At 71.0% G+C, this 57,671-nt stretch carries 51 protein-coding genes and 1 tRNA gene (2 of these 52 running past the window's edge); 45 read left to right on the top strand and 7 right to left on the bottom strand.

The genetic code is table 11. The features are described 5' to 3' along the window. The 4 genes in view from aroB to nusB are tightly spaced (at most 58 nt apart) and all read left to right on the top strand, a layout consistent with a single transcriptional unit that may run on beyond the window. On the top strand, positions 1-327 hold the end of the coding sequence (gene aroB, locus IEX69_RS02450) for a 3-dehydroquinate synthase (RefSeq protein ID WP_085019549.1). Its footprint begins 759 nt before the window's first position; the window shows 327 of its 1,086 coding nt (coding positions 760-1,086); its start codon lies beyond the left edge, outside the window; it ends in the stop codon at positions 325-327. Continuing rightward, positions 324-764 carry a type II 3-dehydroquinate dehydratase gene (locus tag IEX69_RS02445; protein ID WP_085019548.1) on the top strand — a complete coding sequence of 147 codons (441 nt, stop codon included), beginning with the start codon at positions 324-326 and terminating at the stop codon, positions 762-764. Before aroB ends, IEX69_RS02445 begins: the two co-directional genes overlap by 4 nt. A gap of 58 nt (positions 765-822) precedes the next feature. Further along, entirely contained in the window at positions 823-1,386 is a 564-nt protein-coding gene (gene efp, locus IEX69_RS02440) for an elongation factor P (RefSeq protein WP_085019547.1), read from the top strand. Between the two features lie 3 nt (positions 1,387-1,389). Then, positions 1,390-1,800 (top strand): transcription antitermination factor NusB, encoded by a 411-nt coding sequence (gene nusB, locus IEX69_RS02435; protein ID WP_085019546.1) that lies wholly within the window; start codon positions 1,390-1,392, stop codon positions 1,798-1,800. Positions 1,801-1,811: 11 nt separating this feature from the next. Here the strand turns inward: nusB and IEX69_RS02430 are convergent, their stop codons facing one another. Then, positions 1,812-2,615: a hypothetical protein gene (locus IEX69_RS02430; RefSeq protein ID WP_085019545.1), complete on the bottom strand. Its 804-nt coding sequence runs from the start codon at positions 2,613-2,615 to the stop codon at positions 1,812-1,814. Positions 2,616-2,721: 106 nt separating this feature from the next. Between IEX69_RS02430 and pyrR the strand changes: the two genes are divergently transcribed. From pyrR to IEX69_RS02360, 14 genes are read left to right on the top strand one after another with little or no spacing between them, the layout of a single operon-like run. Beyond that, entirely contained in the window at positions 2,722-3,264 is a 543-nt protein-coding gene (gene pyrR, locus IEX69_RS02425) for a bifunctional pyr operon transcriptional regulator/uracil phosphoribosyltransferase PyrR (protein WP_085019544.1), read from the top strand. Beyond that, positions 3,261-4,211 (top strand): aspartate carbamoyltransferase catalytic subunit, encoded by a 951-nt coding sequence (locus IEX69_RS02420; RefSeq protein ID WP_085019543.1) that lies wholly within the window; start codon positions 3,261-3,263, stop codon positions 4,209-4,211. The genes pyrR and IEX69_RS02420 overlap by 4 nt, the downstream gene beginning before the upstream one ends. Further along, the gene (locus IEX69_RS02415) at positions 4,208-5,548 is read left to right on the top strand and encodes a dihydroorotase (protein WP_085019542.1); all 1,341 of its coding nucleotides are present in this window, start codon (positions 4,208-4,210) and stop codon (positions 5,546-5,548) included. Before IEX69_RS02420 ends, IEX69_RS02415 begins: the two co-directional genes overlap by 4 nt. Continuing rightward, positions 5,545-6,063 (top strand): PH-like domain-containing protein, encoded by a 519-nt coding sequence (locus IEX69_RS02410; RefSeq protein ID WP_085019541.1) that lies wholly within the window; start codon positions 5,545-5,547, stop codon positions 6,061-6,063. The genes IEX69_RS02415 and IEX69_RS02410 overlap by 4 nt, the downstream gene beginning before the upstream one ends. Next, positions 6,060-7,241, top strand: a complete 1,182-nt coding sequence (gene carA, locus IEX69_RS02405) for a glutamine-hydrolyzing carbamoyl-phosphate synthase small subunit (protein WP_229756209.1) — start codon at positions 6,060-6,062, stop codon at positions 7,239-7,241. The genes IEX69_RS02410 and carA overlap by 4 nt, the downstream gene beginning before the upstream one ends. Further along, a complete protein-coding gene (gene carB, locus IEX69_RS02400; protein WP_085019540.1) occupies positions 7,241-10,525 on the top strand; it encodes a carbamoyl-phosphate synthase large subunit in 3,285 nt (1,094 codons plus the stop codon). The genes carA and carB overlap by 1 nt, the downstream gene beginning before the upstream one ends. Further along, the gene (gene pyrF / locus IEX69_RS02395) at positions 10,522-11,379 is read left to right on the top strand and encodes an orotidine-5'-phosphate decarboxylase (protein ID WP_085019539.1); all 858 of its coding nucleotides are present in this window, start codon (positions 10,522-10,524) and stop codon (positions 11,377-11,379) included. Before carB ends, pyrF begins: the two co-directional genes overlap by 4 nt. Then, a complete protein-coding gene (gene gmk, locus IEX69_RS02390) occupies positions 11,376-12,308 on the top strand; it encodes a guanylate kinase (RefSeq protein WP_229756208.1) in 933 nt (310 codons plus the stop codon). Before pyrF ends, gmk begins: the two co-directional genes overlap by 4 nt. Positions 12,309-12,310: 2 nt before the next feature. Further along, complete coding sequence (gene rpoZ, locus IEX69_RS02385) at positions 12,311-12,571, top strand: DNA-directed RNA polymerase subunit omega (protein ID WP_085019538.1); 261 nt, start codon at positions 12,311-12,313, stop codon at positions 12,569-12,571. A 34-nt stretch (positions 12,572-12,605) separates the two neighbouring features. Beyond that, positions 12,606-13,817 (top strand): bifunctional phosphopantothenoylcysteine decarboxylase/phosphopantothenate--cysteine ligase CoaBC, encoded by a 1,212-nt coding sequence (gene coaBC / locus IEX69_RS02380; RefSeq protein ID WP_085019537.1) that lies wholly within the window; start codon positions 12,606-12,608, stop codon positions 13,815-13,817. 49 nt (positions 13,818-13,866) lie between these two features. Next, positions 13,867-15,075, top strand: coding sequence for a methionine adenosyltransferase (gene metK / locus IEX69_RS02375; RefSeq protein WP_085019536.1), 1,209 nt, complete (start codon positions 13,867-13,869; stop codon positions 15,073-15,075). A gap of 35 nt (positions 15,076-15,110) precedes the next feature. Then, entirely contained in the window at positions 15,111-17,174 is a 2,064-nt protein-coding gene (locus IEX69_RS02370) for a primosomal protein N' family DNA-binding protein (RefSeq protein ID WP_174604436.1), read from the top strand. Continuing rightward, entirely contained in the window at positions 17,171-18,088 is a 918-nt protein-coding gene (gene fmt, locus IEX69_RS02365) for a methionyl-tRNA formyltransferase (protein WP_085019534.1), read from the top strand. The genes IEX69_RS02370 and fmt overlap by 4 nt, the downstream gene beginning before the upstream one ends. Next, entirely contained in the window at positions 18,085-19,518 is a 1,434-nt protein-coding gene (locus tag IEX69_RS02360; RefSeq protein ID WP_085019533.1) for an RsmB/NOP family class I SAM-dependent RNA methyltransferase, read from the top strand. Before fmt ends, IEX69_RS02360 begins: the two co-directional genes overlap by 4 nt. A 28-nt stretch (positions 19,519-19,546) precedes the next feature. Here IEX69_RS02360 and IEX69_RS02355 read toward each other — a convergent pair whose 3' ends face one another. Continuing rightward, the gene (locus IEX69_RS02355; protein WP_085019532.1) at positions 19,547-19,951 is read right to left on the bottom strand and encodes a hypothetical protein; all 405 of its coding nucleotides are present in this window, start codon (positions 19,949-19,951) and stop codon (positions 19,547-19,549) included. Positions 19,952-20,086: 135 nt separating this feature from the next. Here IEX69_RS02355 and rpe point away from each other — a divergent pair, with 135 nt between their 5' ends. From rpe to IEX69_RS02275, 16 genes are all read left to right on the top strand, one after another. Beyond that, positions 20,087-20,752 (top strand): ribulose-phosphate 3-epimerase, encoded by a 666-nt coding sequence (rpe, locus tag IEX69_RS02350; RefSeq protein ID WP_085019531.1) that lies wholly within the window; start codon positions 20,087-20,089, stop codon positions 20,750-20,752. Positions 20,753-20,764: 12 nt separating this feature from the next. Beyond that, positions 20,765-21,028, top strand: coding sequence for a phosphoribosyl-ATP diphosphatase (locus IEX69_RS02345; protein WP_085019530.1), 264 nt, complete (start codon positions 20,765-20,767; stop codon positions 21,026-21,028). A gap of 71 nt (positions 21,029-21,099) precedes the next feature. Beyond that, on the top strand, positions 21,100-21,939 hold the full coding sequence (gene hisG, locus IEX69_RS02340) for an ATP phosphoribosyltransferase (protein WP_085019529.1): 840 nt from the start codon (positions 21,100-21,102) through the stop codon (positions 21,937-21,939). Further along, positions 21,939-22,700, top strand: coding sequence for an imidazole glycerol phosphate synthase subunit HisF (hisF, locus tag IEX69_RS02335; protein WP_085019528.1), 762 nt, complete (start codon positions 21,939-21,941; stop codon positions 22,698-22,700). The genes hisG and hisF overlap by 1 nt, the downstream gene beginning before the upstream one ends. Then, the gene (hisI, locus tag IEX69_RS02330; RefSeq protein ID WP_085019527.1) at positions 22,697-23,068 is read left to right on the top strand and encodes a phosphoribosyl-AMP cyclohydrolase; all 372 of its coding nucleotides are present in this window, start codon (positions 22,697-22,699) and stop codon (positions 23,066-23,068) included. The genes hisF and hisI overlap by 4 nt, the downstream gene beginning before the upstream one ends. After that, positions 23,065-24,582, top strand: coding sequence for an anthranilate synthase component I (locus IEX69_RS02325; protein WP_085019526.1), 1,518 nt, complete (start codon positions 23,065-23,067; stop codon positions 24,580-24,582). Before hisI ends, IEX69_RS02325 begins: the two co-directional genes overlap by 4 nt. Beyond that, positions 24,579-25,301: a Trp biosynthesis-associated membrane protein gene (locus tag IEX69_RS02320; RefSeq protein WP_085019525.1), complete on the top strand. Its 723-nt coding sequence runs from the start codon at positions 24,579-24,581 to the stop codon at positions 25,299-25,301. Before IEX69_RS02325 ends, IEX69_RS02320 begins: the two co-directional genes overlap by 4 nt. A gap of 137 nt (positions 25,302-25,438) precedes the next feature. Then, positions 25,439-25,669, top strand: a complete 231-nt coding sequence (locus IEX69_RS02315; RefSeq protein WP_085019524.1) for a DUF6704 family protein — start codon at positions 25,439-25,441, stop codon at positions 25,667-25,669. Positions 25,670-25,674: 5 nt separating this feature from the next. Continuing rightward, entirely contained in the window at positions 25,675-26,448 is a 774-nt protein-coding gene (trpC, locus tag IEX69_RS02310; protein WP_085019523.1) for an indole-3-glycerol phosphate synthase TrpC, read from the top strand. Then, complete coding sequence (gene trpB / locus IEX69_RS02305) at positions 26,445-27,677, top strand: tryptophan synthase subunit beta (protein ID WP_085019522.1); 1,233 nt, start codon at positions 26,445-26,447, stop codon at positions 27,675-27,677. Before trpC ends, trpB begins: the two co-directional genes overlap by 4 nt. 5 nt (positions 27,678-27,682) lie before the next feature. After that, entirely contained in the window at positions 27,683-28,465 is a 783-nt protein-coding gene (gene trpA, locus IEX69_RS02300; protein ID WP_085021436.1) for a tryptophan synthase subunit alpha, read from the top strand. A gap of 147 nt (positions 28,466-28,612) precedes the next feature. After that, the gene (gene lgt / locus IEX69_RS02295) at positions 28,613-29,635 is read left to right on the top strand and encodes a prolipoprotein diacylglyceryl transferase (protein WP_085019521.1); all 1,023 of its coding nucleotides are present in this window, start codon (positions 28,613-28,615) and stop codon (positions 29,633-29,635) included. A 142-nt stretch (positions 29,636-29,777) separates the two neighbouring features. Continuing rightward, complete coding sequence (gene gltB / locus IEX69_RS02290) at positions 29,778-34,358, top strand: glutamate synthase large subunit (RefSeq protein ID WP_085019520.1); 4,581 nt, start codon at positions 29,778-29,780, stop codon at positions 34,356-34,358. After that, positions 34,351-35,805 (top strand): glutamate synthase subunit beta, encoded by a 1,455-nt coding sequence (locus IEX69_RS02285; protein ID WP_085019519.1) that lies wholly within the window; start codon positions 34,351-34,353, stop codon positions 35,803-35,805. Before gltB ends, IEX69_RS02285 begins: the two co-directional genes overlap by 8 nt. A gap of 85 nt (positions 35,806-35,890) precedes the next feature. Next, positions 35,891-37,333, top strand: coding sequence for a pyruvate kinase (pyk, locus tag IEX69_RS02280; protein WP_085019518.1), 1,443 nt, complete (start codon positions 35,891-35,893; stop codon positions 37,331-37,333). Between the two features lie 189 nt (positions 37,334-37,522). Then, positions 37,523-38,284: a hypothetical protein gene (locus IEX69_RS02275; RefSeq protein ID WP_085019517.1), complete on the top strand. Its 762-nt coding sequence runs from the start codon at positions 37,523-37,525 to the stop codon at positions 38,282-38,284. 94 nt (positions 38,285-38,378) lie between these two features. Here the strand turns inward: IEX69_RS02275 and IEX69_RS02270 are convergent. Beyond that, positions 38,379-38,461, bottom strand: a tRNA-Leu gene (locus IEX69_RS02270). Between the two features lie 38 nt (positions 38,462-38,499). Here IEX69_RS02270 and IEX69_RS02265 point away from each other — a divergent pair. Continuing rightward, entirely contained in the window at positions 38,500-39,105 is a 606-nt protein-coding gene (locus tag IEX69_RS02265) for an ANTAR domain-containing response regulator (RefSeq protein ID WP_085019516.1), read from the top strand. 92 nt (positions 39,106-39,197) lie between these two features. On the opposite strand, the gene IEX69_RS02260 is transcribed toward IEX69_RS02265, so the two are convergent. Beyond that, positions 39,198-39,632, bottom strand: coding sequence for a PaaI family thioesterase (locus IEX69_RS02260; RefSeq protein ID WP_085019515.1), 435 nt, complete (start codon positions 39,630-39,632; stop codon positions 39,198-39,200). 86 nt (positions 39,633-39,718) lie between these two features. On the opposite strand from IEX69_RS02260, the gene polA reads away from it, so the two are divergent. Then, the gene (gene polA / locus IEX69_RS02255; protein ID WP_085019514.1) at positions 39,719-42,397 is read left to right on the top strand and encodes a DNA polymerase I; all 2,679 of its coding nucleotides are present in this window, start codon (positions 39,719-39,721) and stop codon (positions 42,395-42,397) included. 452 nt (positions 42,398-42,849) lie between these two features. On the opposite strand, the gene IEX69_RS02250 is transcribed toward polA, so the two are convergent. The 3 genes from IEX69_RS02250 to imuA' form a co-directional block, all read right to left on the bottom strand. Further along, positions 42,850-46,287 carry an error-prone DNA polymerase gene (locus tag IEX69_RS02250; RefSeq protein ID WP_085019513.1) on the bottom strand — a complete coding sequence of 1,146 codons (3,438 nt, stop codon included), beginning with the start codon at positions 46,285-46,287 and terminating at the stop codon, positions 42,850-42,852. A gap of 66 nt (positions 46,288-46,353) precedes the next feature. Beyond that, entirely contained in the window at positions 46,354-48,045 is a 1,692-nt protein-coding gene (locus IEX69_RS02245; RefSeq protein ID WP_085019512.1) for a DNA polymerase Y family protein, read from the bottom strand. Then, complete coding sequence (gene imuA', locus IEX69_RS02240; protein ID WP_174604435.1) at positions 48,042-48,908, bottom strand: DnaE2-dependent mutagenesis accessory factor ImuA'; 867 nt, start codon at positions 48,906-48,908, stop codon at positions 48,042-48,044. The genes IEX69_RS02245 and imuA' overlap by 4 nt, the downstream gene beginning before the upstream one ends. 88 nt (positions 48,909-48,996) lie before the next feature. Between imuA' and IEX69_RS02235 the strand changes: the two genes are divergently transcribed. The 9 genes from IEX69_RS02235 to IEX69_RS02200 all read left to right on the top strand — a co-directional run. Then, on the top strand, positions 48,997-50,697 hold the full coding sequence (locus tag IEX69_RS02235) for a DUF885 domain-containing protein (RefSeq protein WP_085019511.1): 1,701 nt from the start codon (positions 48,997-48,999) through the stop codon (positions 50,695-50,697). Between the two features lie 9 nt (positions 50,698-50,706). After that, positions 50,707-51,378: a DUF4166 domain-containing protein gene (locus IEX69_RS20780; RefSeq protein WP_085019510.1), complete on the top strand. Its 672-nt coding sequence runs from the start codon at positions 50,707-50,709 to the stop codon at positions 51,376-51,378. Beyond that, positions 51,375-52,337, top strand: coding sequence for an epimerase (locus IEX69_RS02230; RefSeq protein ID WP_085019509.1), 963 nt, complete (start codon positions 51,375-51,377; stop codon positions 52,335-52,337). Before IEX69_RS20780 ends, IEX69_RS02230 begins: the two co-directional genes overlap by 4 nt. A 67-nt stretch (positions 52,338-52,404) precedes the next feature. Beyond that, the gene (locus IEX69_RS02225) at positions 52,405-53,082 is read left to right on the top strand and encodes a hypothetical protein (protein ID WP_085019508.1); all 678 of its coding nucleotides are present in this window, start codon (positions 52,405-52,407) and stop codon (positions 53,080-53,082) included. Positions 53,083-53,135: 53 nt separating this feature from the next. Then, a complete protein-coding gene (locus tag IEX69_RS02220) occupies positions 53,136-54,320 on the top strand; it encodes an amidohydrolase family protein (protein WP_085019507.1) in 1,185 nt (394 codons plus the stop codon). 214 nt (positions 54,321-54,534) lie between these two features. Beyond that, positions 54,535-55,980 (top strand): 30S ribosomal protein S1, encoded by a 1,446-nt coding sequence (gene rpsA / locus IEX69_RS02215; protein ID WP_085019506.1) that lies wholly within the window; start codon positions 54,535-54,537, stop codon positions 55,978-55,980. A 107-nt stretch (positions 55,981-56,087) separates the two neighbouring features. Continuing rightward, the gene (gene coaE / locus IEX69_RS02210; protein ID WP_085019505.1) at positions 56,088-56,690 is read left to right on the top strand and encodes a dephospho-CoA kinase; all 603 of its coding nucleotides are present in this window, start codon (positions 56,088-56,090) and stop codon (positions 56,688-56,690) included. 2 nt (positions 56,691-56,692) lie between these two features. Continuing rightward, positions 56,693-57,457: a LamB/YcsF family protein gene (locus IEX69_RS02205; RefSeq protein WP_085019504.1), complete on the top strand. Its 765-nt coding sequence runs from the start codon at positions 56,693-56,695 to the stop codon at positions 57,455-57,457. Continuing rightward, on the top strand, positions 57,454-57,671 hold the start of the coding sequence (locus tag IEX69_RS02200; RefSeq protein ID WP_085019503.1) for a 5-oxoprolinase subunit B family protein. It continues 403 nt past the right edge of the window; 218 of the gene's 621 nt are visible here — the first part of the coding sequence; it begins with the start codon at positions 57,454-57,456; the stop codon falls past the right edge of the window. The genes IEX69_RS02205 and IEX69_RS02200 overlap by 4 nt, the downstream gene beginning before the upstream one ends.

Below are 57,671 nucleotides of genomic sequence, written 5' to 3'. Positions count from 1 at the left end.
GCGATCGAGCACGCGGAGCGCTACCAGTGGCGCCACGGCGCCGCGGTCTCCGTCGGCATGATGTTCGCGGCCGAGCTCTCGCGGCTGACGCGCGGCCTCGGCGACTCCGTCGTCGACCGGCACCGGGAGATCCTCACCTCCCTCACCCTCCCCATCCAGTACCCGGCGGGTCGCTGGAACCAGCTCCTGGCGACCATGCAGCGCGACAAGAAGTCGCGTGCGGGGATGCTGCGGTTCATCGTCCTCGACGACATCGCCCGCCCCACGGTGCTCCAGGGCCCCGAGACCGCGCTGCTCTTCACCGCGTACCAGGAGATCGCGTCATGACCACGACCGTGCTCGTGCTGAACGGACCCAACCTCGGCCGCCTCGGCTCACGCGAGCCCGACGTCTACGGCGCCCAGGACCTCGACGCGCTCCGCGCGGTCCTCGAGGCGGATGCGGGGGACGACCTCCGCATCGACCTGCGGCAGACCGACGACGAGTCGGAGCTCGTGAGCTGGCTCCACGGCGCCGTCGACTCACGCACCCCGGTGATCCTCAACCCGGCCGCCTTCACGCACTACTCCTACGCCCTCCGCGATGCGGCGGCTCTCGTGACCAAGGCGGGCATCCCCCTCATCGAGGTGCACATCTCGAACCCCCACGCGCGCGAGACGTTCCGGCACACGAGCGTCATCTCCGGCATCGCCACCGGGGTCATCGCCGGGTTCGGGTTCGGCTCGTACCGGCTGGCGCTCCAGTCGCTCCGCTACACTTCTTGACGACTCTTCACGCGGCCGGTCGGCCGCGCCTCACACTTCGGAACGGATTCACCCCTTCATGGCCTCCACCAACGACATCAAGAACGGCACAGTGCTCTCGATCGACGGGCAGCTCTGGAACGTCATCGAGTTCCAGCACGTGAAGCCGGGCAAGGGCGGCGCCTTCGTGCGCACCAAGATCAAGAACGTCGTCACCGGCAAGGTCGTCGACCGCACGTTCAACGCCGGCGCCAAGATCGACACCGCGAACGTCGACCGCCGCGACTACCAGTACCTCTACCGCGACGGCAACGACTTCGTGTTCATGGACACGAGCGACTACGACCAGATCACGGTCTCCGAGGCCGTGGTGGGCGACGCCGCGAACTTCATGCTCGAGAACCAGAACGTGACGATCGCGCTGAACGACGGCACGCCCCTGTACCTCGACCTGCCTGCCTCCGTCGTGCTCGAGATCACGTACACCGAGCCCGGCCTCCAGGGCGACCGCTCCACCGGCGGAACCAAGCCGGCGACCGTCGAGACCGGCTACCAGATCCAGGTGCCGCTGTTCCTCGAGACCGGCACGAAGGTCAAGGTCGACACGCGCTCGGGTGACTACCTCGGCCGCGTCAACGACTGACGGATGAGCGCACGTACGAAGGCCCGCAAGCGAGCCCTCGACATCCTGTACGCCGCCGACGTGCGGCAGATCCCGGTCTCCGAGGCTCTCGCCGCTGAAGCGGCGCGAGCGGTCTCCGAGCCCCAGCGCGAGTCGTCCTGGCTCTACGCCCGCGACATCGTCGACGGCGTGATCGACCACCAGGCCGAGATCGACGAGACGATCGAGACCTACGCGCAGGGCTGGACCCTCGCCCGCATGCCCGCCGTCGACCGGGGCCTGCTCCGCATCGCGGTCTGGGAGATCATGTTCAACGACGAGGTGCCGGCGTCGGTCGCCATCTCCGAGGCCGTCGAGGCCGCGGGCCTGCTCTCCACCGACGACTCCTCGGGCTTCGTCAACGGCGTCCTGGGCAAGATCGCCCAGTCCGTCTGACCCCGGCGTGTTCAGTCGAGGACAGCGCGCAAGGTGGCGAGGAGCCTCTCCTCACCACCGACATGTCTACTGCGCTCGATGACCGACCGGACCGTCAGGAAGGCCTCCCTGACGGCTGGGCGAGCATTGATGAGCTCCACCAGGCGATCGCGACGCGACCCATCGAGTTCGTCCAGGCGGGAATCGATCTCGGATACGATCGGAGCCACCCTCCCAGGAGGGTCCCAGCAACCCGACTCGATGTCGTCGAACTCGATCGACCACCGCTCGAAGAGACTGTCGATCTCTGAGGGTGTCAACGGCGGTGGGGGCTCCGGGGCTCTATCCCATGACGATCCGAGCGCGAGGAAGAGACCGTGCGCACCCTCGGGGACAGGGCCCAAGGCGCCCGGTGAGACATCATGCGGCACCGCGATCTTCACAGCACGGTCGAACAACTGCGCGACGTCCACGCCTCGGCTCTTCATCTCTTGTCGCATCGGGATCATCTGACTGAGGAAGCCAGGACCCGCTGCGGGTAGGTCGAACAACGCGATGAGCGCCAGCGCGAGATCGAACTGGTGCGGATCGTCCTCGGCGAGACCCTCCTCAAGACGTTCGATGATGAGCCGGGGCCACCGTCGAGCTACCTGACGATGTTCTTGCACCATGTCCACGGTGGCCGCGCGCTGTCGAAGATCCATCGTCAGGTAGTTCCCTGCCATCTCCCTGGCGACAGGGCGCAGGTCGTCCAGCGCGGGTACTTCGACGGCGTTCAGCGCCGAGAGCCGCTGGCGCCACCTCTGGGTGTAGGCGAGAAGGATCGGCTCTTCCATGCACTGAGGATACCTCGTGTAATCGTGAGGCCGTCATGTCGCTGCTAGGCTTGACGCCGTAGACATCCTTTAAGAGCCGTCCTGTGAGGCGGGGAAGGAGGTCGGCTTGACGGCGCGCACCGTGCTGCAGAAGCCTGACATCACCCGAGCGTTGACCCGCATCTCGCACGAGATCCTCGAGTCCGATCGCGGGTCCGACGACCTCGTCGTCCTCGGCATCCCGACCAGGGGAGTGCTGCTGGCCCGCCGGATCGGCGAGCTGATCTCGAGCATCGAGCCGAGCGGCCCCTCCGTCGCCGACATGGTCGGCGCGCTCGACGTCACGATGTACCGCGACGACCTCGCGCGGCAGCCCATCCGCACCCCCTCTCCGACCCGGGTGCCCTCCCGCGGGATCGACGGTCGCACGGTCGTACTGGTGGACGACGTGCTCTACTCCGGCCGCACCGTCCGCGCCGCGCTCGACGCGCTGCAGGACATCGGGCGACCCCGGGCCGTCCGGCTCGCGGTGCTGGTCGACCGAGGTCACCGAGAGCTGCCCATCCGCGCCGACTTCGTGGGCAAGAACCTGCCGACGAGCCGTCAGGAGCGCATCAACGTCCGCCTCGCCGAGGTCGACGGCGCCGAGGAGGTGACGATCGAGGGATGAGGCACCTGCTCTCCACCAAGGACCTGTCTCGCGACGAGGCCATCCGCATCCTCGACGTGGCCGAGGACATGGCCGACGTCCAGACCCGTGAGGTCAAGCGACTCCCCACCCTCCGCGGCCGCACGGTGGTGAACCTCTTCTTCGAGGACTCCACCCGCACCCGGATCTCGTTCGAGGCGGCCGCGAAGCGGCTCTCGGCCGACGTCATCAACTTCAGCGCCAAGGGCTCCAGCGTGTCGAAGGGCGAGGGCCTGAAGGACACCGCGCAGACGCTGGGCGCCATGGGCGCGGAGGCCGTGGTCATCCGTCATCACGCCTCCGGCGCGCCGCAGGTGCTCGCGCAGAGCGACTGGATCGACGCCCCCATCGTCAACGCCGGAGACGGCACGCACGAGCACCCGACGCAGGCGCTCCTCGACGCCTTCACCATGCGTCGGCGCCTGCACGGCGACGCCAGCCGCGGCCGGGGCCTCGACGGGGTCCGGGTCGTCATCGTGGGCGACATCCTGCACTCGCGCGTGGCCCGGTCGAACCTGTGGCTGCTGCGCACGCTCGGCGCCGAGGTCACCTTCGTCGCTCCCGCGACGCTCATCCCGTTGGGGGCGGGCGGCTGGCCGACGGCGATCAGCCACGACCTCGACGCCACCCTCGCGACGCGGCCAGACGTCGTGATGATGCTCCGCATCCAGGCCGAGCGGATGAACGCCGCCTACTTCCCGAACGCCCGGGAGTACGCGCGTGAGTGGGGCCTGCACGACGAGCGTCTGCTCAGCCTCCCGGAAGATACGATTGTGATGCACCCGGGCCCCATGAACAGGGGCCTGGAGATCTCGGCGCGAGCCGCGGACTCCGAGCGGTCCACCGTGCTGGAGCAGGTGGCCAACGGGGTGTCGATCCGGATGGCCGTGCTGTACCTGCTGCTGTCCGGCGAACGGGAGGTCGTGTGAGGTACCTGATCAGCGGCGCCACGCTGCCCGACGGCAGCGGTGCCGACATCCTCGTCGCGGCGGGCACGATCGCCGCCGTGGGTCGCATCCCCGACGCGGATGCCGCGGGCGCGACGGTCGTCGACGCCTCGGGTCTCGTCGCGCTCCCGGGCCTCGTCGACCTGCACACCCACCTCCGCGAGCCCGGCTACGAGCAGAGCGAGACCGTGCTCACCGGTACCCGGGCCGCCGCCGCGGGCGGCTTCACCGCGGTGTTCGCGATGGCGAACACGCTGCCGGTCGCCGACACCGCGGGAGTGGTCGAGCAGGTGAAGTCGCTGGGCGATGCCGCCGGGTACGCCACGGTGCGTCCGATCGGAGCCGTGACGGTGGGGCTCGCCGGCCAGACGCTCAGCGAGATCGGTGCGATGGCACGATCCCGTGCCGCCGTGCGGGTCTTCTCCGACGACGGGAAGTGCGTGCACGACTCGCTGCTCATGCGCCGCGCCCTCGAGTACGTCTCGACCTTCGACGGCGTCGTCGCGCAGCACGCCCAGGACCCCCGGCTGACCGAGGGCGCGCAGATGAACGAGAGCGCGCTCTCGAGCGAGCTCGGCCTCAAGGGCTGGCCTGCGGTGGCCGAGGAGTCGATCATCGCCCGCGACGTCCTGCTCGCGGAGCACGTCGGCGCGCGCCTGCACGTCTGCCACCTCTCCACCGCCGGCTCCGTCGACGTGGTTCGCTGGGCCAAGGCCCGCGGCATCGCCGTCACCGCCGAGGCCACACCGCACCACCTCCTGCTCACCGAGGAGCTCGTCCGCAGCTACGACGCCCGGTACAAGGTGAACCCGCCGCTGCGTCGCGATGAGGACGTCCGGGCCCTCCGCGAAGGCGTCGCGGACGGCACGATCGACATCGTCGCCACCGACCACGCCCCGCATCCGCAGGAGAGCAAGGAGTGCGAGTGGGATGCCGCATCCTTCGGGATGGTCGGGCTCGAGTCCGCGCTCCCCGTCGTGCAGACGGCGCTCGTCGACACCGGCCTCATCGGATGGGCGGACGTCGCGCGCATCCTGTCGACCGAGCCCGCCCGGATCGGCCGCCTCGCCGGCCACAGCCACGCGTTCGAGCCCGGCTCGGCGGCGAACCTCACGCTCGTCGATCCCGCCGCCTCCAGCACCTTCGAACTCGACCGCCTGCACGGCCGCAGCACCAACTCGCCCTACCTCGGGGCCACGCTGTCGGGCAGCGTGCGCTGGACGTTCCACCGCGGATACCCGACGCTGCGCGATGGGGTGCTCGCCGACGTGACGGAGACGGCGGAGGCCGCGACCGCGTACACGGAGGCGTTCTCATGAGCCGTCTGCTGCCCGCGGCCCTGGTGGCCGTCCTCGCGGTCGCGCTGCTCGCCGCGATGGTGCTCGCTTGGCGTGCGCGGAAGCGCCGGCAGGCCGCCTTCGCCGTCACCACCTCGGCCCCGCAGTCCCGGGGCGCGGTGGTCGAGAGCGCGTCGGTGCTCTACGTGGCCACCACCCGTGCCGGTGACCCGCTCGACCGGCTCACGATCCCCGGGCTGGCGTTCCGCGCCCGCGCGATCGTGACCGTGTACGAGACCGGCGTCTCGATCCAACCCGACGGGGAGCGTGAGACCTTCATCGCGAAGGCCTACCTCCGCTCCGTCGGCACCTCGACCTGGGCGATCGACCGCGTGGTCGAGCCCGGTGGTCTGGTGCGCCTCGACTGGACCATCTCCTCGACCGACGGCCCTGCCGACGTCGAGAGCTATCTCCGCGCCACCGAGGACGGAGTGGCCCCGCGCCTGCTCCGCGCTCTCGGCGCCCTCGCCCCGCAACAGGAAGGAACCGCCTCGTGACCAGGCTGCTCAGTCGTGCCGAACCCGCCGTGCTCGTGCTGGAGGACGGCCGACGCTACGAGGGTCGCGCCTACGGCGCCCGCGGGCGCACTCTCGGCGAGGCGGTCTTCGCCACCGGCATGACCGGCTACCAGGAGACCCTCACCGACCCCTCCTACGCCGGCCAGATCGTCCTGCAGACCGCACCCCACATCGGCAACACGGGGGTCAACGACGAGGACATGGAGTCGACCCGCATCTGGGTCGCCGGGTACGTCGTGCGTGATCCCTCCCGTGTCGTCTCCAACTTCCGCGCGCAGCGCAGTCTCGACGACGACCTCGAGAAGGACGGCGTGGTCGGCATCAGCGGCATCGATACACGCGCCGTGACCCGCCACATCCGCTCCTTCGGGGCGATGCGCGCCGGGATCTTCTCCGGCGACGAGTACGAGCTCAGCCAGACCGAGCAGCTGGCGGCCGTCCGCTCCGGCGTCGAGATGGCGGGCCAGAACCTGTCCTCCGCCGTGTCGACGAAGGAGCAGTACACCGTGCCCGCGCAGGGGGAGCGCATCGGGACGGTGGCCGTCCTCGATCTCGGGGTGAAGACGTCGACGGTCAACTACCTGGCCGAGCGCGGCTTCGACGTGGTCGTCCTGCCCGAGACGGTGACGGGGGAGCAGCTCGTCGAGCTCGCCCCCGACGCCCTGTTCTACAGCAACGGTCCCGGCGACCCCGAGGCCTCCGAGGCGCACGTGGAGCTCCTGCAGACCTCGCTGCGGTCGGGCACGCCGTTCTTCGGCATCTGCTTCGGCAACCAGCTGCTGGGACGCGCCCTCGGGTTCGACACCTACAAGCTGCCCTTCGGCCACCGCGGCATCAACCAGCCCGTGCTCGACCGTGTCACCGGCCGCGTCGAGATCACCAGCCAGAACCACGGGTTCGCGGTCGACGCCCCGCGCGAGGGCGTCGTCGAGTCGCCCGCCGGGTTCGGCCGGGTCGAGGTCAGCCACGTGAGCCTCAACGACGACGTCGTGGAGGGCCTCCGCTGCCTCGACATCGACGCGTTCTCGGTCCAGTACCACCCCGAGGCGGCCGCTGGCCCGCACGACTCCATGTACCTGTTCGACCGCTTCCGCGACATGATCGTCGCCCGCACGAGCTCCGCCGCCCAGGCGACCGCCGAAGGAGAGTCCGAGTAATGCCCCGCAGGGAAGACATCCAGAGCGTCCTCGTCATCGGCTCCGGCCCGATCGTCATCGGCCAGGCCGTCGAGTTCGACTACTCCGGCACGCAGGCCTGCCGCGTGCTGCGCGAGGAGGGCGTCCGCGTCATCCTCGTCAACTCGAACCCGGCGACGATCATGACCGACCCCGACTTCGCCGACGCCACCTACGTCGAGCCCATCACCCCCGAGGTGATCGAGGCGATCATCGCGAAGGAGCGCCCGGATGCGGTGCTGCCGACGCTGGGCGGCCAGACCGCGCTCAACGCGGCCATCCAGCTGCACAAGCGCGGGATCCTCGAGAAGTACGACGTCGAGCTCATCGGCGCCGACTTCGACGCCATCAACCGGGGCGAGGACCGTCAGATCTTCAAGGAGCTCGTGGTCGAGTCGGGTGCCGACGTCGCGCGCTCCTACATCGCCACCACGGTCGAGCAGGCCCTCGAGTACGCCGAGGACCTCGGGTATCCACTCGTCGTCCGTCCGTCGTTCACCATGGGCGGACTCGGCTCGGGCTTCGCCTACACCCCCGACGACCTGCGTCGGATCGCCGGTGACGGGATCCACCAGAGCCCGACCCACGAGGTGCTCCTCGAGGAGTCGATCCTCGGCTGGAAGGAGTACGAGCTCGAGCTCATGCGCGACACCGCCGACAACACGGTGGTCGTCTGCTCGATCGAGAACGTCGACCCGGTCGGCGTCCACACCGGCGACTCCATCACCGTCGCCCCGGCGCTCACGCTCACCGACCGCGAGTACCAGAAGCTGCGCGACATCGGCATCGAGATCATCCGCCGGGTGGGCGTCGACACGGGCGGCTGCAACATCCAGTTCGCCGTCGACCCCTCCAACGGCCGCATCATCGTGATCGAGATGAACCCGCGCGTCTCGCGGTCGTCGGCGCTGGCCTCGAAGGCCACCGGCTTCCCGATCGCCAAGATCGCTGCGAAGCTCGCCATCGGCTACCGCCTCGACGAGATCCCGAACGACATCACGAAGGTCACCCCGGCCTCCTTCGAGCCCACCCTCGACTACGTCGTGGTGAAGGTGCCCCGGTTCGCGTTCGAGAAGTTCCCCGCCGCCGACCCGACGCTCACCACCACGATGAAGAGCGTCGGCGAGGCCATGGCGATCGGCCGCAACTTCACCCAGGCGCTGCAGAAGTCGCTGCGCTCCCTCGAGAAGCGCGGCTCCTCGTTCCACTGGGAACCGCTGTCGCAGTCGAAGGAGGAGTTGCTCGCGATCGCCGCGACGCCCACCGACGGCCGCATCGTCACGGTGCAGCAGGCGCTCCGCGCCGGAGCGACGCCTGAGGAGGTCTTCGAGGCCACCAAGATCGACCCCTGGTTCATCGACCAGATCGCGCTCATCAACGAGGTCGCCGAGGAGATCGCCCAGTCGGAGAACGCCGACACCGCGATGTTCCGCCTGGCCAAGGACCACGGGTTCTCGGATGCGCAGATCGCGTCGCTGCGCGGGTTCGGCGAGAAGGACGTCCGCGAGGTCCGTCACATCCTCGGCATCCGGCCCGTCTACAAGACCGTCGACACCTGCGCGGGGGAGTTCCCCGCGCTGACGCCGTACCACTACTCGAGCTACGACCTCGAGAGCGAGGTCGAGCCGAGCGACGCCCGCAAGGTCGTCATCCTCGGCTCCGGCCCGAACCGGATCGGTCAGGGCGTGGAGTTCGACTACTCCTGCGTGCACGCATCGTTCGCCCTCTCGGCGGCGGGGTTCGAGACGATCATGATCAACTGCAACCCCGAGACGGTCTCGACCGACTACGACACCAGCGACCGGCTCTACTTCGAGCCGCTGACCCTCGAGGACGTCCTCGAGGTCATCCACGCCGAGTCGCAGTCGGGCGAGCTGGTCGGCGTCGTCGTGCAGCTAGGCGGCCAGACCGCCCTCGGGCTCGCGAAGGGGCTTGAGGAGGCGGGGGTCCCGATCCTCGGCACCACGCCGTCGGCGATCGACCTCGCGGAGGAGCGCGGGCTGTTCGCGGGCATCCTCGCCGACGCCGGGCTCGTCGCGCCGCGGAACGGCACCGCGTACGACCACGCCAGCGCCGTCGCCGTCGCGAACGATATCGGCTTCCCCGTGCTCGTCCGCCCGTCCTACGTGCTGGGCGGCCGGGGCATGGAGATCGTCTACGACCAGCCGTCGCTGGCCGACTACTTCGGCCGCATCGACGGTCAGGTCGTGGTCGACTCGTCGACTCCGCTCCTCGTCGACCGCTTCCTCGACGACGCCATCGAGATCGACGTCGACGCCCTCTACGACGGCCACGAGCTGTACATCGGCGGCATCATGGAGCACATCGAGGAGGCCGGCATCCACTCCGGCGACTCGAGCTGCACCCTGCCGCCCGTCACGCTCGGTCGTGCGCAGATCGACCAGGTCCGGGAGGCCACGCTGGCCATCGCGCGCGGGATCGGCGTGCAGGGCCTGCTCAACGTCCAGTTCGCGATCGGCGCGGGCGTGCTCTACGTGCTCGAGGCGAACCCGCGTGCATCCCGCACGGTGCCGTTCGTGTCGAAGGCGCTGGGCATCCCGCTCGCCAAGGCCGCATCGCGCCTGATGGTCGGCGAGACGATCGCCTCGCTCAAGGCGGAGGGCCTGCTCCCCGAGGTCGACGGATCGCGCGTCCCGCTCGACTCGCCCGTCTCGGTGAAGGAGGCGGTGCTGCCGTTCAAGCGGTTCCGCACGCGAGAGGGTCTCATCGTCGACTCCGTGCTCGGCCCGGAGATGCGCTCGACCGGCGAGGTCATGGGCATCGACAAGGACTTCCCGAGGGCCTTCGCGAAGAGCCAGGACGCCGCGTACGGCGGCATGCCGCAGTCGGGGACGGTCTTCGTGTCGGTCTCCGACCGCGACAAGCGCGCCATCGTGCTCCCGGTGCTCCGTCTGCAGCAGCTCGGCTTCGACATCCTCGCCACCTCGGGCACGGCCGAGGTGCTGAACCGCAACGGCATCCGCGCCCGCATCGTGCCGAAGCACTTCGAGGGCGGTCAGGGCGAGAAGACCATCGTCGACCTGATCAACGAGAACGCGGTCGACATCGTCATCAACACCCCCTCCGGACGCTCGGCACGCGTCGACGGCTACGAGATCCGCGCCGCGGCGGTGGCGGCCGACAAGCCGCTCTTCACCACCATGGCCGAGCTCTCGGCCGCGGTGGCGTCGTTCGACGCGCTGAGCGACGGCTTCGAGGTGACGAGTCTGCAGGAGTACGCCCTGCAGCGGGCGGCCCGCGCATGACCGCTCCGGCGATCCCGTTCGGATCCCGGTTGGCCGAGGCGTTCGACCGGTCGCGGCTGTGCATCGGCATCGACCCGCATCCGTACCTGCTCGACGCCTGGGGCCTCGATCGCGACGCCCGAGGCCTCGAACGGTTCGGACGGACGGTCGTCGAGGCCGCCGCGGGGAGGGTCCGCCTCGTGAAGCCTCAGGTGGCGTTCTTCGAGGCGCTCGCCTCTGCCGGGTTCGCCGCGCTCGAGCGGGTGCTGTCGGATGCCCGCGACGCTGGCCTGCTCGTCATCGGCGATGCGAAGCGGGGCGACATCGGGTCGACGAACGACGGCTATGGGTCGGCGTGGCTGACGCCGGGGTCGCCGCTCGAGGTCGATGCGCTCACCGTCACCGCCTACACGGGAGTCGGAGCACTGTCGGGGATGATCGACACCGCCAGGGCCGCCGGCAAGGGCCTGTTCGTGCTCGCGGCGACCTCGAACCCGGAGTCGGCTCCGGTGCAGACCGCGGTGACCGGGAGCGGCGACACGGTGGCCCATCGCATCGCGCTCGGAGTGTCCGAGCATAACGCGGACGCGGCACGGTCCGGCCGCCTCGGTTCGTTCGGTCTGGTGATCGGCGCCACCAAGCGACTGGTCGACTACGGCCTCGACAGCGCCGGCGGAGAGCTCGACTCGACTCCCGTGCTCGCGCCCGGGTACGGTGTGCAGGGTGCACGATTCGACGACATCCCCTCCGTGTTCGGCAGGCTCGCCGGGAACACGGTCGTGAGCGTGTCGCGGTCGGTGCTCGGGGCCGGCCCGGCCGGGATCGGGAGCGCCATCGAGTCGGAGGTCGCCGCGGTCGCGGAGGCGACGGCGTGAACCCGCCCGAGGTCGACCGGATCGCGGCGTCGCGCGCGGCCGTGGCCGCCCGCCAGGCACGGGCGAGCGTCAAGCGGGCGGTGAACGAGCGCCGGATCTCGGCGCAGTCCGTGCTCGAGGTCGCACTGGCCAGCACCGAGAGCATCGAGAGCACCATGAAGGTGCGGGACCTGCTGCTCGCCATCCCGGGGCTCGGCCCGGTCCGTGTGGCGCGGATCATGGAGGAGCTCGGCATCTCCCCGACCAAGCGGCTGTCAGGGCTCGGCGTGCACCAGCAGGTGCGTCTGCGCGAGTTCCTCGATCGCCGTGCGCCCATGGTGCCCGCTCCGACGTCGTCGACCCTCGTGGTGCTCGCCGGGCCCACCGCGGTGGGGAAGGGGACGGTGTCGACGTACATCCGCGAGAACCATCCCGAGGTGTGTCTCTCCATCTCCGCCACCACCCGCGCTCCGCGCCCGGGCGAGGTCGACGGGGTGAGCTACTACTTCATCGACGACGCCGAGTTCGACCGCATGGTCGAGGCGGGGGAGTTCCTCGAGTGGGCCGTGGTGCACAACCACAGCCGCTACGGGACCCCACGGGCTCCGATCGAGGCCGCCCTCGCCGAGGGCCGGAGCGTCCTGCTCGAGATCGACATCCAGGGGGCTCGCCAGGTCAAGGCCTCCGAACCCTCGGCGGTGCTGGTGTTCCTCCTCCCGCCGACCTGGGACGAGCTGGTCCGGCGACTCATCGGGCGGGGCACGGAGAGCGCCGAGGAGCAGGAGCGCCGGCTGCGCACTGCGAGGGTGGAGCTCGCCGCCCAGGGCGAGTTCGATCACCGTGTCGTGAACACCGACGTGCAGACCGCGGCCGCCGAGGTCGTAGAATTGATGAATGCCTCCGGCGCGGGCACCCCCGTCGCCGCCTCATACCGCACCAAGGAGAACTGACCATGGCGAACAACCAGGGCATCATCGACCCGCCGATCGACGAGCTCCTCTCGCGCGTCGACTCCAAGTACGCGCTCGTGATCTTCGCGTCCAAGCGCGCCCGTCAGATCAACGACTACTACGCCGACCTCCACGAGGGCAGCCTGTTCGACAACGTCGGCCCGCTCGTCGACTCCACCATCGACGACAAGCCCCTCTCGGTCGCGCTCCACGAGATCAACGAGGACAAGCTCGTCGTGAAGCCGGTCGCTCCCACCGAGTGACCTCGGCCCGGCTCCCCGCCGGTACGCTCGACACGTGAACATCGTCGTAGGGATCACCGGGGGGATCGCCGCCTACAAGGCGGTCGGCGTCGTCCGCTCGCTCGTGCTGGCCGGGCATGACGTCCACGTCGTGCCCACCGAGGCCGCACTGCGCTTCGTCGGACGCCCGACGCTCGAGGCGATCTCGCGCAACCCGGTGTCCGCCGACCTGTACGACGACGTCGCCGCGGTGCGGCACGTCGCTCTCGGGCAGGCCGCCGACCTGATCGTGATCGCCCCGGCGACCGCCGCGTCGCTGGCCCGCCTCACCGCCGGCCTGTCCGACGACCTGCTGGGCACCACCGTCCTCGCGAGCACGGCTCCGGTCGTCGTGGCCCCGGCGATGCACACCGAGATGTGGCAGAACGCGGCCACACAGGCGAACGTGGCGACGCTCCGCTCCCGTGGCGTGACGATCGTGGGGCCCGCATCCGGACAGCTCACCGGGACGGACTCCGGGCCCGGCAGGATGGCCGAGCCCGACGAGATCGTCGCCGCCGCGCTGGCCGTCGCCGGCCGCTCCGGCTCGCTCTCCGGCCGCCGCGTCGTCGTGACCGCCGGTGGCACGCGGGAGCCGCTCGATCCGGTGCGCTTCCTCGGCAACCGCTCGAGCGGTCGACAGGGCGTGGAGCTCGCCCGGGCCGCGCGCGACCGGGGCGCGGAGGTGGTCCTGGTGGCCGCGCACCTCGAGGTGCCCGCCCCCGCCGGGGTGGATCTCGTCCGTGTCGAGACCGCGGCGGACCTCCAGGAGGCGGTGATCGCCGCCTCCCACAGGGCCGATCTCGTGGTCATGGCCGCCGCCGTGGCCGACTACCGGCCCGCCGAGGTGTCCGAGCAGAAGATCAAGAAGCGCTCGGCCGACGACGGTCTCGTCCTCGAGCTCGTGCAGAACCCCGACGTGCTCGCCGGACTCGTCTCCTCTCGCAGCCCCGACGATCCGAGCGTCATCGTGGGCTTCGCCGCCGAGACCGCTCCCGATCGCGACGCCCTCCTCGCGCTGGCCCGGGAGAAGCTCGCCCGCAAGCGCTGCGACTTCATCGTCGCCAACCGCGTGGGCTGGGACGAGGTGTTCGGGCGCGAGACGACCGAGGTCGTCCTGCTGTCGCGGGCCGGCGATATAGTCGTCGAGTCCTCGGGGACCAAGGCGTCGGTGGCGGATGCCATCATCGACGCACTCGCAGGATCCCTGCCCCGGCCGTCCCTCTGACGGCGAGCAGACGCCCGGACAGCCTCGGGCACACACTGACAGGAGAACGATGACCGATCTGCGGCTCTTCACGTCCGAATCCGTCACCGAGGGGCACCCCGACAAGATCTGCGACCAGATCAGCGACAGCATCCTCGACGCGCTGCTCACCGTCGACCCCCACAGCCGCGTCGCCGTCGAGACGCTCGTCACGACGGGGCTCGTGCACGTGGCGGGCGAGGTGACGACGAGCGGATACGTCGAGATCCCCGCGATCGTCCGCGACAAGGTGACCTCGATCGGATACACCTCGTCCGACGTCTGGTTCGACGGACGCTCCTGCGGCGTTTCCGTCTCGATCGGAGGCCAGTCGCCCGACATCGCCCAGGGCGTCGACAACGCCTTCGAGGCACGCGAGGGCGACAGCGTCGACGCCATCGACAAGCAGGGCGCCGGCGACCAGGGCATCATGTTCGGCTACGCCACCACCGAGACCCCCACACTCATGCCGCTGCCCATCTGGCTCGCGCACCGGCTCTCGGAGCGCCTGGCCCTGGTGCGCAAGGAGGGCGTCCTCGACTTCCTCCGCCCCGACGGCAAGACGCAGGTCACCATCGGGTACGAGGGCACCGTGCCCCGCACGCTCGACACCGTCGTGCTGTCGACACAGCACTCGCCGGCCGTCGAGCTGTCGCAGCTGCGCGCCGACGTGCTCGAGTCGGTGATCGTGCCCGTCTTCGACGCGGCGGAGGAGCGTGGCATCGAGCTCGACCGCAGCGCGATGCGCACGCTCATCAACCCGACCGGGAAGTTCGAGATCGGCGGCCCCCAGGGCGACGCGGGTCTCACCGGCCGCAAGATCATCGTCGACACCTACGGCGGTGCGAGCCGACACGGCGGCGGCGCCTTCAGCGGCAAGGACCCGTCGAAGGTCGACCGCTCGGCCGCCTACGCGATGCGCTGGGTGGCGAAGAACGCGGTGGCCGCCGGCCTCGCCGAGCGCCTGGAGGTGCAGGTCGCCTACGCCATCGGCGCCGCCGCGCCGGTCGGCCTCTACGTCGAGACGTTCGGGACGGGTGTGGTGTCCGACGAGGTCATCACCCGCGCCATCCGCGAGGTCTTCGACCTCAGGCCCGCGGCGATCATCGCCGACCTCGACCTGCTGCGGCCCATCTACGCCCAGACCGCCGCGTATGGCCACTTCGGACGCGAGCTCCCCGACTTCACGTGGGAGCGCCTCGACCGCGTCGAGGAGCTCCGCGCGGCCGCCGGGCTCTGACCGCCGTGGCGGCCTCGGCGGTCGTCGCGCGTGTGATGATCGAGTCACCGCTCCCGCAGCTCGACCGTCTCTTCGACTATCTCGTCCCCGAGTCGATGCGCGCCCAGGCGCGACCGGGTGTGCGCGTCAAGGTGCCGCTGCGGTCCGCCGGCCGGAGCGCTCGAGGCTACATCATCGAGACGGCCCCGGTCAGCGACTTCGAGGGCTCGTTGAGCGAGCTCGAGGAGGTCATCTCGCCGCTGCCCGTGCTCACGCCCGACGTGTGGCGACTCGCCCGGCGTCTGGCCGATCGGGCGGCGGGGAGCGCCTGCGACATCGTGCGCCTCGCGGTGCCTCCGCGGTTCGTGCGGGTGGAGAAGGCCCACGTCGCCGCGCGAGCCGCCGCCGTCGACCCGGCCGCGGCGTCCGACGGGGTCCCGCCGCGCGCGCAAGTCCCGGCGGATCCGCCGGCGGGGTCCGAGGAGCGGACGTTCACCGGATACTCCCTCGCCGACACCCGAGCCCTTCTGGAGCCGGGGGCCCGAGCCGCGCTCGAGGCCAAGCCGACCGTCGTCCAGCTCGAGGCGACGTCGACGGGCGGTCCGCAGGACCCGTCGGCGCCGGGGGAGCCCCGGTCCGAAGAGGTGACGGTCCCGCACTGGGCGCTGACAGCGGCGGAGGCGGCCGCCGCCGTCCACGCCGGCGGGGAGTCGGTGATCGTGGCGGTGCCCGACTACCGAGACCAGCTCGTCCTCGAGAACGCTCTCGACTGGCTCGGCCTCGCGGAGTCGGTCGTCCGGCTCGATGCGAGGCAGGCGCGGGCGGAGCGCTATGCGGCCTTCCTCACGGCCCTCGACGGCGGCCCGCGCATCGTGGTCGGCAACCGATCGAGCGTCTACGCACCGGTGAGCGACCTCGGCCTCATCGTCGTCGTCGACGACTCCGACCCCCTCCAGGCCGAGCCGTTGGCACCCTACGTCCACGCGAGGGACGCAGCTCTGGTGCGTCAGGAGCAGTCGGGGTCGCGGCTGCTCTTCGTCTCGGTCAGCAGGAGCACCGAGGTGGAGCGTCTCGTCGAGCTCGGGTTCCTGAGACAGGTGGGACCGACGCCCCGGTACCTGCCGCGCGTGGTGCCCACGGCCGAGCTCGGCGACGCCGACGCTCCCACGAACGCCGCACGCATCCCGACCGCGGCGTGGCGGACGGCGAAGGAGGCCCTGGCCGAGGGGCCCGTGCTCATCCAGGTCGCGCGCCCCGGGTACGCGCCCGTCCTCGCCTGCGCCACCTGCTCCACGCCCGCCTCCTGCGCCGTCTGCGCCGGTCCGCTGCGGATCACGCGAGCGGGTGAGCCCGCGGCCTGCACGCTCTGCGGAGCCCTGGCGGTGCGCTGGTCGTGCCCGGTGTGCCAGGGCACGACGATGCGCTTCGGCGCCGTCGGCAGCGCCCGCACGGCCGACGAGCTAGGCCGCGCCTTCCCCGGTGTGCGCGTCATCGTGGCCGACGGAGAGCATCAGCACACCGAGGTCGGCGGCAAGCCCGCGATCGTCGTGGCCACGCGCGGAGCGGAGCCCGTGGCCGCGGGCGGCTATGCCGCGGTCCTCCTCCTCGACGGGCCGCGGATGCTCGCCAGGGAGTCCCTGCGCGTCGCCGAGGACTGCCTCCGCTGGTGGTCGAACGCCATCGCCCTGGCCCGCCCAGGCGCTCCGACGGTGCTCGTGGGCGTGGGCGGTCCGCTCGCCAGGAGCCTCGTCACCTGGCAGCAGCCCGGGTTCGCACGGCAGGAGCTGACCGATCGCCGGGCGCTCCGCTTCCCGCCGGCCGTGCGCCTGGCGACCGTGACGGGCGCTCCCGACGCCGTCGGCGCGACGCTCGCCGACCTCAGGGGTCTCCTCGACCCCGCCGAGTCGCCGAAGGTCGACGTGCTCGGTCCGGTGCCTCTCGGAGACGGCGTGGAGCGAGCCGTCATACGATTCGACTATGCCGTCGGCGCCGCCGTCGCTCGGCATCTCAGGGCGCTCGTCATCAAGAACGCCACCAGGCGGCGCCGCCGCACCGGGGGATCGTTCTCCCCGCCGCCGACGCTCAAGGTCAGACTCGACGATTCGGAGATCATGGAATGAGACTGGTGTTCGCTGGTACGCCGGCGGTCGCAGTGCCCAGCCTCGAGCTGCTCGCCGCCGCGCACGAGGTCGCGGCGGTGATCACCAGGGAGGATGCTCCGGTCGGCCGGAAGCGCGTGCTCACGCCGTCGCCGGTGGCCGAGGCCGCTCTCAGCATGGGGCTCCCCGTCCTGAAGGCCAACCGACTCGACGACGCGGTCACCGGCAGGATCGCGGCGCTCCGGCCCGAGCTCGGCGTCATCGTCGCCTACGGCGGTCTGATCCGCGAACCGCTGCTCAGCACGCCCGAGCACGGGTGGATCAACCTCCACTTCTCCGACCTGCCGAGGTGGCGGGGAGCGGCCCCGGTGCAGTGGACCCTGATCGCAGGCGACCGCGAGGCCGGTGCGAGCGTCTTCCAGCTCGTCGCCGAGCTGGACGCCGGGCCGGTGTTCGCCACGCTGCGGACCCCGGTCGCCGCGCACGAGACGGCGGGCACGCTGCTCGACCGCCTCGCGGTGAGCGGCGGCGCCCTGCTCGACGACGTGGTCGCGGCGATCGCGGCCGGCTCGGCCGTCGCCCGCCCGCAGGAGGGCGAGGGCACCTACGCCCCGAAGCTCGGGCTGGAGGACGGTCGGCTCGACCTCACGCAGCCCGCCGAGACCGTCTACTCCCGGTTCCGCGGCGTGACTCCGGAGCCGGGCGCCCATCTCGACCTGGAGGGCACGCGCCTCAAGGTGCTCGACTGCGCCCCGCTCCGCGAGCATCCGGCCCTTCCCGTCGGCACGGTCCGCGCCGACGGCAAGCGGATCCTCGCCGGTACCGCCGACGACCCGCTGGAGCTCCTCGAGGTGCAGCCGGCGGGCAAGCGCCCGATGCGCGCGGCCGACTGGTGGCGCGGGGTCTCCGCCGAGACCCTCGAGGTGGTGCGATGAGCCCCCGAGAGCGCCCCCGCAGCCGTCGCACGCCTCCGTTGCCGGTGCGCGTGCAGCCCGCGCGCCGCATCGCCCTCGACGTCCTGCGGGCCGTCCGCGTCGACGACGCGTACGCGAACCTGCTGCTGCCGCAGCGCATCCGCGAGGCGGGGCTGTCCGGCCCGGATGCCGGTCTCGCCACCGAGCTGACGTACGGCACGCTCCGGATGCGCGGCTACTACGACCGCGTCATCGCCCTGGCCGCCGACCGGCCGACCTCGGAGATCGACCCCGCCGTGCTCGACGTGCTCGAGCTGGGCTGCCACCAGCTCCTCACGCTCCGGACCGCCACGCACGCGGCGGTCAACGAATCGGTCGAGCTCGCGCGCGAGGTCGCGTCGCGCTCGGCGACCGGCTTCGTCAACGGGGTGCTGCGCGGGATCTCCCGCCGCGACGCCGAGGAGTGGCGTCGGCTCGTGCTCGACGACGCGACCGACCACGACGATCGCCTCGCCGCGGAGTTCTCGCACCCGGAGTGGGTCGTCCGGGCCTTCCGACGGGCTCTCGCCGCCGACGCCACGGGGCGCGACGACGAGTCGATCGAGTCGGAGCTGCGCGAGCTGCTCGCCGCCGACAACCTGCCTCCCCGGGTGACCCTCGTGGCGCTGCCCGGCCTGTCGGACGTCCACGATCTCCCGGGCGCCACGCCCACGGGGGTCTCGCCGATCGCCGCGCTGGCCGCGGCCGGCGATCCCGCCGCCTCGCCCGCCGTCGCCGCCGGCACGGCGCGCGTCCAGGACGAGGGCTCGCAGCTCGCGGCCCTCACTCTGAGCCGGGCGCGCCCGGTCGAGGCGGGCGAGCGATGGCTCGACCTGTGCGCGGGGCCGGGCGGCAAGACCGCGCTCCTGGGCGCCGAGGCCGAGCTCGGCGGCGCCGTCCTCGTGGCCAACGAGCCTGTGCACGCTCGAGCGGGTCTGGTGCGACACGCCGTCGCCGCGCTGCCGGCGAGGCCCGAGGTGCTGGAGCTCGACGGCACCGTCCTCGGCGAGCGGGAGCCCGCGTCGTTCGACCGGATCCTCGTCGACGCCCCGTGCAGCGGACTGGGCGCCCTCCGTCGCCGGCCCGAGGCCCGTTGGCGCAAGCAGCCCGGCGACCTCGCCGAGCTGGCCTCCCTGCAGGAGAGGCTGCTCGACTCGGCGATCACGGCGCTGAAGCCCGGGGGCCTGCTGGCCTACGTCACCTGCTCGCCCCACGTCGCCGAGACCCGCGCCCAGGTGCGCGGGCTCCTGCGCCGCTGGAGCGACGGGATCGAGCAGCTGGATGCGCAGGAGGTCGTGGAGCGCGTCACCGGAGGGTCGATCGAGCTCGGCGCCCGGTCGCCGTCGGTGCAGCTCTGGCCCCACCGCAACGCGACCGACGCGATGTTCATCACGCTGTTCCGCCGCCTCTGATCTCCTGGTCGACCCTGTCGCGATGTGGTCAGGCCCTGAGGACCTCGCTCACACCCGACTCCGTGCTGCGGAACTGGCCGCGCACGCGCACACCGCACTCGTCGAGGAGGGCCGCGCACACCGCGGCGTCGGCGCTCGACGGCGGTCGGCTCTCGTCGCCCCGGGGCTCCTCCCAGACCAGCGCCACCGTGGCCGCGCCGACACGCGTCGCGGTCGCGCCGATGAAGCGGGAGACCGGTCGGAGCACGCGTCGCGGGTCGCCGAGGGGGATGTCGTCAATCGGGGTCATCACCGGGATGACGACGTCGTCGTCATCGAAGTACAGGATCCAGAGCTGCTCGCGCACCGCGACGCCGATCAGGTCGTCGAGGAAGCCGCGGAGCTCGTCGTCGGCCACGGGGAGGGAGGCGGGGGAGTCGTCGATGAGTGTCATGCCGATCATGGTGGCGGCGGCGGGACGACATCTCGAGGGCACCGACCGCATCTGTGGACGGAGCGTCCTGCCCCGCACGGATGTGCAGGAGCGGCGTCCCGACGTGGAAGAGGGGGAGCCAGCTAGGGTCGAGGTGTGACGCTCCGCATCAACCCCAGCATCCTGGCCTCCGACTTCGCGAACCTCGAGGCGGAACTGGGTCGCATCGCCAACGCCGACATGGCCCACGTCGACGTCATGGACAACCACTTCGTGCCCAACCTCACGCTGGGACTGCCCATCGTGGCCCGGCTGCAGGAGGTGAGCCCGATCCCGCTCGACGTGCACCTCATGATCGACGATCCGGACCGGTGGGCGCCCTCCTACGCCGAGACCGGGGCCGCGTCGGTCACCTTCCACGCCGAGGCCGCAGCCGACCCCCGTGCCCTCGCCAGGGCGCTGCGCGACCGAGGCGCCCGCGCGGGCATGGCGATCAAGCCCGGCACCGCGGCCGAGCCGTTCTACGAGCTCCTGCCCGAGCTCGACATGCTCCTCGTGATGACGGTGGAGCCGGGCTTCGGCGGTCAGAGCTTCATCGAGTCGACGATGCCCAAGCTCCGCGCCCTGCGCGACGAGGTGGGCCGCCGTGACCTCGACATCTGGCTGCAGGTCGATGGCGGGATCAACGACGACACCATCGGGATCGCCGCCGAGGCGGGCGCCGACGTCTTCGTGGCCGGGTCGAGCGTGTTCGGCGCCGAGGTGGCGGCAGAGCAGGTCGAGCGGCTCCGCACCCTGGCCGGAGAGCACTCGCACTCCTAGTAGCCTTGTCGCGTGAAGACTTTCGACGAGCTGTTCCTCGAGCTCACCGACAAGGCGGTGACGCGCCCCGAGGGCTCGGGCACGGTCCGCGAGCTCGACGCCGGCGTGCACGCCATCGGCAAGAAGATCGTCGAAGAGGCCGCCGAGGTGTGGATGGCCGCCGAGTACCAGTCCGACGAGGAGACCGCTGAGGAGATCTCCCAGCTGCTCTACCACCTGCAGGTGCTCATGCTCGCGAAGGGCTTGTCCACGGAGGACGTGTACCGACATCTGTGATCGGCGGCCGCCCTGTCGGCGGCGCGACCGCATCCGCGACTGACGTACATCCTCCAGCGAAGGACCCCACCATGCTCAAGATCGCCGTTCCCAACAAGGGCTCGCTGTCCGAGACCGCCGCCGGCATGCTCGCCGAGGCCGGCTACTCCGGCCGTCGCGACTCCCGCGAGCTCGTCTTCACCGACGCCCGTAACGACGTCGAGTTCTTCTACCTCCGTCCTCGCGACATCGCCACCTACGTCGGATCGGGGGCCCTCGACGTGGGCATCACCGGCCGTGACCTGCTTCTCGACTCCGAGTCGAGCGCGCAGGAGGTGGCCGAGCTGTCGTTCGGCGACTCGACCTTCCGCTTCGCCCGGCCCTCCGGCGCGGGCATCGAGCTCGCGGACCTCTCCGGCCTCCGGGTCGCCACCAGCTATCCCGGGCTCGTCGGGGCCTTCCTCGCCGGTCACGGCATCACGACGACGCTCGTCAAGCTCGACGGCGCCGTGGAGTCGGCCGTGCGGCTCGGGGTCGCGGATGCGGTCGCCGACGTCGTCTCCACCGGCGGCACCCTGCGCAAGGCCGGCCTCGAGATCTTCGGGCCCGTGATCCTCGAGTCGACCGCCGTCCTGATCTCGAACGGCACCGAGCGCCCGGGCGCCGACACCCTCCTGCGCCGTCTCCAGGGCGTCCTGGTCGCGCGGGAGTACGTCCTGATGGACTACGACGTGCACCGCGACCACCTCGACGCCGCCATCGCGCTCACCCCCGGCATCGAGTCGCCGACGCTCTCCCCGCTCGCCGACCCCGACTGGGTCGCCGTGCGGGCGATGGTCCCGCGCGCCGACACCAACCAGGTGATGGACGCCCTGTACGACGCCGGCGCCCGCGCCATCCTGGTCAGCGCCATCCACGCGGCGAGGATCTGATGTCGCTCGCCGTCCGCGTCATCCCGTGCCTCGACGTCGCCGGCGGCCGTGTCGTCAAGGGCGTCAACTTCGAGAACCTCCGCGATGCCGGAGACCCCGTCGAGCTGGCGGCCCTGTACGGCGAGCAGGGCGCCGACGAGATCACGTTCCTCGACGTCACGGCGACCGTCGACGAGCGGGCCACGATGTACGACGTCGTGAGCAAGACGGCGGAGCAGGTCTTCATCCCGCTCACCGTCGGCGGCGGCGTGCGGAGCAACGACGACGTCGCGAGGCTGCTCGCCAGCGGCGCCGACAAGGTGGGGGTCAACAGCGCCGCCATCGCGCGCCCGGGCCTCATCGACGAGATCGCCGACCGCTTCGGCGCGCAGGTGCTGGTGCTCTCGCTCGACGTGAAGCGGTCCGAGCGCACTCCGTCCGGCTTCGTGGTGACCACCCACGGCGGCCGCCGCGAGACAGACCTCGACGCCCTCGCCTGGGCGCGTGAGGCGATCGAGCGCGGCACCGGCGAGCTCCTGGTCAACTCGATCGACGCCGACGGCACGAAGGACGGGTTCGACCTGGAGCTGGTCCGGGCGATGCGCGAGCTCAGCTCCGTCCCGGTGATCGCCTCGGGCGGTGCCGGCACCGCGCGGCACTTCGCCGAGGCCGTCGCGGCAGGGGCGGATGCGGTGCTCGCCGCCTCGGTGTTCCATCTCAAGGAGATGACCGTGGCCGAGGTGAAGGACGAGCTGAGGAAGGACGGGGTGACCGTACGATGACCGGGATCCAGACCGACGAGGTGCTCGCACGAGCGACGTTCGGCGCCGACGGGCTCCTGCCCGCGGTCATCCAGCAGCACGACACCGGCGAGGTGCTGATGCTCGGGTACATGGACGCCGAGGCGCTGCGCCGCACGCTGACCGAGGGGCGCACCACGTTCTGGTCGCGCTCCCGTCAGGAGTACTGGCGGAAGGGCGACACCTCGGGCCACGTGCAGTACGTGAAGTCGGCCGCGTTCGACTGCGACGCCGACACGCTCCTGGTGCAGGTCGACCAGATCGGCCCGGCGTGCCACACCGGCGCTCGTCGCTGCTTCGACGTCGACCCGCTGGAGGTCGTCGTCGGCGGTGCGGGGGAGCCCTCGTGAGCTCCACCACGACACGCGAGGAGTTCGACGCCCTCCGGCCCGAGCACCGGCTGATCCCGGTCATCCGGGAGCTCTTCGCCGACGGCGAGACCCCGGTGGGCCTCTACCGGAAGGTCGCCGACGGCCGACCGGGCACGTTCCTCCTCGAGTCGGCCGGACAGGGCGGCGTCTGGTCGCGCTTCTCCTTCGTCGGCGCGTCGAGCTTCGGCATCCTCACTGAGGACGACGGCGCCGCGCGCTGGATCGACCTGGGTCTCAGCCAGGCCAGGGCGTTCCCGTCGGGCATGCCCGAGGGACCCCTCTCGGCCCTCTCGGCCCTGTACTCGCAGTGGAGCACGCCCGACCTGGAGGGGCACCCTCCGCTGACGGGAGGCCTCGTCGGCTTCATCGGCTGGGAGGCCGTGCGCCAGCTCGAGCACCTCCCGGACGCTCCGCCCGCCGACTTCGCGCTGCCCAGCCAGGGCCTCGCCTTCGTGTCCGAGCTCGTCGTCGTCGACCACCAGCGCGGCACCGTGCAGCTCATCGCCGCCGTCCTGAACGACGACCCGGATGTCGACGGCTGGGACGACGCGCAGGCCCGGCTCGACCGCCTGCAGGCGGCCGTCGCGCAGCCCGCCGAGGCCCGCCTCGACGAGGTCGACATGACCGTGGTGAGAGAGCCCGAGCGCCGCACCAGGCGGGAGGACTTCCTCACGGCCGTCGACGAGGCGAAGGAGTACATCCGCGACGGCGACATCTTCCAGGTGGTGATCTCGCAGCGGTTCGACCTCGAGTGTACGGCCAGCCCGCTCGACGTCTACCGGGTGCTCCGCACGCTCAACCCGAGCCCGTACCTCTACCTGCTCACGATGATCGACGCCTCGGGCGCCGGCTACGACATCGTCGGATCGAGCCCCGAGGCCCTGGTGAAGGTGCAGTCGGGCCGCGCCCACACGCATCCGATCGCCGGATCACGCCCTCGCGGCCGCACCGTCCAGGACGACGTCGACCTCGAGCACGAGCTGCTCGGTGACGAGAAGGAGAAGGCCGAGCACCTGATGCTGGTCGACCTCGCCCGGAACGACCTGCTCAAGGTGTGCCGCGCCGACAGCGTCGAGGTCACCGAGTTCATGAGGGTCGAGCGGTTCAGCCACATCATGCACATCGTCTCGAGCGTCGAGGGCGAGCTCCGCGACGGCGTCGACGCGATCGACGTCTTCCGGGCCACCTTCCCGGCGGGCACCCTCTCGGGCGCGCCGAAGCCGCGTGCGCTCGAGATCATCGACCAGCTCGAGCCCGCCCAGCGCGGCCTCTACGGCGGCGTCGTCGGCTACTTCGGCTTCGGCGGCGACGCCGACCTCGCGATCGCGATCCGCACCGCGACCATCCGCGACGGGGTCGCGCACGTGCAGGCGGGCGGCGGTCTCGTCGCCGACTCCGTGCCGCAGCTCGAGTTCGAGGAGTCGCAGAACAAGGCGGCCGCACCGCTGCGCGCGGTGGCCGTCGCGAACGCGATGACCCGGGTGGCCGGATGACCGACTCCGACGCGACGGCGCCCGGGGCGGCGGCCGAGGACGACCCGACACGCAGCTCCGGACGGCGGATCAAGCTGCTCACCATCCTCGCCGTCCTCGTGGCGAGCGCCCTCGGCTTCCTCGCCTGGTCGCAGACCTGGTCGACGCTCGAGCTGAGCGGCAGCGAGTCGATCGCCGCCTCGATCACCGTGCCGGGGTCGGTCGCCGCGCCCGCGCTGTCCGCGCTGTCGCTGGCGGGCATCGCGCTGGCCGGCGCGCTGGCGATCGCGGGCCCCGTGGTGCGCCTCGTGCTCGGCGTCCTGGAGCTCGTGCTCGGTGCGAGCGTGCTGTGGTCCTCGGTCGCCGCGGCCGCCGACCCCGTCGCGGCCGGCGCGTCCAGCGTCACCACGACGACCGGAGTCGCCGGATCCAGCTCCGTCCGGGCTCTCATCGCCGGCTACGAGGTCACCGTCTGGCCCGCCGCCGCCATCGTCTCCGGGGCCCTCATGCTCGTGGCCGGCCTCCTCGTCATCATCACCGTGCGGCGCTGGCCCGCATCCGGTAGGAGGTATCAGGCCGTCGTCTTCGAGGATGCGAGCGGCGCGAGGAGCACCGACCCGGGCGACTTCTTCGACGAGGGGTCCACCGCTCCCGCGCCGAAGGCGACCCGACGCGAGCGTTCGGATGCGGCGGTCGACGACTGGGACGACCTCACCCGCGGCGACGACCCCACACGCTGAGACGACCCCACACGCTGAGACGACGGGTGCTGCAGCGATCGCAGCATCCGGGCGACCACACGTCGCCTCCGGCGTCGAGGCCCCTCCGAGTGCTCCCGCTAGACTGGGAGGACTCCCCACGAGAAGGAATGCAACAGATGAGCGCAGAGATCGAAGAACCCGGCCACGGCAACTCTCCCGCCGCCTGGACCGCCGTCGTCGTGATGCTCGTCGGCTTCGCCGTCGGCACCGTCGCCTTCTTCTTCGCGATCGTCTGGCTCGTCTGGGCCGCGGTCGCGATCGTCGTGGTCGGCGCGCTGCTCGGCTGGATCCTCTCCAAGGCCGGCTTCGGCGTCGGCGGCGCGCGGGTCGCGCAGAAGGGCCACTGACCCACGTGCTCGCCGAACTCGTAGCCGGAGCGCTCGAGGACGCGAGCCGGCGACAGGAGTCCGCGCCGCAGGCCGAGGTGGAGCGCCGTGCGCTCGCCGCCGCCCCGGCGCTCGACGCGCTGTCGTTCCTCGCGCCCGCCGAGCGCATCAAGGTCATCGCCGAGGTCAAGCGCGCGAGCCCGTCCCGCGGTGACCTCGCCGACATCGCCGATCCCGCGGGTCTTGCCGCCCGCTACGCGCAGGGCGGGGCGAGCGCGATCAGCGTGCTCACCGAGGGCCGCCGCTTCAAGGGGTCGCTCGCCGATCTCGAGGCGGTGCGTGCTGTCGTCGACGTGCCCGTGCTCCGCAAGGACTTCATCGCGACCGAGTACCAGGTGCTCGAGGCGCGGGCCTCCGGGGCCGATCTCGTCCTCCTCATCGTCGCGGCCCTCGACCAGGAGACCCTGGCCAGGCTGCACACGTTCATCCTCGAGCTCGGCATGACCCCGCTCGTCGAGACGCACGATGCCACGGAGGTCTCACGCGCCGCCGATCTCGGAGCCCGTCTGGTCGGGGTCAACGCCCGCAACCTGTCGACGTTCGAGCTCGACCGCGACCTGTTCGGCCGCCTGGCCGACCGGATCCCGGAGGGCACCATCCGCGTCGCCGAGTCGGCGGTCAAGACCCCCGCCGACGTCGCCCACTACCGTTCCGCCGGAGCCGACGTCGTCCTCGTCGGCGAGGCTCTCGTGACCGGGGGAGACCCGGTCACCGCCATCGAGGAGTTCACCGTCTCATGACCAGTCCAGAGGTCACGCCCTCCCTCCGCAGCGAGGTGGGCCCGTTCTTCGGCGACTTCGGCGGGCGCTTCATGCCCGAGTCGCTCATCGCCGCGCTCGACGAGCTCGACGAGGCCTACCAGACCGCCAAGCTCGACCCCCTGTTCCACGAGGAGCTGGCGGAGCTGCACCGCACCTACACGGGCCGGCCGTCGATCCTCACCGAGGTGCCGCGCTTCGCCAAGCACGCCGGCGGCGCCCGGGTGATCCTCAAGCGGGAGGACCTCAACCACACAGGGTCGCACAAGATCAACAACGTGCTCGGTCAGGCCCTGCTCGCGAAGCGACTGGGCAAGACGCGCCTCATCGCCGAGACGGGTGCAGGCCAGCACGGCGTCGCGACCGCCACGGCCGCCGCCCTCTTCGGCATGGAGTGCGTCGTCTACATGGGCGAGGTCGACACCGAACGCCAGGCGCTCAACGTCGCGCGGATGCGCCTGCTCGGCGCCGAGGTCATCCCCGTCACGACGGGGACCCGCACCCTGAAGGACGCCCTGAACGACGCCTTCCGCCACTGGGTCGCCAACGTCGAGTCGACGCACTACCTCATCGGCACGGTCGCCGGACCGCACCCGTTCCCGGTGATGGTGCGCGACTTCGTGAAGGTCATCGGCGAGGAGGCCCGAGCCCAGATGCTCGAGCTGACCGGCGCGCTGCCGGATGCGGTGGCCGCCTGCGTCGGCGGCGGATCGAACGCGATCGGCATCTTCCACGCCTTCCTCGACGACACCTCGGTGGGCCTGTACGGCTTCGAGGCCGCGGGGCTCGGCGCCGACACCGACCGGCACGCCGCCACCATCACGAAGGGCCGCCCGGGCGTCCTCCACGGATCCCGCAGCTTCGTCCTCCAGGACGAGGACGGCCAGACCATGGAATCGCACTCGATCTCCGCCGGTCTCGACTACCCGGGCGTCGGCCCGGAGCACGCTTGGCTCGCCTCGATCGGACGAGCGACCTACAGTCCCATCACCGACGAGGCCGCGATGAGCGCGTTCCGCCTGCTCTGCACGACGGAGGGCATCATCCCCGCCATCGAGTCGGCGCACGCCCTCGCCGGGGCGATCGACCTCGGCCGAGAGCTCGGTCCGGATGCGACGATCCTGGTCTCGCTGTCGGGTCGCGGCGACAAGGACGTCGCGACCGCCGGCCGCTACTTCGACGTGCTCGACGAGGGGAGCGTGCAGTCGTGACCGCCCTGTCGCCCGTCCACGAGGCCATCGCCGCCGCCAAGCGCGACCGCGACGGCGCCCTCATCAGCTACCTCCCCGTGGGCTTCCCCGACCTCGACGCGAGCGTCGACGCGGCCGTGGCTCTGGTCGAGAACGGCGTCGACGTGCTCGAGCTGGGCCTGCCGTACTCCGACCCGGTGATGGACGGCCCGGTCATCCAGGCGGCGACGCAGGTCGCGCTGGAGGGCGGCTTCCGCATCCGCGACGCCTTCACCGCGGTCGAGCGCATCCGGTCCAGGGTCGACGCACCGGTCCTGCTCATGACGTACTGGAACCCCGTGGTGCAGTACGGCGTCGACCGCTTCGCCGACGATCTCGCCTCCGCGGGGGGCGCAGGTCTCATCACGCCCGACCTCACGGTCGACTCGGGCGCCGACTGGCTCGCCGCCAGCGACCGCACCGGGCTCGACCGGGTGTTCCTCGCCGCGCCGACGTCCACCGACGAGCGCCTCCGCCTGGCCGTGGAGAACAGCCGCGGGTTCGTCTACACGGTGTCGACGATGGGCATCACCGGTGCCCGAGAGGACCTCGACGCTGCGGCGCGCACGCTCATCGCGCGGCTGCGCGAGCAGGGCGCCGACTCGGCGTGCGTGGGCATCGGGGTCTCGACGGCGGAGCAGATCGCCGAGATCCTCACGTACGCCGACGGCGCGATCGTGGGCTCGGTGTTCGTGAAGGCCCTGGCCGACGGGGGAGTCCCCGCCGTCGCCGAGTTGGGCGCCCGGCTCGCCGCCGGCACGGGGCGCTAGAGCGTCCCTCCCCTCCGGCGGCCGTCGGCCCCGCGTCGTCGAGCGGCTCGGTAGGCGTCATCGAGCGCTCGGGGTCTGTCGCTAGAATCGTCGAGGTCGCGCGCACCGCGTGTCGGCCTGCCCGCGGAACGAAAGGTCACGCACCAGGTGCTCACACCGCTCAGCATCCCGAGCCCGCCCGTCGAGTGGCAGGGACTCAACATCACGGCGTGGCTGTCGTCGACGTTCGGCTGGAACCTTCCGTTCACGATCGACATCCGCACGTACGCTCTGTGCATCCTCGTCGGCATCGTCCTCGCGATCATCATCGCGTCGCGCCGCCTGACGCGTCGCGGGGCCGAGCCGGGCGTGATCCTCGACATCGTGCTGTGGTGCGTGCCGCTCGGCATCATCGGCGCGCGCGTCTGGCACGTGCTGACCCATCCGGGCGACTACTTCTACGAGGGCGCCGATCCGTGGGAGGTCGTCCGCATCTGGAACGGCGGCATCGCGATCTTCGGCTCGCTCGTCGGCGGCGCCGTGGGCGCCTGGATCGGCTGCCGTCTCTCCGGCATCCGCTTCTGGACCTTCGCCGATGCGATCGCCCCCGCGATGCTCGTCGCCCAGGCCGCGGGCCGCTTCGGCAACTACTTCAACCACGAGCTCTTCGGCCAGCCCACGACGCTGCCCTGGGGCCTGGAGATCGAGTTCAGCAACCCGGCGTTCCCCGCCGGCCTGCCCGAGGGCACGCTGTTCCACCCCACGTTCCTGTACGAGATCATCTGGAACCTGCTCGGCGTCGCCGTGCTGCTCCTCCTCGAGCGCAAGCTCACCCTCCAGTGGGGCAAGCTCTGGGGCGTCTACCTCATCTGGTACGGCCTCGGCCGCTCGTACTTCGAGACCATCCGCGTCGACCCGAGCGAGATCATCTTCGGCGTCCGCTCCAACGTCTGGGGCGCCTGGCTCGCCATCCTGGTCGGCATCGTGATCATCGTCGTGCAGACGCGTCGCCACAAGGGACTGGAGCCCAGCCCCTACCGTCCCGGCGCCGAGTGGGTACCGCCCTCGGCTGAGGTAGACTCGTCGAACACGTACACGGATGAAGAGCTCGAGGGCGAGGAGGCTCCCGCAGCCACCGAGAACGAGACGATCGAACCGAGCGCCACAAGTGAAGTCGGAGCGAAGTCCTGAGCCAGCCGCCCTCGGCAGGCCCGCAGACCGACCAGGTCCGACGAACGAGCACCCTGAGCACACTCGCCCAGGCCGCACCAGCACCACTTCCATGGGCCACCGGCGTCCCAGTTCCTTAGTCACACGTAGAGGACGGTTCTCTATGGCCGAACATCTCCAGCGCCCGCCCTTCAGCGCTCTGCCGTCTGCCCAGGGGCTCTACGACCCGCGTTCCGAGAAGGACGCCTGCGGTCTGGCCATGGTCGCGACGCTCCGCGGCACGCCGGGTCACGACATCATCGACACGGCGCTCGACGCCCTCCGCAACCTCGAGCACCGCGGCGCGGTGGGGTCGGATGCGGGCACCGGCGACGGTGCGGGCATCCTCACGCAGATCCCCGACGTGTTCCTGCGCGCCGTGGCGGGCTTCGAGCTGCCGGCCGTCGGCCGCTACGCCGTCGGCAACGCGTTCCTGCCCGTCGACGACGAGGCACGGGAGGCGGTCCTCAGCCGCTTCGCCGAGATCGCCGACGAGGAGGACCTCGAGATCCTCGGCTGGCGCGACGTCCCCGTCCGCCCCGACGAGCTCGGCCGCCTCGCGCGGCAGGCCATGCCGGTGATCCGCCAGCTGTTCGTGCAGTCGCGCCGCACCACCGCATCCGGCGCCACGCTCTCCGACATCGCGCTCGATCGGCAGACGTACCGGCTGCGCAAGCGCGCCGAGCACGAGCTCGAGCTGTACTTCATGTCGCTGTCGTGCCGCACGCTCACCTACAAGGGCATGGTCACGACGCTCCAGCTGGAGCCGTTCTACCCCGACCTCTCCGACGAGCGGTTCGCGTCGAAGCTCGCCCTCGTGCACTCGCGCTACTCGACCAACACCTTCCCGTCGTGGCCGCTCGCGCAGCCGCTGCGCATGATGGCGCACAACGGCGAGATCAACACGGTGCAGGGCAACCGCAACTGGATGCGTGCCCGTCAGTCGCAGCTGAAGTCGGAGGTCCTCGGCGACCTCGACCCGCTGTTCCCGATCGTCACGCCCGGCCTGTCCGACTCGGGCTCGTTCGACGAGACGCTCGAGCTCCTCACGCTCGCCGGCCGGTCGCTGCCGCACGCGGTGATGATGATGGTGCCCGAGGCGTGGGAGAACCAGACCGACTTCGACTCGGCTCGCCGCGACTTCTACGAGTACCACTCGATGCTCATGGAGCCGTGGGACGGCCCCGCCGCGCTCATCTTCACCGACGGCACCCTCGCGGGAGCGACGCTCGACCGCAACGGGCTCCGCCCCGGGCGCTACCTCATCACCGACGACGGACTCGTCGTGCTGGCGAGCGAGATCGGCGTCATGCCCGACGTCGACCCCTCGACCGTCGTGCGCAAGGGCCGGGTCCGCCCCGGGAAGATGTTCCTCGTCGACACGGCCGCGGGCCGCCTCATCGAGGACGACGAGATCAAGGCCGAGCTCGCTGCCGCCGAGCCCTACGGCGAGTGGCTCGCCGAGGGGCGCATCAACCTGCGCGACCTGCCCGAGCGCGAGCACATCGTGCACACCCCCGCCTCGGTGACCCGTCGCCAGCGCACGTTCGGATACACCGAGGAGGAGGTGCGGATCCTGCTCACGCCGATGGCGAGGAACGCCGCCGAGCCCCTCGGCGCGATGGGGTCCGACACGCCGATCGCCGTGCTGTCGGAGCGCCCGCGTCTGCTCTTCGACTACTTCGCGCAGCAGTTCGCCCAGGTCACCAACCCGCCGCTCGACTCGATCCGCGAGGAGGTCGTCACGAGCCTGCGTCTGGGCCTCGGCCCCGAGCGCAACCTGCTCGACGCCACCCCCGAGCACACCCGTCAGGTCGTGCTCGACTTCCCGGTGATCGACAACGACGAGCTGGCGAAGATCCAGCACATCGACCCGTCGCCCGGTTCGCGCCTCACCACGACGATCCGCGGCCTCTACCGGGTCGACGAGGGGCCGAAGGCGATGCAGAACCGCATCGCCGCGATGTGCGCCGAGGCCGATCGCGCCATCGACGAGGGCGCGCAGTTCATCGTGCTCTCCGACCGCGACTCCAACAAGGACCTCGCCCCGGTGCCGTCGCTGCTCATGCTCGCCGCGGTGCACCACCACCTCATCCGCCGTCAGACGCGGATGAAGGTGGGCATCATCGTGGAGGCGGGCGACGTCCGCGAGGTCCACCACGTCGCGCTCCTCATCGGCTACGGGGCCTCGGCGGTCAACCCGTACCTGGCCATGGAGACGGTCGAGAACCAGGTCCGCTCCGGCGTCATCACTGGAGTCACGCCGGAGAAGGCGGTCAAGAACCTGATCAAGGCGCTCGGCAAGGGCGTGCTCAAGATCATGTCGAAGATGGGCATCTCCACGGTCTCGTCCTACGCGGGCGCTCAGACCTTCGAGGCCGTGGGCCTCAGCCCCGAGTTCGTCGACGAGTACTTCACCGGCACGTCCTCGAAGCTCGGCGGTGTGGGCATCGACGTCATCGCCGCCGAGAGCGCCGCTCGCCACCGTGCGGCGTACCCGGAGGACGGCGCGACGGTCGCCCACGAGCCGCTCGCCGTGGGCGGCGAGTACCAGTGGCGCCGCGAGGGCCCGCCGCACCTGTTCAACCCCGACACGGTGTTCCGGCTGCAGCACGCCACCCGCAACCGCCGGTACGACATCTTCCGCGAGTACACGAAGCTCGTCGACGACCAGGCCGAGAACCTCATGACGCTGCGCGGGCTGTTCAAGCTGCGCACCGGGGCCCGCCCCGCCGTGCCGATCGACGAGGTCGAGCCGGTCGAGTCGATCGTGAAGCGGTTCTCGACCGGCGCGATGAGCTACGGCTCCATCTCGAAGGAGGCGCACGAGACGCTCGCCATCGCGATGAACCGCCTCGGCGCGAAGTCGAACACGGGTGAGGGCGGCGAGGACGTCGACCGCCTCCTCGACCCCACCCGCCGCAGCGCGATCAAGCAGGTCGCCTCGGGCCGCTTCGGGGTGACGAGCATGTACCTCACCCACGCCGACGACATCCAGATCAAGATGGCGCAGGGTGCGAAGCCCGGCGAGGGCGGCCAGCTGCCGCCCACGAAGGTGTACCCCTGGGTGGCGCGCACGCGTCACGCCACCGCCGGCGTGGGCCTCATCTCCCCGCCGCCGCACCACGACATCTACTCCATCGAGGACCTCAAGCAGCTGATCTTCGACGTCAAGCGCGCCAACCCTGCCGCGCGCGTCCACGTGAAGCTGGTGAGCCAGAACGGCATCGGCGCGGTGGCCGCGGGCGTGACGAAGGCGCTCGCCGACGTCGTCCTCGTCTCGGGCCACGACGGCGGGACGGGCGCGAGCCCGCTCAACTCGCTCAAGCACGCCGGCACCCCCTGGGAGATCGGCCTCGCCGAGACGCAGCAGACGCTCATGCTCAACGGCATGCGTGACCGTGTCGTCGTCCAGGTCGACGGTCAGATGAAGACCGGCCGCGACGTCGTCGTCGGCGCCCTTCTGGGTGCCGAGGAGTTCGGCTTCGCGACCGCGCCTCTCGTGGTGGAGGGCTGCATCCTGATGCGCGTCTGCCACCTTGACACCTGCCCCGTCGGTGTCGCGACGCAGAACCCGGAGCTCCGCGCGAGGTTCTCCGGCAAGCCGGAGTTCGTGGTCAACTTCTTCGAGTTCATCGCGCAGGAGGTGCGGGAGTACCTCGCCGAGCTCGGGTTCCGCTCGCTCGACGAGGCGGTCGGCCACCACGAGATGCTCGACGTCGACGCGGCGGTGGAGCACTGGAAGGCCGACGGGCTCGACCTGTCGCCCATCCTCGCCGGTCCCGCGTTCGGCGACGACGAGCCGCGGCGCAACGCCCGCAGCCAGGACCACGAGCTCGAGCACCACTTCGACGTCCGCCTCATCCACGAGGCGGTCCGCGCGCTGGACCACGGTGAGCCGGTCTCGATCGAGCTCCCCATCCGCAACACGGAGCGCGCCGTCGGCACGATGCTCGGCCACGAGGTGACGAAGCGCCACGGAGAGCAGGGGCTGCCCGACGGCACCATCACGGTGACGCTGAAGGGCTCCGCCGGACAGTCGTTCGGTGCCTTCGTCCCGCACGGCATCACGCTGCGCCTCGAGGGCGACTCGAACGACTACGTCGGCAAGGGCCTCTCGGGCGGTCAGATCGTCCTGCGTCCCGACCGCCGATCGGTGTTCCCGGCCGAACGCAACGTCATCGCCGGCAACGTCATCGGCTACGGCGCCACCCAGGGCAGCATGTTCCTCCGCGGCATCGTGGGGGAGCGCTTCCTGGTCCGCAACTCCGGTGCCACCGCGGTCGTCGAGGGCGTGGGCGACCACGCGCTCGAGTACATGACCGGCGGCCTCGCGGTCATCCTCGGTCAGACCGGACGCAACCTGGGCGCCGGCATGTCCGGTGGCACCGCGTACGTCTACGACCTCCGCGAGGAGCGCGTGAACGCCGACTCGCTGGCGTCGGGGGAGCTGCAGCTGCTCCCGCTCGGCGGCGCCGACATCGAGATCGTGCGCGACCTGCTCGAGCGTCACGTCGCCGAGACCGAGTCCGCTCTCGCGGCCCGGATGCTCGCCGACTTCGACGCCACGGTGCAGAGGTTCATCAAGGTTCTGCCGCGCGACTACGCCGCGGTGCTCGCCACACGCCAGACGGCCGTCGAAGAGGGGCTCGACCCCGACGGCGAGATCGTGTGGGGACGGATTCTGGAGGTGACAGGTGGCTGACCCGAAGGGCTTCCTGAAGGTACCCGAGCGCGAGCTCCCGGCCCGACGCCCGGTCTCGGTGCGTCTGATGGACTGGCGCGAGGTCTACGAGGACCAGGACCGCACGCAGCTGCGTCGGCAGGCCGGACGCTGCATGGACTGCGGCATCCCGTTCTGCCACCACGGCTGCCCGCTGGGCAACCTCATCCCCGAGTGGAACGACCTCACCTGGCGCGACGAGGGCCGTCAGGCCATCGAGCGTCTGCACGCCACGAACAACTTCCCGGAGTTCACCGGTCGGCTGTGCCCTGCGCCCTGTGAGAGCGCGTGCGTGCTGGGCATCAACCAGCCCGCCGTGACGATCAAGCAGGTCGAGGTCTCGATCATCGACCAGGCGTTCCAGAACGGCTGGGTCCAGCCGCACCCGCCGCAGCGTCTCACCGGCAAGACGGTCGCGGTCGTCGGATCCGGCCCTGCGGGCCTCGCCGCCGCCCAGCAGCTCACCCGCGCGGGCCACACGGTCGCCGTCTACGAGCGCGACGACCGCATCGGCGGCCTGCTGCGCTACGGCATCCCCGACTTCAAGATGGAGAAGAAGCACCTCGAGGGGCGTCTGAACCAGATGATGGCCGAGGGCACGCGCTTCCGCGCCGGCATCGAGATCGGCAAGGACATCTCGTGGGACGACCTGCGCGCCCGCTACGACGCGGTCATCGTCTGCACCGGCGCGACCGTGCCGCGCGATCTCCCGATCCCGGGCCGCGACCTCGACGGCGTCCACTTCGCGATGGAGTACCTCGTCCAGCAGAACAAGGCCGGTGCGGGCGACGACCTCCTCGGGCAGATCACGGCAGAGGGGAAGCACGTCGTCGTCCTCGGTGGCGGCGACACCGGCGCCGACTGCATCGGCACGGCGCACCGCCAGGGCGCCCTCTCGGTCACGAACCTCGCCATCGGCAAGCAGCCGCCGAGCGAGCGTCCCGAGACGCAGCCGTGGCCGACGACCCCGAACCTGTTCGAGGTCGCCAGCGCGCACGAGGAGGGCGGCGAGCGCGTCTTCCTCGCCTCGACCGTCGAGTTCCTCTCGAACGACGCCGGCGAGGTGCGTGCCGTGCGCGTGGCCGAGACCGAGTACGTCGACGGACGCCGCGTCCCGAAGGCCGGCACCGAGTACGAGATCCAGGCCGACCTCGTCCTCCTCGCGCTCGGGTTCACCGGCGCAGAGGAGGAGAGCCTCGTCGACCAGATCGGCACGCGCTTCGAGCGCGGCACCGTGACGCGCGACGGCGACTACCAGTCGAGCGTCCCCGGCGTCTTCGTCGCAGGCGACGCCGGACGCGGTCAGTCGCTCATCGTGTGGGCCATCGCCGAGGGTCGCGCCGCGGCCTCGGCGGTCGACCGCTACCTCGAGGGAGAGACCGAGCTCCCGTTTCCCGTCAAGCCCACCGATCGCGCCATCGCGGTCTAGACCATCCCGGCCGCAGGCTCGACACCACCACAACCACCACCACACCAATTGCGCCGCAAGGCGCAGAAAGCGGAGCAACACCGATATGAGACGCGCGAAGATCGTCGCCACCCTCGGTCCCGCCACCTTCACTTACGACACCATCCGATCGATCATCGACTCGGGCGTCGATGTCGCCCGCATGAACCTCAGCCACGGCAGCTACGACGTGCACGAGGCGGTCTACGCCAACGTGCGTCAGGCGGCCGACGACTCCGGTCGTGCCGTCGCCGTGCTGGTCGACCTCCAGGGGCCGAAGATCCGGCTGGGCAAGTTCGAGAACGGACCGTACGAGCTCGCCGAGGGCGACCTGTTCACCATCACCACCGAGGACATCATCGGCAACAAGGAGATCTCCTCCACGACGTTCAAGGGCCTGCCCGACGACGTCAAGCCCGGCGACCCCCTCCTCATCGACGACGGCAAGGTGGCTCTGCGAGTCATCGACACCGACGGCGTGCGCGTGCGCACCCGTGTCGAGGTGCCGGGCGCGGTGTCCAACAACAAGGGCATCAACCTCCCGGGCGTCGCGGTCAACGTGCCCGCGATGAGCGAGAAGGACATCGCCGACCTGCGCTGGGGCCTCGGGCTCGGCGCCGACTACATCGCCCTCTCCTTCGTGCGCAACGCCGCCGACATCGAGGACGTCCACAAGATCATGGACGAGGAGGGACGTCGCGTCCCCGTCATCGCCAAGATCGAGAAGCCGCAGGCGGTCGACAACCTCGAGGAGATCATCGACGCCTTCGACGGCATCATGGTCGCTCGCGGCGACCTCGGCGTCGAGCTGCCCCTCGAGGCGGTCCCGATCGTGCAGAAGCGTGCGGTCGAGCTCTGTCGTCGGATGGCGAAGCCCGTCATCGTCGCCACGCAGGTGCTCGAGTCGATGATCTCGAGCCCGCGCCCGACGCGAGCGGAGGCCTCCGACTGCGCCAACGCCGTCCTCGACGGCACCGACGCGGTCATGCTCTCCGGCGAGACCAGCGTGGGTGAGTTCCCCGTGATCACCGTCCAGACGATGGCGCGCATCATCGAGTCGACCGAGGACCACGGCCTCGAGCGCATCCAGCCGCTCGGCACCAAGCCCCGCACGCAGGGCGGGGCGATCACCCTGGCCGCGGCGGAGGTGGCCGACTTCGTCGGCGCGAAGTACCTCTGCGTCTTCACCGAGTCGGGCGACTCCGTGCGCCGCATGACCCGGCTGCGCTCGAGCATCCCGGTGCTCGGCTTCACCCCGTCGCCCGCCATCCGCAACCGCATGGCGCTCACCTGGGGCGTGCAGTCCTACCTCGTGCCCCGCGCGACCCACACCGACGAGATGATGGTGCAGGTCGACGACATCCTCCTGGGGCTCGGCAAGGCGCAGATCGGCGACAAGGTCATCGTGATCTCCGGCTCCCCTCCCGGAGTGGCCGGCTCCACCAACGACATGCGTGTGCACGTCGTCGGGTCGGCGCACAACCCGCTGGAGCCCGCCCATATGGACTGACCCCGAACGGGGCTGACCAACCTCAGGATTAGGCCAGGATTCGATCAGGAGTTGATCGGGTCCTGGCCTTTCCCGTGGTGGCGCGCCGGCCGACTGCTACTTTCGGGGTTCCGACAGCACCCACTCGAGCGCATCAGGCGCCAGAGGGCGGCGTGCTCCGATCCGACCTCGATCAGAAGGTGAACAGTCATGCCCTCCAAGCGCCTCGCCGTGCGAGCACTGGCCATCGCCGCGTCGGTCGCGACCGTGGTCGCGCTCTCCGGGTGCTCGACGATCATGCCGCTGTTCGGTCTGCAGGCGGCGCCGACCGATCCGAACTCCACCGCGAACGCCGCGCAGTCGCAGGCGGATGCCGCGACGGACGCGTCGCTCCAGTTCGCCTCGGTCTTCACCGACATGGGCTCGGTGCACCCGACGACCGACATCACCGATCAGCTCGAGCTGAAGCTCGACGTGTGGACCGAGCAGAAGACCCACGACTGGTTCTACGACGCCGACAAGCGCTTCTCGTTCGTCATCGGCGTGTACGACAACCGCGTCCCGGCCGAGGCGCCCTTCGACCAGAAGCGTCGCGTGTACATGTCGAACATCACGGTGACCGCCAAGACGACCACCACCAGCGGCACGGTGGAGACGCCCTACGTGCTCAACACCGACCCGCTGAAGGTGACCCTCGACCCCGAGGCCCTGCGATCCGATCAGGGCCTCGGCCTCCTCATCACCTCGCCCAAGGGCGGGTTCCAGCTCGAGTCGCAGCAGATCGGCGTGCTCGCCCCCGACACGCAGGGCCTGATGCTCGACTTCGCCCTGCAGGTCTCCTTCGAGACGGCGCCGGGGTCGAACGCCTACACGACCCAGATCGTGCACCAGTACGTCCCGGTCGCGATCTTCTCCCACACCACGTCGACGTCGACCCCCACCCCGACGCCGACGCCCATCCCGATCGGCTAGCGCGCTTCCCCTCGCGCTCTCGGGACCCCGGGGTCGTACCGTTCACAGCACGGTGCGGCCCCGCTTTCCGTTCACGGGGTCTGCGTTCTCACGGTACCGATGGTGGGACTCGAACCCACACGCCCTCACGGACAGCGCATTTTGAGTGCGCCGCGTCTGCCATTCCGCCACATCGGCTTGCGTCGACCGGAGTCAGAATATCGTAGGGTTGAACTGTGAGTGACCAAGCATCCACGTCGTCAGCGCCTCGGCGCGTCGTCGTCGCCGAAGACGAGTCCCTGATCCGCCTCGACATCGTGGAGATCCTCCGCGACAACGGCTTCGAGGTCGTCGGTGAGGCCGGCGACGGCGAGACCGCCGTGGCACTCGCCACCGAGCTCCGGCCCGACCTCGTGGTGATGGACGTCAAGATGCCCCAGCTCGACGGCATCTCGGCGGCCGAGCGCCTCACGAAGGACCACATCGCACCCGTCGTCCTCCTCACGGCGTTCAGCCAGAAGGAGCTCGTCGAGCGCGCGACCGAGGCCGGCGCCCTCGCCTACGTCGTCAAGCCGTTCACCCCGAACGACCTGCTGCCCGCGATCGAGATCGCCCTGGCCCGCTACGCGCAGATCATCGCGCTCGAGGCCGAGGTCAGCGACCTCGTCGAGCGCTTCGAGACCCGCAAGCTCGTCGACCGTGCGAAGGGCCTGCTCAACGAGAAGATGGGGCTGTCCGAGCCCGAGGCCTTCCGCTGGATCCAGAAGGCGTCGATGGACCGGCGCCTCACCATGCACGACGTCGCCCAGGCGATCATCGAGCAGCTGGCCCCCAAGAAGTAGCTGCTCTCTCCCGTTTCGCCACACTGAGGTGGTTTCGCCACACCGATCGGCATGGCGGAACCACCTGAGTGTGGCGAAACGCGTTTCTGGGGTCAGCGCTCGTCGCGGATGAAGTTCGTGATGCGGACCGTCGAGAGCAGACGCCCCGCCTCGTCCGTGATCTCGATCTGGTGCGTGGTGAGCGTCCGCCCGAGCTTGAGCGCACGGCACGTGCCGGTCACGACGCCCTCACGCGCTGAGCCGCTGTGCGACGCGTTCACCTCGATGCCCATCGCGACGCGCCCGGGACCGGCGTAGAGGTTCGCGGCGATCGAGCCCATCGACTCCGCGAGGACGACGTACGCTCCGCCGTGCACGATCCCGTACGGCTGCCGGTTGCCCTCGGCGGGCATGGTCGCGACCGAGTGCTCCGGAGTCAGCTCGAGGAACTCGATGCCCATCTTCTCGGCGAGCTCGCCGACCCCTCGGTGACCGAGCACGGACATCACGTCGATCGGCTCGGAGGCGGCGGATTCGGGGGTCGACATCGTCGTTCAACTCGCTTTCGCGGCCTCACCGAACGGCCCGCACGGGCGCCCGCGGGCCTGTCGGAGGTGCTGTGTAGGCTTTCCGTGTGCCGGACAAGAAGCAGCCTACCCTCCTCCTGATCGACGGTCATTCGCTGGCGTTCCGCGCCTTCTACGCACTCCCCGTCGACAGCTTCCAGACCAGGGACGGGCAGCACACGAACGCCGTGCACGGCTTCCTGTCGATGCTGCTCATGCTGTTGCGCAACGAGCAGCCGACCCACGTCGCGGTCGCGTTCGACGTCTCCCGCGTCTCGTTCCGCACCCGCGAGTACGCCGAGTACAAGGCCACCCGCGGCGAGACGCCGAGCGAATTCGGCGGGCAGATCCCGATCCTGAAGGAGGCGCTCCACACCCTCGGCATCACGACGATCGAGAAGGAGGACTTCGAGGCCGACGACATCCTCGCCACCCTCGCCACGCAGGGCGCCGGCTCCGGCTTCAAGGTGCTCGTCGTCTCCGGTGACCGCGACACGATCCAGCTCGTCACCCCGCAGGTGACCCTCCTCTATCCCTCGCGTCAGGGTGTCAGCGACCTGACCACCTACGACGAGGCGAAGGTCTTCGACAAGTACGGCATCCGTCCCGAGCAGTACCCCGAGATCGCGGCGCTCGTCGGCGAGACCAGCGACAACCTGCCGGGCATCCCCAAGGTGGGCGAGAAGACCGCCCTCAAGTGGCTGCAGCAGTACGGCAGCCTCGACGGCATCCTCGAGCACCGCGACGAGATCAAGGGCGTCGTGGGGCAGAACCTGCGCGACCACGCCGAGAACGCGATCCGCAACCGGCGGCTGAATGCCCTCATCCGCGACGTCGAGCTCCCCGTCGTGCCGGAGGACCTGCCGCGCAGGCCCGTCGACGAGGAGGCCATGCGCGAGCTGTTCGGCCGGCTCGAGTTCCGCACCCTGCTCGACCGTGTGCTGAAGCAGGAGGGGCTCGACGGATCCGAGGTCGGCCGTGCCGCCGAGGCCCGAGCGGCGGCCGAGGCCCCGAAGGCGCCCACCGCCCTCACCCTGCTCGACGACGAGCTCGAGGCCTGGCTCGCCCGCACCACGGCCGCGAACCCCGACGGCCTCGCCCTCCAGCTCGAGACCATCGACGGCCTCCCCATCACGATCGCCGTAGCTACGGAGGACGAGAGTCTCACCCTGCCCTGGAGCGCCGGGCGGCCCGGGTACGCGCCGCTCGAGCGCTGGCTGGCATCGGATGCGCCCAAGCTGATGCACGGCGCCAAGCCGCAGCTCAAGGCCCTGAGCCGCGCTGGTCTCGCCTTCGCGGGTCTGGCCTTCGACTGCGAGATCGCGGCGTGGCTCGTGCGCCCCGACTCCTCCGGCGACCGCTCCCTGGCGAAGCTCGTCGACCGCCAGCTCGGAGAGCAGCTGCCGGCAGGCGACCCGAACCAGCTCGTCCCGGTCAGCGACACCGAGCTGGGCGTGTCGGGCGAGGCCTGGTTCGTGGGGCGGCTCGCGCGCCACATGCGCGACTCGCTCGACGAGCGCACCCTGCGCGTGCTCACCGAGATCGAGCTGCCCGTGCTCTCGGTGCTCGCCTCGATGGAGCTCACCGGCGTGACCGTGAGCCACACCGAGCTCACCGAGCTGTCCACCGAGCTCACCGTGCGCGCGAACGACATCGCCACCGAGGCGTTCGGGATCATCGGGCGCGAGATCAACCTCGGATCGCCGAAGCAGATCCAGGAGGTGCTCTTCGACCAGCTCGAGATGCCGAAGACCCGCTCCACCAAGACCGGGTACTCCACCGACGCCGGGGCCCTGGCCGACCTCCAGGACAGCCATCCGCATCCGTTCCTCGGTCTCCTGCTCGCCCACCGCGACGCCACCAAGCTGAAGCAGATCATCGAGTCGGTCGACAAGGCGATCGCCGGCGACCACCGCGTGCACACCACCTACGTGCAGACCGGATCGAGCACGGGTCGCATCTCGTCGACCGACCCGAACCTGCAGAACATCCCCATCCGCGCCGAGGAGGGCCGCCGCATCCGCAAGGCGTTCACCGTCGGCACCGGATACGAGTCGCTCCTCACCGCCGACTACTCGCAGATCGAGATGCGCATCATGGCGCACCTCTCGGGCGACCAGGGGCTGATCGACGCGTTCCACTCCGGGGAGGACCTCCACCGCTTCGTCGGCTCGCGCGTCTTCTCGGTCGACCCGGCGGATGTGACGCCCGCGATGCGCACCAAGGTCAAGGCCATGTCGTACGGGCTCGCCTACGGGCTCAGCGCGTTCGGGCTGTCGAAGCAGCTGCGCATCGAGACCGCCGAGGCGAAGCAGCTCATGGGCGACTACTTCGAGCGCTTCGGCGGTGTGCGCGACTACCTCCGCAACGTGGTCGTGCAGGCCAAGATCGACGGTTACACCGAGACGATCTTCGGCCGCCGCCGCCCGTTCGCGAACCTCAACAGCAACAACCGCGTGCTCCGCGACAACGACGAGCGCGCCGCGCTGAACGCGCCCATCCAGGGCAGCGCCGCCGACATCATCAAGATCGCCATGGTCGACATCGCCGGCGACCTGGCCGCCCAGGGCCTGGCGTCGAAGATGCTCCTGCAGGTGCACGACGAGCTCGTGTTCGATGTGGCTGCGGGGGAGTGGGATGCCCTCTCCGAGATCGTGACGACCCGGATGGCGGGTGCCGCCACCCTCTCCGTCCCCCTCGAGGTGCAGGTCGGCCGCGGCCCCGACTGGGACTCCGCCGCGCACTGAGTTCGTCTTGGGCGCCGCCGCCCCTGCGGCGCCCGCGCGATCTGCCGCCCGGCTCGAGTTGCGCCGCCCTCGGGCGCGGGAAGCGCCGTCACGCCGCCACTTCCCGCGCTGCGCGAGGCGCTGCCCGGTGCCGGTTGGGCGCCGCCGCCCCTGCGGCGCCGGTGCGATCTGCCGCCCGGCTCGAGTTGCGCCGCCCCCGGGCGGGAAGTGCCGTCACGCCGCCCCTTCCCGCGCTGCGTGAGGCGCCGCGGTGTCCTCGGGCGACGCTCGTCACGGAATACGGGCAAGCGCCTCGCTATACGGGGGAGGTTGGGCGTATCTCGTGATGACGGACGGCGTCCGGGCGTCTGCGTCGTCGCTTCGACACCGAAACAGGGCGAGCCCGGCGAATACGGGCGGACGTGGACTGAAACGGTGTCGAAGTGGAGCCGCCGCCACCGCGCGGGGCGGGATCAGCGGAAGTCGCGGGAGCGGTGGGGAGCGGTGACGGGGAGGGGGGAGAAGGCGTCGGCGACGAGGTTGACGACGCCCTCGGGGGAGCGCTCGAGGATGCCGCGCACCACCATCGCAGGCGCCTCCCGAGCGAGGCGGCGGTAGCGCTTCCACACCCCGACGCTGCACACCACGTTGAGGAGCCCCGTCTCGTCCTCCAGGTTGAGGAACGTGATGCCGCTGGCCGTCGCGGGACGCTGCCGGTGTGTCACCACCCCGCCCACCTCGATGCGGCGGCCGCTCTCGATCGCCTCCAGATCGCCGATCAGCACGGCGCCCCGGGCCGCCAGCGCCTCCCTCGAATGGCGGATGGGGTGATCACCCGGGGAGATGCCCGTCGCCCACAGGTCGTAGATCACCTGCTCCTCGTCGGTGAGGAACGGCAGCAGCGGCGGCTGCACGCTCACCACGGTGCCGGGAAGGAACTCCGGCCGGTTCTGCGCCGCGTTGCCCGCCTCCCACACGGCCTGCCGCTTCGACAGGCCGAACGACTCGAACGCCCCCGCCGTGGCCAGCGCCTCGAGCTGCGGCGCGGTCAGGCCCACCCGATGGGCGAGGTCGGCCATGCTGCGGTACGGGCCGGAGGCGTCGCGCTCGGCGACGATCCGCTCGGCGAGCTTCACGCCGATCGAGGACACCTCCGCCAGCCCCAGTCGGACGGCGAAACGCCCGTCGCGGCGATGCGCGGCCGACTCATCGGGCGCCGAGCGGTCGAACTCCGACGAGGGGGACGGCGGGTTCGGGTCCAGGCACGAGTCCCTCCCCGTCTCGAGCGGGGCCGAACCCCGCGCACCGGATGCACCGACCGCGCCGTCTCCGTCCTCATCGAGCACCTCCAGCCCCGGCTGCACCCCCGACAGCTGGATGTCCGGCCGCAGGATGCGCACCCCGTGCCGCTGCGCATCCGCCGACAGCGTCTGCGGCGAGTAGAACCCCATCGGCTGCGCCCGCAGCAACCCGGCCAGGAACGCCGCCGGATAGTGCAGCTTGAACCACGAGCTCGCGTACACCAGCAGCGCGAAGCTGTTCGCGTGGCTCTCGGCGAAGCCGAAGTTCGCGAACGACTCGATGCGCAGGTAGATGCTCTCGGCGAGCTCCCCGGTGATGCCCTTCTCGGCCATGCCCTCGAACAGCGTCGCCTTGAGCGACTCGATCTTCTCGATGCCGCGCTTCGAGCCCATCGCACGCCGCAGCAGATCCGCCTGCTCCGGCGTGCATCCGCCCACCGCGATCGCCATCTGCATCAGCTGCTCCTGGAACAGCGGCACCCCGAGGGTGCGCCGCAGCACCGGCTCGAGATCGGGATGGATGTAGTCGATCGTCTCCTCGCCGAGCTTGCGCCGGATGAACGGATGCACGGCCCCGCCCTGGATCGGCCCGGGACGGATGAGCGCGATCTCGACCACGAGGTCGTAGAACTTGCGGGGCTGCAGGCGCGGCAGAGTGCCGATCTGCGCCCGGCTCTCCACCTGGAACACCCCGATCGAGTCGGCGCGGCAGAGCATGTCGTACACGCCCTGCTCCTCCTTGGGGATGGACGCGAGGTCCCAGGTGCGCCCTGTCGCCTCCTCCACCATCGTCATCGTGTGCTGGAGCGCCGACAGCATCCCGAGCCCGAGGAGGTCGAACTTGACCAGCCCCATCCAGGCGCAGTCGTCCTTGTCCCACTGCAGGACGGTGCGGTCCTCCATCCGCGCGTTCTCGATGGGGCACACCTCGCCGACGGGACGGTCGGTGAGCACCATCCCGCCCGAGTGGATGCCGAGGTGGCGCGGGAACGTCATCACCTCCTGGGCGAGGTCGACGACGTCGCGGGGGATGTCGTGGTCGTCGCTCTCCACCATCGGACCCCAGCGCTCGATCTGCTTCGTCCAGGCGTCCTGCTGGCCGGGGCTGTGCCCGAGAGCCTTCGCCATGTCGCGCACCGCCGCCTTCGGGCGGTACTGGATGACGTTCGCCACCTGCGCGGCGTTCCGCCGCCCGTACTTGGCGTAGACGTACTGGATGATCTCCTCCCGCCGATCGGAGTCGAAGTCGACGTCGATGTCGGGCTCCTCCTCGCGGAGGCTCGACAGGAAGCGCTCGAACGGCAGCTCGAACTTGATCGAGTCGACCGCCGTGATGCCGAGCACGTAGCACACGGCCGAGTTGGCGGCCGAGCCGCGGCCCTGGCAGAGGATCCCGAGCCGCCGCGCCTCGGCGACGATGTCGTTGACGATGAGGAAGTAGCCGGGGAAGTCCTTCATCTCGATGACCGCGAGCTCCTTGCGGATGCGTTCCCAGACGCTCTCGTCGGCGTCGGGGTAGCGCCAGACCACGCCCTCGTGCACGAGCTTCGTGAGCCACGACATCGGCGTGTGCCCCTCCGGCACCTCCTGACGCGGCAGCTTCGGCTTCGCCCTCCGCAGCTCGAACGCGAGGTCGGCGGCGACGTCGACGGTCGTCTCGACCGCACCCGGGTAGCGCGCGAACCGGCGTGTCATCTCGGCGCCGGAGCGCAGGTGCGCGGACGGGGCGGCCGGCAGCCAGCCGTCGAGCTCGTCGAGACTGCGCCGGGCGCGCACCGCGGCGAGGGCCTGCGCGATCCGCGCGCGGTCGGGGGTGGCGTAGTGCACGTTCCCGGTCGCGATGACGGGGAGCCGCATCCGCTGGGCGATCGCGGCGAGGTCGTCGTTGCGGATGCTGTCGAGCGGGTCGCCCGCATCCGTCAGCTCCACCAGGACGTGGTCGTGCCCGAAGAGGTCGACGAGTCGCGCCACCTCGCGCTCCGCACCCACGACCCCCTCCTCGACGTAGGCGAGGCGCACCGGGCTCTTGCGGCATCCGGTGAGCGCCATGACGTCGCCGCGGGTGTCGGCGGCGACCTGCTCGAGGGAGTAGACGGGCTTGCCCTTCTCGGCGCCCTGGGCGAGCTGGGCCGATGTGATCGCGCCGGCCAGCCGGTGATAGCCCTCCTGGCCACGGGCGAGCAGGAGCACGTGCGACCCGTGGGGATCGGCCACGCCGTTCTGCGGAGCACGCAGGTCGAGCGACAGCTCGGCGCCGAACACGGTGCGCAGGGCGTGCTTCTCGGCGGCCTCGGCGAAGCGCACCACCCCGTAGTAGCCGTCGTGATCGGTGAGGGCGAGCGCGTCGAGCCGCAGGCGGGCGGCCTCGGCGACGAGGTCCTCGGGCGAGGAGGCGCCGTCGAGGAAGCTGAACGTGGAGTGCGCGTGCAGCTCGGCGTAGGGGATGCTCGGCTCGTCGGGCGGGGGAGGCGCGTCGGGATCGGGGCGGTACGGCGCCCGCTTGCTCGTCGCCGTGACACCGTCGACAGCGGGGCGATCAGGCGGACGGGTACGGCCCGAGAGCGCGCTCTCGAGCTCGGACCACGGCATCGCCGGGTTGTTCCACCCCATCAGCCGACCCCCGCGCCGGATGCGGTGGGGTCGATCCGTCGTAGAACGGATGCGCGGCAGCGCGGGTCAGTCATAGCGCGCCTCCGCGCTCCAGCGGCCCTGCTCCACGCGCAGCAGCCACGCGTCGCCGTCGGCGTCGACCACCTGGAAGCGTGCGTAGCTGCGTCGGCCCTCGGCGTCCCACCAGCGCTCGCTCACCGGCCACGGCCCCGCCCAGGCCGCGACCGGCCGCAGCTCGGACCGCGCCGTGCCGGGGGAGAAGAGCGCCGGATGCGCGGTCGCCTCCCCGCGATCCGTCACGTCGACGGTGTCGCCCGCCGCATCCTCGACGAGCACCGGCATCAGCTGCGCGAACACGGTGGTGGGTACGGGCGGCGGGAGGCTCCCCGGCCACGGCGGCGTCCGCTCGGCACCCGCCGTCGCGCCCGTGGGCCGCGCGGGAAGGAGCTGCGGCGTCCGCTCACCCGCGCCGCTCGCCGCAGCACTCCGACCCACCTGCACGCCGCCCATCGCATCCGGACGGTCACCCCAGGGCGTCAGCCGCTGCCGCTCGGCGAGCCCCCTCCCGCCGCCGATCACCGCGGTGAGCACACCCTCGTGGCCGACCATGCTCTGCACACGCGACAGGGCGTGGTGGACGCGCTCGTCGGATCCGGTGCCCCACAGGCCCGTCTCGTGGTGGATGCTCGCGTCGACCGCCTCGGCCGCGATCCGCACCCGGGCCACGGGCGCCTCCAGGCCGTCGTCGATCGTGCCGCCGCCCTGCAGCTGCCAGCGCACCCGGTCGACCACGTCGCTCGCCGTGAACCAGCGCGGATGCAGCCAGACCCGCTCGCGCATCCGCCCCGTCTCGGCGGTGAGCTCGATGCGCACGGCCGTGCACACCAACCGCGCCTCGCGCAGGTCGTCGACGAAGCGGTCGCTCGCGGCGCGGATGCCGAACGTGATCTGGTCGACGCGGTCGAGCGGCGGCTCGAACTCGGAGACCACCTCGCGCAGCTCGGGCGGCACGCGCGGCACCACGGCCGTGCCCTCGCTGCCGCTGGCCCTCAGGTGCGCCCGGGCGCCGACCTCGCCGAAGCGGGCCCGGACGTCCTCCGCCGGGATCGCGGCGAAATCGCCCAGCGTGCGCACGCCGAGGCGCACGAGCAGGCCGACGAGCTCGTCGTCTCCGGTGAACTGCACGGGCAGTCCGGCGAGGAACGCACCCGCCTCACCCGCCGGCACCACCCGGATGCGGTCGTCCCCGGGGAGAGGCAGTCTCGCGGCGATGTCGGCGGCGAAGAGCCCGTCGGACACCCCGACCCGCGCATCCGGAGCCCCCAGCATCGCGAGCCGCTCGAGGAAGGCGGCCGCGGCTCGCCGCTCGGAGCCGTAGTAGCGCGCCGGCCCGCGCGAGCGCAGCGCGCACACCCCCGAACGCACCACCTGCACCCCGGGGCTCAGGTCCTCGAGCGCCGCGATCAGCGGCTCGAACGCCCGATCGACCCGAACCTGATCCAGCTCCAGCACCACCAGCTGCGGGCAGCGCGCCTGCGCCTCGCGTACGCGCAGTCCCCGCCGCACGCCCTCGGCGCGGGCGGTGGCGGAGCAGGCGTGCACCAGATCCTTCTCGATGACGGCGATCGGATGCGCGGGGTCGACACCCGCGACGGCCGCCATCGCCGTGACGGGCCAGTCCGGGCACCACACCACCATCGTCCGCATCGGCACCGCCACACCCGGGGCCGCGGCGGAGGCGCGTCGTCCGCCGCTCATCCCACGGCCTCCAGCTGCGGCGCCGACCGCACGATCGCCCGCTCCCGCTCGCCCTCGGGCTCCGGTTCGACGGGCTCCGGTGCAGCATTCATCGGCGGGACGAGTCGCACCGCAGGAGTCCCCGGCCCCGCTGGCCCCACCGCCACCGACACCGGCCGCACCGCGGGAGCACCCGCACCCGCACCGCCGACGCGCGGCACCTCCTCCACCGGGCGGAAGAGCTCGTCGCGGTCGGGCAGCCACAGCTCGGCACGCCGGGTGCGGAACTCGCCCCGCGTCGTCACCGCGACCCGCGCCCGCCGCCCGGTGAGGTAGCCGTGGCCCTGACCGATCCCCTCCCAGACGCTGCCCTCGATGCGCAGCGTCGCCTCGCTCTGCGGCCAGTCGCCCAGCACGATGAGCGTCGCGTCGCGCTGCCGGATGCGCGCCTGCAGCCGGGCCACCGCCGAGTCGGGCACCCGGCGGGGGAGCGCGGTGACCACCACGCCCACCGCATCCGCCAGCGCCGCCGTGGCGGTGAGCCACTCGTCGCCCGGATGCGGGACCAGCACGAGTCGCTCCAGGTCGATCCCGAACCGAGCCGCCGCCTCCAGCCCGAAGTCGGGCAGCCCGACGACCCCGCACCACACGCCGTCGGCCGACGGCCCCGCCATCAGCGCCATCACGAGCGCCGACGACCGCTCGACCGAGTACGCCGCGCCCGCCCGGATCGCTCCCGTGGGGAGCAGCCCCTCCAGCGCAGGGTGCGTGCGCACGGCCCGGGTGTCGAGCTTGGTGTCCTGCATCTGGCGGATGCGCGACTGCAGCGCACGGATCTCCTCGCCCACGGAGGGCGACGAGATCACGGAGGCGGCCTGGTTCACCCCTTCAGTTTCGAACACATGTTCGAACTAAGCAACCCGGTCCGAAGACCTCTCCACCGCCGTCGGACCCCGCGTATAGGGTCGGAGGATGAGCGACACGACTGTACCCGGCGCATCCGACGGCGCACCCGAACGGCAGAGCACGCCGATCGATCGCATCGCCGAGGACTGGGTCGACACCGTGGTCGACCTGCTGCCCGAGTACGGCACCTACATCGGCCGCACCGAGGTCAACCACCGCCTCGGCGACTACTCGCCCGAGGGGCACGAGCGGTACATGGCCGCGGTGAAGCGCACGCTCGCCGCGCTCGACGCCACGGCGCCCGCCGACGACGTCGACGAGGTCACGAAGACCGACCTGTCGAGCGAGCTGCGTCTCACCCTCGAGGGGTCGGAGGCGGGCCTGCACCTGCGCGACCTCAACGTCATCAACTCGCCGTCGCAGGAGATCCGCGAGTCGTTCGACCTCATGCCCACCGCCACGGCCGACGACTGGTCGACCATCGCGAAGCGGCTCGCCGCGGTCGACGACGCGATCGCGGGCTACATCGTCACGCTGCGCAAGGGCATGCGCGAAGGCGTCACGCCCGCCCGTCGCCAGGTGCTCGAGGTGCTCGAGCAGGCGCGCAAGTACTCCGGCCGCGACGGCTTCTTCCACTCCTTCACCGCAGACGCGGGTGCCGCGGGCGAGCTCCCGCAGAGCCTCCGAACTGACCTCGAGCGCGGCGCCGACACCGCCGCCGAGGCGTACTCGCGCCTCGAGCAGTTCCTCGAGAACGAGCTCGCCCCCGTCGCCACCCGCGAGGATGCGGTGGGTCGCGAGATCTACGCCCTGCAGTCGCGCCGCTTCCTCGGCGCCGTGATCGACCTCGACGAGACGTACGAGTGGGGCGTGGCCGAGCTCGCCCGCATGACCGCGGAGCAGGAGTCGATCGCGCAGGAGATCGTCCCCGACGCCTCCGTGCAGGAGGCGATCGCCTTCCTCGACGGCGACGCGAGCCGCAAGCTGCACGGCACCGACGCCCTCCAGCGCTGGATGCAGGAGACCAGCGACCGCGCCGTGGCCGAGCTCGGCGCCACTCACTTCGACATCCCCGAGCCCATCCGCGCTCTCGAGTGCATGATCGCCCCCACCACCGAGGGCGGCATCTACTACACCGGCCCCACCGACGACTTCTCGCGTCCGGGCCGGATGTGGTGGTCGGTGCCCGAGGGTGTCACCGAGTTCGACACCTGGCGCGAGCTCACGACCGTCTACCACGAGGGTGTCCCCGGGCATCACCTGCAGATCGGGCAGGCGGTCTACAACCGCTCCCGCCTGAACACCTGGCGTCGCCAGCTGGCCGGCACGAGCGGTCACGCCGAGGGCTGGGCGCTGTACGCCGAGCGCCTCATGGAGGAGCTGGGCTACCTCGACGATCCCGCCGACCGCCTCGGCATGCTCGACGGGCAGCGGATGCGCGCGGTGCGCGTGGTGCTCGACATCGGCGTGCACCTGGGCAAGCCGCGCCTCGACGGATCCGGGGTCTGGGACGCCGAGTACGCCCTCGACGTGATGCGCCGGAACGTGAACATGGACGACTCGTTCATCCGCTTCGAGGTGAACCGCTACCTCGGCTGGCCCGGCCAGGCCCCGTCGTACAAGGTCGGCCAGCGCATCTGGGAGGAGGTGCGCGACGCCGCCCGCGCCCGCGAGGGCGCCTCGTTCTCGCTGAAGGACTTCCACCGCCGCGCCCTCGACCTCGGCGGCGTCGGCCTCGACACCCTCCGCACCACCCTCCTCGCCTAGCGGTCCGCCGTGCCGACGCCCGACGGGCCGTACCATCGCGAGGGGACGACGCACGGTCCCGAGCATCCGCTCTCCCCGTACGGGGCGGCGCTGGGGCCGGAGGCGCTGGCCGCCCTGCATCCACGGCTGCGCGACTACGTGGACGCCATCCCGCCGGGTCACCGCGGCGTCGGGCGCGGGACCTACGAGGTCGCCGGCGCCCGTCGGCGGTGGCTCCGGCCCGCGCTGGCGATCCTGGCTCGCGAGCAGGTGCTCTTCCCCGCGTACCAGCGCGACGTGCCGTTCCGCATCCGCAACGACGAGGGACCGTGGGGTCGGCGCGCTCGGCGCGAGTTCGGGTTCCTGTCGGGTCGACGCACGATGGTCGACGAGGTCCACCTGGTCGAGGGGCGGCTCGTCGACGACATCGGCGTCCACCGCAGGTTCCGCGCCGAGCTCGAGGCCCGGGTGGAGGGCGGTGCCCTCCACCTCACCTCGACCCGGATGCTCGTCCGCCTCGGCCCTCTCCTCATCCCTCTGCCCCGCCGATGGTCACCGCGGCTCGCGCTCGTCGAGCGCTTCGTCGACTCCGAGGGGAGGCAGCGCGTCGACCTCGTGCTCGACGCACCCCTGATCGGGACGCTCTACGAGTACCGGGGTACGTTCGAGTACAGGATCGTCGGGGGAGAGGACGTCGGGTGACGGATCGCGTCGTGCTGGCAGGGGCGTCGGGCTTCATCGGCGCCGCGCTGAGGGAGTCGTTCGAAGGCCGTGGGGCGACGATCACGACGATCGGCCGCGGGGGAGCTGACGTCCGCTGGGGTGACGCCGCGGGGATCCGTCGAGCGGTCGACGGCGCCGACCTCGTCGTCAACCTCGCAGGCAAGAGCGTGAACTGCCGCTACGACGCCGCGAACCGGCGCGAGATCTTCCGCTCCCGCCTCGACACGACGCGCGAGCTGGCCGACGCGATCGCGGGGTCCGAGCATCCGCCGCCCCTCTGGCTCAACGCCTCGACGGCCACCATCTACCGTCACGCAGAGGACCGCCCGATGACCGAGTCGACGGGGGAGATCGGGGAGGGCTTCTCGGTGAACGTCGCGACATCGTGGGAGGAGGCGTTCTTCGACCGTAACCTCCCCGGCACGCGACGCGTCGCGCTGCGGATGGCGATCGTCCTCGGCGACGGCAGCGCGCTCCGCCCTCTCCTCGCGCTCGCGCGCTGGGGCCTCGGCGGTCCGCAGCTCGACGGGCGCTGGCCCGCGACGAAGGCGCGCCTCGCGGCGGGCACGTACCACCGGTTCCGCGCGCGCGGCGGACGGCAGCGCTTCAGCTGGGTCCACCTCGACGACGTGGTGGCGATCGTGCACTTCCTCCGCGAGCACCCGGAGCTCGACGGCCCCGTCAACGTCGTCGCACCCGGCGCCACCGACAACCGCACGCTGATGCGCACCGTCCGTCGCGCCGTCGGCAGACCGTTGGGCCTCCCCGCCTTCCGCTGGATGCTCGAGCTCGGCACCGCCGTGCTCCGCACCGAGACCGAGCTCGTTCTGAAGAGCCGATGGGTCGCCCCCGAGCGCCTCGAGCAGGCGGGCTACGCCTTCCTCTACCGCGAGCACGAGCCGGCGATCCGCGCGATCGTCGCCGCGACGGGCAGGTGAGCGGGGCGCTTCCTCTCGGGGGCTCATCGCTCTAGGATGAGGCGAGCTTTCGTCAGCTCCGCACGCCATGCATCCAGAGATCACGATCGACGTCACCGCCGATGTCGCAGACGACACGGCGGGGCTGCGGCTTGCCCGTCGTGGCTCGACGTACACGCTGCTCGCCGACGGCGCACCGCGCGTCGAGCTCGTCGACGACGCCGAGTTCCCCGTCGACGAGTCGGATGACGGACACGGCATGCGGGCGCACATCGTCGACCAGCAGGACCCGCTCGACGTCGTCGCTCCGGTGTCCTCGACGCTCGCACGTTCGCTCCTCGCCGAGGACGCCTGGATGTACTGGCTGCGCGACCAGCTCACGATCGCCGGCCCGTCTCCGCTCGCACCCGGCCGGTGGCGGCTGCGGATGGGGCCGCTGCCCCTGCTCGGATGGCGTCCGGCTCACGAGCGGCCGGCCGCGCTGCGCGCCGCTCTCGTGCCCACGCCGGAGGGCAGGTTCGTGCACGGGGAGTCGCTGCGTCCGGCGATCGTCCCCCTCCGTCGCTGGCCCGGCAGGCACTCCGCGGCGGTGCTCGCCCATCGCAGCCTCATCCGCGACCACCGGCTCCCGCCCGTGCTGGTGTGGCATCTGCCGGGCATCGCGACCTACCTCGTCCTCGACGGCCACACCCGCCTGGTCGCCGCCCTCGCCGCGGATGCGGTCCCCGCATTCGCCACCCTCACCGCCCTCCCCGCCGACGCGTGAGCCCGCCCGCCGGGCGAAACACGGGGGTAACGCGGGGCGCGTAGCGTTCCCGCGTGATCATCGACGCGCACGTGCACTTCACCCCGCCCGGGATGCTCGAGACCATCGGTCGCACGGGCGACGAGCCGTACTGGCAGTTCATCATGACGCCCGATGACCGCAACCAGACCGAGCAGGCCTTCGTCGACGACGAGCGCATGATCGCCGACATGGATGCCGCGGGCATCGATCAGGTCGCGCTGCTCGCCGGGTACCAGCAGAGCGAGCGGGGCTGCGTCGAGGCGAACGAGACCGTGCTCACCCTCGCTGAACGGCACCCCGGGCGCATCCTGCCCTTCCTCTCCGTCACGCCGCCGGCCGACGAGGCCGCGGAGTCGGCGCTGCGCGATCAGCTCGATCGCGGCATCGAGCGCGGCGCGGTGGGCGTGGGGGAGGTGAATCCCTACGCGCAGGGCTGCTCGCTGCACTCGCGCGCGCTGCGGGTGCTCGCTGACGCCTGCGCCGAGCGCGGCCTGCCGCTCACGATGCACATGAGCGAGGAGGTCGGCCGCTTCTACTTCGGGAAGAGCACGCCGCGTCTGGGCGACTACTACGAGTTCGCCCGGTCCGTCCCCGATCTGAAGCTCATCCTCGCCCACTGGGGCGGCGGACTCTTCCTGTTCGAGATGATGCCCCTCGTCGCGGAGCAGCTGGCCCACGTCACCTACGACACCGCGGCCTCGCCGCTGCTCTACCCGACGGCGGTCGTCTTCGAGACGGCCCGGCGCCTGCTCGGCCCCGAGAAGCTCGTGTACGGATCGGACTATCCGCTCGAGATCACCGCGGCCCAGGAGGGGGCGACGTTCACGCCGTTCCTCGACGAGATCGACGCGGTGGGCGGCTTCGATGATCCCGCCGAACGGGCCGCCTTCCTGGGTGGCACGATGGCCCGACTCGTCGACCCCGCCGTGCCCGCCCGAGCGGGGACCGCATCCGACCCCGCGCTGAGGGAGGAGGTCGCTCTGTCGCGGAGGCTGTCCGACCGACTGGAGCTGCCCCTGGATCCCTTCGCCTCCGTGCGTCTGGTCGCCGAGAGGTACCCGGCGACGAAGCCGGTCTTCGAGCGCTACGGCATCCCGCACACCGATCAGACCGTCCCGGTCTGGGAGCCCATCGTCCAGTCCGCGGCCGCCCGCGGGATCGGCGCATCAAGGCAGGCAGAGCTGCTCGACGACCTCAACGACGCCCTCGGCTCCTGAGCGCGAGGGCGCGCAGCCGCTCGGGAATCATCGGGGTGCCGCGGGCGTTGAGGAGAAGGTGAGCGGGGGCGGATGCGCTGTTGTGCGTCCCCTGACCCGCGCGCTAAGCTAGAACGTCACTCTTGTGACTTCCTATCCGCCTGCCTGTCGCGGAACAACACGATGAAGACCACGCGTCAGGCCTGATCCCTGTCCAATACGGAGCACCTACTACATGACAATCGCAACGACCGAAAAGGCAGCCAAGCAGGTCGCCATCAACGACATCGGTTCCGCTGATGACTTCCTGGCCGCGGTCGAGAAGACTCTGAAGTTCTTCAACGATGGAGACCTCATCGAAGGCACCGTCGTGAAGATCGACCGCGACGAGGTCCTCCTCGACGTCGGTTACAAGACGGAGGGCGTCATCCCTTCGCGTGAACTCTCCATCAAGCACGACGTCGACCCGACCGAGGTCGTCCAGGTGGGCGACAACGTCGAGGCCCTCGTCCTCCAGAAGGAGGACAAGGAAGGCCGTCTCATCCTGTCGAAGAAGCGGGCTCAGTACGAGCGCGCCTGGGGCGACGTCGAGAAGATCAAGGAGGCCGACGGTGTCGTCACCGGTTCGGTCATCGAGGTCGTCAAGGGTGGCCTGATCGTCGACATCGGCCTCCGCGGCTTCCTCCCGGCCTCGCTCATCGAGCTCCGCCGCGTCCGCGACCTCACCCCCTACCTCGGTCAGGAGATCGAGGCGAAGATCCTCGAGCTCGACAAGAACCGCAACAACGTGGTCCTGTCGCGCCGTGCCCTGCTCGAGCAGACCCAGTCCGAGAGCCGCACCACGTTCCTGAACAACCTCCACAAGGGTCAGGTCCGCAAGGGTGTCGTGTCGTCGATCGTCAACTTCGGTGCGTTCGTCGACCTGGGTGGCGTCGACGGTCTCGTCCACGTCTCCGAGCTCTCCTGGAAGCACATCGAGCACGCCTCCGAGGTCGTCGAGGTGGGCCAGGAGGTCACCGTCGAGATCCTCGAGGTCGACCTCGACCGTGAGCGCGTGTCGCTCTCGCTCAAGGCCACCCAGGAGGACCCGTGGCAGGTCTTCGCCCGCACCCACGCCATCGGGCAGGTCGCTCCCGGAAAGGTCACCAAGCTGGTGCCGTTCGGTGCGTTCGTCCGCGTGGCCGACGGCATCGAGGGTCTGGTCCACATCTCCGAGCTCTCCGGCAAGCACGTCGAGCTGGCTGAGCAGGTCGTGTCGGTCGGCGAGGAGGTCTTCGTCAAGGTCATCGACATCGACCTCGAGCGTCGTCGCATCAGCCTCTCGCTGAAGCAGGCCAACGAGTCCGTCGACCCCGAGGGCACCGACTTCGACCCGGCGCTCTACGGAATGCTCACCGAGTACGACGAGCAGGGGAACTACAAGTACCCCGACGGCTTCGACCCGGAGACCAACGAGTGGAAGGAAGGCTTCGAGGCCGAGCGCGAGAAGTGGGAGCAGGAGTACGCTGCCGCCCAGGCTCGCTGGGAGGCCCACAAGAAGCAGGTCGCCGCGTCGGCCGCCGAGCACGCCATCGAGGCGCCCGGTTCCTCCTCCTACACGAGCGAGACCTCCGGCTCGGGCACGCTGGCCGACGACGAGACCCTCGCCGCTCTCCGCGAGCGACTCTCGTCGAACAACTGAGTCCAGCACCTCAGCAGCACCACACGGAAGGCCGTCCCGACAGGGGCGGCCTTCCGCCGTTCCCGGGCGCGCCCCTGCATCCCACACGTCCTCGATAGCATGAGGGCATGCTCACCGTAGGCCTCACCGGCGGGATCGCCGCCGGCAAGTCGACGATCACGAAGCGCCTGCGCGAGCTCGGCGCCCTCACCGCGGATGCGGACCAGCTGTCCCGCGAGGCGGTCGAGCCCGGCACACCGGCGCTGGCGCGCATCCGGGAGCGGTTCGGCGACGGCGTGATCGGCGAGGACGGCCATCTCGACCGCGCCGCACTCGGAGCGATCGTCTTCGCCGACGACGCCGCCCGGGCCGATCTGAACGCGATCGTCCATCCCGCCGTCGGCGCACTGACCGCACTGCGGCGGGCCGAAGCGGCCGCGACCGGGCCCGACGCGGTCTTCGTCTACGACGTCCCTCTCCTGGTCGAGACCGGCGGACGCCGCGACTTCGACGTCGTCATCGTCGCGGAGGCGCCGGAGGAGGTGCGGATCGACCGTCTGATGCGGCTCCGCGGGCTCTCGCGCGAGGAGGCGGAACGACGCATCGCGTCGCAGGCCTCCGACGAGGAGCGGCGCGCGATCGCCGACATCGTGATCGACACGGGCGGCACGCTCGAGGAGACGCTGTCGCAGACGGATGCCGCCTGGCGGCGCATCCGGGGGTCGGCGTGACGATGATCGACCTCAACGCCGACCTGGGGGAGTCGTTCGGCGCCTGGAGGATGGGCGACGATGCACGCATGCTCGACGTCGTCACGAGCGCCAACGTCGCCTGCGGCTTCCACGCGGGTGATCCCTCCGGGATCCTCGAGACCCTCACGGCGGCCGCCGACCGCGGAGTGACGGTGGGAGCGCACGTGGGCTACCCGGATCTCCGCGGCTTCGGTCGACGGACGATCGACGTGCCGCCCGCCGATCTCACCGCCGACACGGTCTACCAGATCGGGGCGCTCCAGGCGCTGGCCCGTGCCGCGGGCACTCGCGTCGCGTACGTCAAGCCGCACGGCGCCCTCTACAACCGGATCGTGCACGACGACGTCCAGGCCCGGGCCGTCGTCGACGGCATCCTCGCCGCCGACGACTCGCTCCCGCTGGTCGGACTCCCCGGCTCGGTCACGCAGCGGGTCGCGGAGTCCGTCGGGTTGTCCTTCGTGGCCGAGGCCTACGCCGACCGCGGATACCGGCCCGACGGCACACTGGTGCCGCGGAGCGAGCCCGGAGCCGTGCTGCACGACGCCGACGCCATCGCGCGGCGGATGGTCGGTCTCGTGGTCGACGGCTCCGTCGAGGCGGTCGACGGCTCGGTCGTGACGCTGTCGGCTCGGACGATCTGCGTGCACGGCGACACCGCCGGCTCGGTCGGGATCGCCGTCGCTCTGCGCTCCGCGCTGGAGCGCGCGGGCGTGACCCTCTCCCCGTTCGCGTCGGCGGCGGCGTGAGGGGATACGCCGTCCTGCCTGCGGGCGAGACGGCGCTGTTGGTCGACCAGCTCGACCCTGCGGACGTACTGCCTCTCTACGATGCTCTCCGCCGCCACCCCGGTGTCGTCGACCTCGTGCCCGCCGAGGCGACACTGCTCGTCTCGTTCGAACCCTCGACCGTGTCCCGGGCTGCCGCGCCGGGGATCGTCGAGGCGGCGTGGGACCTCCGAGA

It is taken from the genome of Cnuibacter physcomitrellae (assembly GCF_014640535.1).
In the GTDB taxonomy this organism is placed as follows: domain Bacteria; phylum Actinomycetota; class Actinomycetes; order Actinomycetales; family Microbacteriaceae; genus Cnuibacter; species Cnuibacter physcomitrellae.
This window is presented reverse-complemented; position numbering and strand designations above follow the sequence as displayed.

Excerpts from the sequence above, each read along its gene's own strand:
- IEX69_RS02445 (WP_085019548.1), top strand. The coding sequence starts at position 324 with ATGACCACGACCGTGCTCGTGCTGAACGGACCCAACCTCGGCCGCCTC.
- efp (WP_085019547.1), top strand. The coding sequence starts at position 823 with ATGGCCTCCACCAACGACATCAAGAACGGCACAGTGCTCTCGATCGAC.
- nusB (WP_085019546.1), top strand. The coding sequence starts at position 1,390 with ATGAGCGCACGTACGAAGGCCCGCAAGCGAGCCCTCGACATCCTGTAC.
- IEX69_RS02430 (WP_085019545.1), bottom strand. The coding sequence starts at position 2,615 with ATGGAAGAGCCGATCCTTCTCGCCTACACCCAGAGGTGGCGCCAGCGG.
- IEX69_RS02420 (WP_085019543.1), top strand. The coding sequence starts at position 3,261 with ATGAGGCACCTGCTCTCCACCAAGGACCTGTCTCGCGACGAGGCCATC.
- IEX69_RS02410 (WP_085019541.1), top strand. The coding sequence starts at position 5,545 with ATGAGCCGTCTGCTGCCCGCGGCCCTGGTGGCCGTCCTCGCGGTCGCG.
- carB (WP_085019540.1), top strand. The coding sequence starts at position 7,241 with ATGCCCCGCAGGGAAGACATCCAGAGCGTCCTCGTCATCGGCTCCGGC.
- pyrF (WP_085019539.1), top strand. The coding sequence starts at position 10,522 with ATGACCGCTCCGGCGATCCCGTTCGGATCCCGGTTGGCCGAGGCGTTC.
- rpoZ (WP_085019538.1), top strand. The coding sequence starts at position 12,311 with ATGGCGAACAACCAGGGCATCATCGACCCGCCGATCGACGAGCTCCTC.
- metK (WP_085019536.1), top strand. The coding sequence starts at position 13,867 with ATGACCGATCTGCGGCTCTTCACGTCCGAATCCGTCACCGAGGGGCAC.
- IEX69_RS02370 (WP_174604436.1), top strand. The coding sequence starts at position 15,111 with ATGATCGAGTCACCGCTCCCGCAGCTCGACCGTCTCTTCGACTATCTC.
- fmt (WP_085019534.1), top strand. The coding sequence starts at position 17,171 with ATGAGACTGGTGTTCGCTGGTACGCCGGCGGTCGCAGTGCCCAGCCTC.
- IEX69_RS02360 (WP_085019533.1), top strand. The coding sequence starts at position 18,085 with ATGAGCCCCCGAGAGCGCCCCCGCAGCCGTCGCACGCCTCCGTTGCCG.
- IEX69_RS02355 (WP_085019532.1), bottom strand. The coding sequence starts at position 19,951 with ATGACACTCATCGACGACTCCCCCGCCTCCCTCCCCGTGGCCGACGAC.
- hisG (WP_085019529.1), top strand. The coding sequence starts at position 21,100 with ATGCTCAAGATCGCCGTTCCCAACAAGGGCTCGCTGTCCGAGACCGCC.
- hisF (WP_085019528.1), top strand. The coding sequence starts at position 21,939 with ATGTCGCTCGCCGTCCGCGTCATCCCGTGCCTCGACGTCGCCGGCGGC.
- hisI (WP_085019527.1), top strand. The coding sequence starts at position 22,697 with ATGACCGGGATCCAGACCGACGAGGTGCTCGCACGAGCGACGTTCGGC.
- IEX69_RS02320 (WP_085019525.1), top strand. The coding sequence starts at position 24,579 with ATGACCGACTCCGACGCGACGGCGCCCGGGGCGGCGGCCGAGGACGAC.
- IEX69_RS02315 (WP_085019524.1), top strand. The coding sequence starts at position 25,439 with ATGAGCGCAGAGATCGAAGAACCCGGCCACGGCAACTCTCCCGCCGCC.
- trpB (WP_085019522.1), top strand. The coding sequence starts at position 26,445 with ATGACCAGTCCAGAGGTCACGCCCTCCCTCCGCAGCGAGGTGGGCCCG.
- gltB (WP_085019520.1), top strand. The coding sequence starts at position 29,778 with ATGGCCGAACATCTCCAGCGCCCGCCCTTCAGCGCTCTGCCGTCTGCC.
- pyk (WP_085019518.1), top strand. The coding sequence starts at position 35,891 with ATGAGACGCGCGAAGATCGTCGCCACCCTCGGTCCCGCCACCTTCACT.
- IEX69_RS02275 (WP_085019517.1), top strand. The coding sequence starts at position 37,523 with ATGCCCTCCAAGCGCCTCGCCGTGCGAGCACTGGCCATCGCCGCGTCG.
- IEX69_RS02260 (WP_085019515.1), bottom strand. The coding sequence starts at position 39,632 with ATGTCGACCCCCGAATCCGCCGCCTCCGAGCCGATCGACGTGATGTCC.
- IEX69_RS02250 (WP_085019513.1), bottom strand. The coding sequence starts at position 46,287 with ATGGGGTGGAACAACCCGGCGATGCCGTGGTCCGAGCTCGAGAGCGCG.
- IEX69_RS02245 (WP_085019512.1), bottom strand. The coding sequence starts at position 48,045 with ATGAGCGGCGGACGACGCGCCTCCGCCGCGGCCCCGGGTGTGGCGGTG.
- IEX69_RS02235 (WP_085019511.1), top strand. The coding sequence starts at position 48,997 with ATGAGCGACACGACTGTACCCGGCGCATCCGACGGCGCACCCGAACGG.
- IEX69_RS02225 (WP_085019508.1), top strand. The coding sequence starts at position 52,405 with ATGCATCCAGAGATCACGATCGACGTCACCGCCGATGTCGCAGACGAC.
- rpsA (WP_085019506.1), top strand. The coding sequence starts at position 54,535 with ATGACAATCGCAACGACCGAAAAGGCAGCCAAGCAGGTCGCCATCAAC.
- coaE (WP_085019505.1), top strand. The coding sequence starts at position 56,088 with ATGCTCACCGTAGGCCTCACCGGCGGGATCGCCGCCGGCAAGTCGACG.
- IEX69_RS02205 (WP_085019504.1), top strand. The coding sequence starts at position 56,693 with ATGATCGACCTCAACGCCGACCTGGGGGAGTCGTTCGGCGCCTGGAGG.